General features: G+C 68.9%; 51 protein-coding genes (2 of these 51 only partly in view). 27 read left to right on the top strand and 24 right to left on the bottom strand.

Translation table 11 applies throughout. The features are described from left to right. From hpaH to ACUTR7_RS22125, 7 genes are all read left to right on the top strand, one after another. On the top strand, positions 1-231 hold the final stretch of the coding sequence (hpaH, locus tag ACUTR7_RS22095) for a 2-oxo-hept-4-ene-1,7-dioate hydratase (protein WP_043823361.1). Its footprint begins 603 nt before the window's first position; only the last 231 of its 834 coding nucleotides appear in the window; the start codon falls outside the window, past its left edge; the stop codon is at positions 229-231. A 45-nt stretch (positions 232-276) separates the two neighbouring features. Continuing rightward, a complete protein-coding gene (locus ACUTR7_RS22100) occupies positions 277-1,731 on the top strand; it encodes an NAD-dependent succinate-semialdehyde dehydrogenase (protein ID WP_013800006.1) in 1,455 nt (484 codons plus the stop codon). An 18-nt stretch (positions 1,732-1,749) separates the two neighbouring features. Beyond that, entirely contained in the window at positions 1,750-2,571 is an 822-nt protein-coding gene (locus tag ACUTR7_RS22105; protein ID WP_012202038.1) for an aldolase/citrate lyase family protein, read from the top strand. Positions 2,572-2,657: 86 nt separating this feature from the next. Next, a complete protein-coding gene (hpaR, locus tag ACUTR7_RS22110; RefSeq protein WP_016447335.1) occupies positions 2,658-3,146 on the top strand; it encodes a homoprotocatechuate degradation operon regulator HpaR in 489 nt (162 codons plus the stop codon). 44 nt (positions 3,147-3,190) lie between these two features. Continuing rightward, on the top strand, positions 3,191-3,826 hold the full coding sequence (locus ACUTR7_RS22115; RefSeq protein ID WP_013800004.1) for a 3'-5' exonuclease: 636 nt from the start codon (positions 3,191-3,193) through the stop codon (positions 3,824-3,826). A gap of 190 nt (positions 3,827-4,016) precedes the next feature. Further along, a complete protein-coding gene (locus tag ACUTR7_RS22120; protein WP_012202035.1) occupies positions 4,017-4,520 on the top strand; it encodes a flavin reductase family protein in 504 nt (167 codons plus the stop codon). Between the two features lie 210 nt (positions 4,521-4,730). After that, entirely contained in the window at positions 4,731-6,146 is a 1,416-nt protein-coding gene (locus tag ACUTR7_RS22125; protein ID WP_445609838.1) for an amino acid permease, read from the top strand. Here the strand turns inward: ACUTR7_RS22125 and ACUTR7_RS22130 are convergent. Then, complete coding sequence (locus tag ACUTR7_RS22130; RefSeq protein ID WP_445609839.1) at positions 6,143-7,342, bottom strand: DUF5666 domain-containing protein; 1,200 nt, start codon at positions 7,340-7,342, stop codon at positions 6,143-6,145. The genes ACUTR7_RS22125 and ACUTR7_RS22130 overlap by 4 nt on opposite strands. 147 nt (positions 7,343-7,489) lie before the next feature. Here ACUTR7_RS22130 and ACUTR7_RS22135 point away from each other — a divergent pair, with 147 nt between their 5' ends. The 3 genes from ACUTR7_RS22135 to ACUTR7_RS22145 are packed head-to-tail and all read left to right on the top strand — an operon-like array spanning position 7,490 to position 10,207. After that, the gene (locus tag ACUTR7_RS22135; RefSeq protein ID WP_325100485.1) at positions 7,490-8,200 is read left to right on the top strand and encodes a PepSY domain-containing protein; all 711 of its coding nucleotides are present in this window, start codon (positions 7,490-7,492) and stop codon (positions 8,198-8,200) included. Next, positions 8,200-8,880 carry a response regulator transcription factor gene (locus ACUTR7_RS22140; protein ID WP_013800000.1) on the top strand — a complete coding sequence of 227 codons (681 nt, stop codon included), beginning with the start codon at positions 8,200-8,202 and terminating at the stop codon, positions 8,878-8,880. Before ACUTR7_RS22135 ends, ACUTR7_RS22140 begins: the two co-directional genes overlap by 1 nt. Next, positions 8,870-10,207, top strand: coding sequence for a sensor histidine kinase (locus tag ACUTR7_RS22145; protein WP_445609840.1), 1,338 nt, complete (start codon positions 8,870-8,872; stop codon positions 10,205-10,207). Before ACUTR7_RS22140 ends, ACUTR7_RS22145 begins: the two co-directional genes overlap by 11 nt. A 19-nt stretch (positions 10,208-10,226) precedes the next feature. Here the strand turns inward: ACUTR7_RS22145 and minE are convergent, their stop codons facing one another. The 7 genes from minE to ACUTR7_RS22180 form a co-directional block, all read right to left on the bottom strand. Then, positions 10,227-10,490: a cell division topological specificity factor MinE gene (gene minE, locus ACUTR7_RS22150; protein WP_012202033.1), complete on the bottom strand. Its 264-nt coding sequence runs from the start codon at positions 10,488-10,490 to the stop codon at positions 10,227-10,229. A gap of 6 nt (positions 10,491-10,496) precedes the next feature. Further along, positions 10,497-11,309: a septum site-determining protein MinD gene (gene minD / locus ACUTR7_RS22155; protein ID WP_012202032.1), complete on the bottom strand. Its 813-nt coding sequence runs from the start codon at positions 11,307-11,309 to the stop codon at positions 10,497-10,499. A gap of 49 nt (positions 11,310-11,358) precedes the next feature. Beyond that, positions 11,359-12,105, bottom strand: coding sequence for a septum site-determining protein MinC (gene minC / locus ACUTR7_RS22160; protein ID WP_034348623.1), 747 nt, complete (start codon positions 12,103-12,105; stop codon positions 11,359-11,361). 168 nt (positions 12,106-12,273) lie between these two features. Further along, positions 12,274-13,062: a crotonase/enoyl-CoA hydratase family protein gene (locus ACUTR7_RS22165; protein WP_445609841.1), complete on the bottom strand. Its 789-nt coding sequence runs from the start codon at positions 13,060-13,062 to the stop codon at positions 12,274-12,276. A gap of 24 nt (positions 13,063-13,086) precedes the next feature. Next, positions 13,087-14,103, bottom strand: coding sequence for an acyl-CoA dehydrogenase family protein (locus ACUTR7_RS22170; protein ID WP_445609842.1), 1,017 nt, complete (start codon positions 14,101-14,103; stop codon positions 13,087-13,089). 169 nt (positions 14,104-14,272) lie between these two features. Then, positions 14,273-15,430 carry an acyl-CoA dehydrogenase family protein gene (locus ACUTR7_RS22175; RefSeq protein WP_445609843.1) on the bottom strand — a complete coding sequence of 386 codons (1,158 nt, stop codon included), beginning with the start codon at positions 15,428-15,430 and terminating at the stop codon, positions 14,273-14,275. A gap of 88 nt (positions 15,431-15,518) precedes the next feature. Then, positions 15,519-17,597, bottom strand: coding sequence for an acetoacetate--CoA ligase (locus tag ACUTR7_RS22180; protein WP_445609844.1), 2,079 nt, complete (start codon positions 17,595-17,597; stop codon positions 15,519-15,521). Between the two features lie 195 nt (positions 17,598-17,792). On the opposite strand from ACUTR7_RS22180, the gene ACUTR7_RS22185 reads away from it, so the two are divergent. The 3 genes from ACUTR7_RS22185 to ACUTR7_RS22195 all read left to right on the top strand — a co-directional run bounded on the left by ACUTR7_RS22185 (position 17,793) and on the right by ACUTR7_RS22195 (position 21,425). Continuing rightward, the gene (locus tag ACUTR7_RS22185) at positions 17,793-19,100 is read left to right on the top strand and encodes a solute carrier family 23 protein (protein WP_012202026.1); all 1,308 of its coding nucleotides are present in this window, start codon (positions 17,793-17,795) and stop codon (positions 19,098-19,100) included. A 207-nt stretch (positions 19,101-19,307) separates the two neighbouring features. After that, positions 19,308-20,822: an acetyl-CoA hydrolase/transferase family protein gene (locus tag ACUTR7_RS22190; RefSeq protein WP_445609845.1), complete on the top strand. Its 1,515-nt coding sequence runs from the start codon at positions 19,308-19,310 to the stop codon at positions 20,820-20,822. 129 nt (positions 20,823-20,951) lie between these two features. Then, positions 20,952-21,425 (top strand): hotdog fold thioesterase, encoded by a 474-nt coding sequence (locus ACUTR7_RS22195; RefSeq protein WP_012202024.1) that lies wholly within the window; start codon positions 20,952-20,954, stop codon positions 21,423-21,425. Here ACUTR7_RS22195 and ACUTR7_RS22200 read toward each other — a convergent pair whose 3' ends face one another. Genes ACUTR7_RS22200 through ACUTR7_RS22225 form a run of 6 tightly spaced genes read right to left on the bottom strand, consistent with a single transcriptional unit; the run spans position 21,426 to position 27,665 of the window. Further along, positions 21,426-22,139: an ABC transporter ATP-binding protein gene (locus ACUTR7_RS22200; RefSeq protein WP_016447319.1), complete on the bottom strand. Its 714-nt coding sequence runs from the start codon at positions 22,137-22,139 to the stop codon at positions 21,426-21,428. After that, positions 22,132-22,890 (bottom strand): ABC transporter ATP-binding protein, encoded by a 759-nt coding sequence (locus tag ACUTR7_RS22205; RefSeq protein WP_445609846.1) that lies wholly within the window; start codon positions 22,888-22,890, stop codon positions 22,132-22,134. Before ACUTR7_RS22205 ends, ACUTR7_RS22200 begins: the two co-directional genes overlap by 8 nt. After that, complete coding sequence (locus ACUTR7_RS22210) at positions 22,883-23,968, bottom strand: branched-chain amino acid ABC transporter permease (RefSeq protein ID WP_445609847.1); 1,086 nt, start codon at positions 23,966-23,968, stop codon at positions 22,883-22,885. The genes ACUTR7_RS22205 and ACUTR7_RS22210 overlap by 8 nt, the downstream gene beginning before the upstream one ends. A 3-nt stretch (positions 23,969-23,971) precedes the next feature. Beyond that, positions 23,972-24,844, bottom strand: coding sequence for a branched-chain amino acid ABC transporter permease (locus tag ACUTR7_RS22215; RefSeq protein WP_445609848.1), 873 nt, complete (start codon positions 24,842-24,844; stop codon positions 23,972-23,974). A 42-nt stretch (positions 24,845-24,886) separates the two neighbouring features. Beyond that, positions 24,887-26,050 carry an ABC transporter substrate-binding protein gene (locus tag ACUTR7_RS22220; protein ID WP_096914451.1) on the bottom strand — a complete coding sequence of 388 codons (1,164 nt, stop codon included), beginning with the start codon at positions 26,048-26,050 and terminating at the stop codon, positions 24,887-24,889. Between the two features lie 58 nt (positions 26,051-26,108). After that, positions 26,109-27,665 carry a benzoate-CoA ligase family protein gene (locus tag ACUTR7_RS22225; protein WP_012202016.1) on the bottom strand — a complete coding sequence of 519 codons (1,557 nt, stop codon included), beginning with the start codon at positions 27,663-27,665 and terminating at the stop codon, positions 26,109-26,111. A gap of 175 nt (positions 27,666-27,840) precedes the next feature. Here ACUTR7_RS22225 and ACUTR7_RS22230 point away from each other — a divergent pair, with 175 nt between their 5' ends. The 4 genes from ACUTR7_RS22230 to boxA all read left to right on the top strand — a co-directional run bounded on the left by ACUTR7_RS22230 (position 27,841) and on the right by boxA (position 33,444). Continuing rightward, the gene (locus ACUTR7_RS22230; protein WP_012202015.1) at positions 27,841-28,755 is read left to right on the top strand and encodes a helix-turn-helix transcriptional regulator; all 915 of its coding nucleotides are present in this window, start codon (positions 27,841-27,843) and stop codon (positions 28,753-28,755) included. Between the two features lie 194 nt (positions 28,756-28,949). Continuing rightward, the gene (gene boxC / locus ACUTR7_RS22235) at positions 28,950-30,620 is read left to right on the top strand and encodes a 2,3-epoxybenzoyl-CoA dihydrolase (protein ID WP_012202014.1); all 1,671 of its coding nucleotides are present in this window, start codon (positions 28,950-28,952) and stop codon (positions 30,618-30,620) included. A 38-nt stretch (positions 30,621-30,658) separates the two neighbouring features. Further along, on the top strand, positions 30,659-32,086 hold the full coding sequence (boxB, locus tag ACUTR7_RS22240; RefSeq protein ID WP_445609849.1) for a benzoyl-CoA 2,3-epoxidase subunit BoxB: 1,428 nt from the start codon (positions 30,659-30,661) through the stop codon (positions 32,084-32,086). Between the two features lie 26 nt (positions 32,087-32,112). After that, complete coding sequence (boxA, locus tag ACUTR7_RS22245; protein ID WP_445609850.1) at positions 32,113-33,444, top strand: benzoyl-CoA 2,3-epoxidase subunit BoxA; 1,332 nt, start codon at positions 32,113-32,115, stop codon at positions 33,442-33,444. Between the two features lie 140 nt (positions 33,445-33,584). On the opposite strand, the gene ACUTR7_RS22250 is transcribed toward boxA, so the two are convergent. Further along, the gene (locus ACUTR7_RS22250; protein WP_445609851.1) at positions 33,585-34,352 is read right to left on the bottom strand and encodes an aspartate/glutamate racemase family protein; all 768 of its coding nucleotides are present in this window, start codon (positions 34,350-34,352) and stop codon (positions 33,585-33,587) included. A gap of 14 nt (positions 34,353-34,366) precedes the next feature. Beyond that, on the bottom strand, positions 34,367-35,248 hold the full coding sequence (locus tag ACUTR7_RS22255) for an amino acid ABC transporter substrate-binding protein (RefSeq protein ID WP_012202010.1): 882 nt from the start codon (positions 35,246-35,248) through the stop codon (positions 34,367-34,369). Positions 35,249-35,470: 222 nt separating this feature from the next. Between ACUTR7_RS22255 and ACUTR7_RS22260 the strand changes: the two genes are divergently transcribed. Further along, entirely contained in the window at positions 35,471-36,700 is a 1,230-nt protein-coding gene (locus ACUTR7_RS22260; RefSeq protein ID WP_445609867.1) for a D-amino acid dehydrogenase, read from the top strand. Between the two features lie 12 nt (positions 36,701-36,712). Here ACUTR7_RS22260 and ACUTR7_RS22265 read toward each other — a convergent pair whose 3' ends face one another. Both ACUTR7_RS22265 and ACUTR7_RS22270 read right to left on the bottom strand, forming a co-directional pair. Further along, positions 36,713-37,618, bottom strand: coding sequence for a LysR substrate-binding domain-containing protein (locus tag ACUTR7_RS22265; RefSeq protein WP_445609852.1), 906 nt, complete (start codon positions 37,616-37,618; stop codon positions 36,713-36,715). Positions 37,619-37,671: 53 nt separating this feature from the next. After that, positions 37,672-38,244, bottom strand: a complete 573-nt coding sequence (locus tag ACUTR7_RS22270) for a cob(I)yrinic acid a,c-diamide adenosyltransferase (RefSeq protein WP_013799980.1) — start codon at positions 38,242-38,244, stop codon at positions 37,672-37,674. A gap of 181 nt (positions 38,245-38,425) precedes the next feature. On the opposite strand from ACUTR7_RS22270, the gene ACUTR7_RS22275 reads away from it, so the two are divergent. Further along, positions 38,426-38,785: an EF-hand domain-containing protein gene (locus ACUTR7_RS22275; protein ID WP_043789497.1), complete on the top strand. Its 360-nt coding sequence runs from the start codon at positions 38,426-38,428 to the stop codon at positions 38,783-38,785. Positions 38,786-38,867: 82 nt separating this feature from the next. Continuing rightward, positions 38,868-40,292, top strand: a complete 1,425-nt coding sequence (locus tag ACUTR7_RS22280; RefSeq protein WP_013799978.1) for an FAD-binding oxidoreductase — start codon at positions 38,868-38,870, stop codon at positions 40,290-40,292. Here the strand turns inward: ACUTR7_RS22280 and ACUTR7_RS22285 are convergent. Continuing rightward, positions 40,282-41,187 carry a LysR family transcriptional regulator gene (locus tag ACUTR7_RS22285; RefSeq protein WP_071953945.1) on the bottom strand — a complete coding sequence of 302 codons (906 nt, stop codon included), beginning with the start codon at positions 41,185-41,187 and terminating at the stop codon, positions 40,282-40,284. The two genes, ACUTR7_RS22280 and ACUTR7_RS22285, sit on opposite strands and share 11 nt — an antisense overlap. Before the next feature lie 126 nt (positions 41,188-41,313). Here ACUTR7_RS22285 and ACUTR7_RS22290 point away from each other — a divergent pair, with 126 nt between their 5' ends. Beyond that, positions 41,314-42,522 (top strand): CaiB/BaiF CoA transferase family protein, encoded by a 1,209-nt coding sequence (locus tag ACUTR7_RS22290; protein WP_123694843.1) that lies wholly within the window; start codon positions 41,314-41,316, stop codon positions 42,520-42,522. A 71-nt stretch (positions 42,523-42,593) separates the two neighbouring features. After that, a complete protein-coding gene (locus tag ACUTR7_RS22295) occupies positions 42,594-43,595 on the top strand; it encodes a Bug family tripartite tricarboxylate transporter substrate binding protein (RefSeq protein ID WP_445609853.1) in 1,002 nt (333 codons plus the stop codon). 451 nt (positions 43,596-44,046) lie between these two features. On the opposite strand, the gene ACUTR7_RS22300 is transcribed toward ACUTR7_RS22295, so the two are convergent. Together ACUTR7_RS22300 and ACUTR7_RS22305 are read right to left on the bottom strand one after the other, a co-directional pair. Then, a complete protein-coding gene (locus ACUTR7_RS22300) occupies positions 44,047-45,336 on the bottom strand; it encodes a M20/M25/M40 family metallo-hydrolase (RefSeq protein ID WP_012202000.1) in 1,290 nt (429 codons plus the stop codon). Between the two features lie 157 nt (positions 45,337-45,493). After that, positions 45,494-46,768, bottom strand: a complete 1,275-nt coding sequence (locus tag ACUTR7_RS22305) for an MFS transporter (RefSeq protein WP_043795639.1) — start codon at positions 46,766-46,768, stop codon at positions 45,494-45,496. 65 nt (positions 46,769-46,833) lie between these two features. On the opposite strand from ACUTR7_RS22305, the gene ACUTR7_RS22310 reads away from it, so the two are divergent. The 5 genes from ACUTR7_RS22310 to sorU all read left to right on the top strand — a co-directional run bounded on the left by ACUTR7_RS22310 (position 46,834) and on the right by sorU (position 50,862). Then, on the top strand, positions 46,834-47,856 hold the full coding sequence (locus ACUTR7_RS22310; protein ID WP_071953949.1) for an AraC family transcriptional regulator: 1,023 nt from the start codon (positions 46,834-46,836) through the stop codon (positions 47,854-47,856). A 98-nt stretch (positions 47,857-47,954) separates the two neighbouring features. Next, positions 47,955-48,530 carry an RNA polymerase sigma factor gene (locus ACUTR7_RS22315; RefSeq protein WP_445609854.1) on the top strand — a complete coding sequence of 192 codons (576 nt, stop codon included), beginning with the start codon at positions 47,955-47,957 and terminating at the stop codon, positions 48,528-48,530. After that, a complete protein-coding gene (locus tag ACUTR7_RS22320; RefSeq protein ID WP_012201996.1) occupies positions 48,527-49,114 on the top strand; it encodes a hypothetical protein in 588 nt (195 codons plus the stop codon). Before ACUTR7_RS22315 ends, ACUTR7_RS22320 begins: the two co-directional genes overlap by 4 nt. A 56-nt stretch (positions 49,115-49,170) precedes the next feature. After that, on the top strand, positions 49,171-50,418 hold the full coding sequence (gene sorT, locus ACUTR7_RS22325) for a SorT family sulfite dehydrogenase catalytic subunit (RefSeq protein ID WP_445609855.1): 1,248 nt from the start codon (positions 49,171-49,173) through the stop codon (positions 50,416-50,418). A 96-nt stretch (positions 50,419-50,514) separates the two neighbouring features. After that, positions 50,515-50,862: a SorU family sulfite dehydrogenase c-type cytochrome subunit gene (gene sorU, locus ACUTR7_RS22330; RefSeq protein ID WP_445609856.1), complete on the top strand. Its 348-nt coding sequence runs from the start codon at positions 50,515-50,517 to the stop codon at positions 50,860-50,862. Between the two features lie 16 nt (positions 50,863-50,878). On the opposite strand, the gene ACUTR7_RS22335 is transcribed toward sorU, so the two are convergent. The 3 genes from ACUTR7_RS22335 to ACUTR7_RS22345 all read right to left on the bottom strand — a co-directional run. Then, a complete protein-coding gene (locus tag ACUTR7_RS22335; RefSeq protein WP_445609857.1) occupies positions 50,879-53,179 on the bottom strand; it encodes an IPTL-CTERM sorting domain-containing protein in 2,301 nt (766 codons plus the stop codon). Between the two features lie 335 nt (positions 53,180-53,514). Beyond that, positions 53,515-54,339 carry a class I SAM-dependent methyltransferase gene (locus ACUTR7_RS22340; RefSeq protein WP_445609858.1) on the bottom strand — a complete coding sequence of 275 codons (825 nt, stop codon included), beginning with the start codon at positions 54,337-54,339 and terminating at the stop codon, positions 53,515-53,517. A gap of 24 nt (positions 54,340-54,363) precedes the next feature. Then, positions 54,364-54,969, bottom strand: partial view of a peptidoglycan-binding domain-containing protein gene (locus ACUTR7_RS22345; RefSeq protein ID WP_013799966.1) — the 3' portion only. 429 nt of this gene lie beyond the right edge of the window; 606 of the gene's 1,035 nt are visible here — the last part of the coding sequence; its start codon lies beyond the right edge, outside the window; its stop codon occupies positions 54,364-54,366.

Here is a 54,969-nt window from a genome sequence, read left to right on the forward strand (position 1 = left end):
CTGCGCCAGAACGGGGTGGTCGAGGAGACCGGCCTGGCTGCCGGCGTGCAGGGCCATCCCGCCATCGGCGTAGCCTGGCTGGCCAACAAGCTCTCGCCCTGGGGCGAGGCCCTGGAGGCCGGCCAGACCGTGCTGGCCGGCTCGTTCACGCGCCCCGTGGCGGCCAGGGCCGGCGACCTCTTCGATGCCGACTACGGCCCGCTGGGCCGCCTGCAATTCCGTTTTGTCTAGGCGCCGTCGTCCCGACGCCTGCCCCGCCCTTATTGGAGATTTCCCATGCCGCTTGCACTGCGCGACCCCAGCCTGCTCAAGAACCTCTGCCTGATCGACGGCCAATGGCTGGCCGCCGACGATGGCAGCCGCATCGACGTCCACAACCCCGCCACGGGCGAGTCCGTGGGCCATGTGCCCCGCATGGGCGAGGCCGAGACGCAGCGCGCCATCGCCGCCGCCGAGCGCGCCTTCACCCTCTGGAAGCAGCAGACCGCCGAGGCCCGCGCGCGCCTGCTGCATCGCTGGTTCGAGCTGATGATGGAGAACCAGGAAGACCTGGCCCTGATCATGACCAGCGAGCAGGGCAAGCCCCTGGCCGAGTCGCGCGGCGAGATCGCCTATGCGGCCTCCTACGTGCAGTGGTTTGCCGAGGAAGCGCGCCGCATCTACGGCTCCACCGTGCCCGCGCCCTGGGCCGACAAGCGCATCATCGTGACCAAGGAGCCCGTGGGGGTCTGCGCCGCGATCACGCCCTGGAACTTCCCGGCCGCCATGATCACGCGCAAGGTCGCGCCGGCCCTGGCCGCGGGCTGCACCATCATCGTCAAGCCCGCGCAGCAGACACCGCTGTCGGCCCTGGCCATGGCCGAGCTGGCCCAGCGCGCCGGCATTCCCGAAGGCGTGTTCAGCGTGATCACGGGCTCCTCGCGCGCCATCGGCGGCGTGCTCACGGCCAGCATGGCCGTGCGCAAGCTGACCTTCACGGGCTCCACCGAAGTGGGCCGCGTGCTGGCCGAGCAATGCGCGCCCACGCTCAAGAAGATGTCGCTGGAGCTGGGCGGCAACGCGCCCTTCATCGTCTTCGATGACGCGGACCTGGATGCCGCCGTCGAAGGTGCCATGGCCTCCAAGTACCGCAACACCGGCCAGACCTGCGTGTGCGCCAACCGCCTGCTGGTGCAGGACGGCGTGTACGACGCCTTCATGGCCAGGCTCAAGGTCGCCGTGCAGGCCCTCAAGGTGGGCAACGGCCTGGAGGCCGGCGTGGGCCAGGGCCCGCTGATCGACCAGGCCGCCGTGGACAAGGTCGAGGAACTGGTGGCCGACGCCGTGAAGAACGGCGCCGAGGTCGTGCTGGGCGGCAAGCGCCACGCGCTGGGCGGCACCTTCTACGAGCCCACCATCCTGGCCAACGCCACGGACCGCATGCGCATCGCCAGGGAAGAGGTCTTCGGCCCCGTGGCGCCCGTGTTCCGCTTCAAGACCGAGGAAGAGGCCATCCGCATGGCCAACGACACCGAGTACGGCCTGGCCGCCTACTTCTACGCCCGCGACGTGGGCCGCGTGTGGCGCGTGGGCGAGGCGCTGGAGTACGGCATGGTGGGCATCAACAGCGGCATCATCAGCACGGCCGTGGCGCCGTTTGGCGGCGTCAAGCAGTCGGGCATGGGCCGCGAGGGCGGCGCCGCCGGCATAGAGGAATACCTGAGCACCAAGTACCTGTGCATGGGCCACTGAGGCCCGGACAATCACACCATGCAGACACCTGTGAACCGCTTCAAGGCCGCCATTGCGGCCGACCAACCCCAGATCGGCCTGTGGCTGGGCCTGGCCGACGCCTATTCGGCGGAAATCTGCGCGGGCGCCGGCTTCGACTGGCTCCTGATCGACGGCGAGCATTCGCCCAACGACACGCGCACCCTGCTGGCGCAGCTGCAGGCCATCGCGGCCTATCCCGACAGCCATGCCATTGCCCGCGTGCCCATGGGACACGGCGAGGTCGGCGAGATGCTGATCAAGCAGTACCTGGACATCGGCGTGCAGACCCTGCTCGTGCCCATGGTGGACACGGCCGAGCAGGCCGCACGCATCGTGCGCGCCGCGCGCTATCCGCAGGCCGACGGCCAGGGCGGCATCCGCGGCATGGGCGGCGCACGCGCCTCGGCCTGGGGCCGGCGCGCCAACTACGCCCATGAAGCCAACGCCCAGGTCTGCGTGCTGGTGCAGGTGGAGACACGCCAGGCGCTGGCCCATCTGGACGCCATTGCCGCCACCGAGGGCGTGGACGGCGTCTTCATCGGCCCGGCCGACCTGTCGGCCTCCATGGGCCACATCGGCAACCCCGGCCATCCCGAGGTGCAGGAGGCGATTGCCGACGCCATCGCGCGCATACGCCGCGCCGGCAAGGCGCCCGGCATCCTCACGCCCAACGAGGCCCTGGCGCGCAAGTACCTGGAGCTGGGCTGCACCTTCACGGCCGTGGGCCTGGACACCAGCGTGCTGGTGCAGGCCACCAGCGCCCTGGCTGCGCGCTTCAAGCAGGCAGCGGCCCCCGCGCCGAAAAGCCAGACCTATTGAGGCCCCGGCCTGACAAGGCGCCCGCAACGCCGCTCCGGGGAGGGAGCGGCGGCTGCATAGAATCCAGCCGACAGATGCTGCCGAACATGCCCCAGACCACGACCTCTTTTGCCCCCGAGCCGCTGCGCGCCTTCTCGCGCTCCCTGCCCATGGCGCTGCTGCGCGCCCGCGAATCGGTCATGGTGCGCTTTCGGCCCATGCTGCGCGCCCATGGCCTGACCGAACAGCAGTGGCGCGTGCTGCGCGCCATGGCGGCGGTCACGCACAGGCTGCGGCCCATGGAGCTGTCGCAAGCCACCTACATCAGCATGCCCAGCCTCTCGCGCCTGCTCAAGACGCTGGAAGGCCGGCAGCTGGTGGAGCGCTCGCGCCACGCCAGCGACATGCGCGGCGCCGAGTTCGAGCTCACGGCGGCCGGCCACGCCATCGTGGCCGAGATCGCGCCGCATTCCTCCGAGACCTATGCCGAGATCGAGCGCCTGGTGGGCCATGAAGAGATCGAGCAGCTCTACGCCCTGCTCGACCAGGTCGTGCAGCGCCTGGGCGCGGCCGACGGCAGCCAGGCCGAGGAATAGCCGCCCCGGCACGCCGGTCGGGCACTGCCGGGCACAATCGCCCCATGCCGCAGCCGATTGCCGTCATCGACTTTGAAACCACGGGCATGGCGCCCGCCCAGGGCGCGCGTGCCACCGAGGTCGCCATCGTGCTGATCGAGGGCGGCCAGGTCGTGGACCGCTTCCAGAGCCTGATGCGCACCGGCGCCTGGATACCGCCCTTCATCACGCGGCTGACCGGCATCACCAATGCCATGGTCGCAGCCGCGCCGCCCGCCGAGGACGTGATGCGCGATGCCGCCCGCTTCGTGGGCAGCGCCCCCATGGTGGCGCACAACGCGGCCTTCGACAGCAAGTTCTGGCAGTCCGAGCTGGCCCTGGCCGGCGAGGCCGCGCCCCAGCCCTTTGCCTGCACCGTGCTGCTGTCGCGCCGCATCTACCCGGAGGCGCCCAGCCACAGCCTGAGCCGGCTCACCGCCCACCTGGGCCTGCCCGTGGCCGAGCGTGCCCACCGGGCGCTGGCCGATGCCGAGATGGCCGCCGCCCTGCTGGCGCGCATGCAGCAGGACCTGTGCCTGCGCCACGCGCTGGCCTGGCCCGAGCATGCTCTGCTGATGCAGCTGCAGCGCTGCACGCGGGCCCGCATGAAGGCCTGGCTGAACGAGAACGCCGCGCCCGCCCAGATGAGCATGGCGCTGTGAGCCGGCGCCGCGCACACAGGGCAAAGACCTCCCTGGCAGAGGCCCCATCGGCCGCTTCTGCCGGCATCCGCACCCATAATGCAAGGTTGCTGCCCGGCTCCGGGCGCCCGTCCCAAACGCTGCAGCCCTGCTGCGGCCTTGCTGCCGCCTGGTTCTTGCACCCGTGAATTCCGCACTGCCTCCCGCCGCCATGGCCGCCCTGCCTCCACAGTCCCCGTTCTCGTCGCGCGAGTTCCGCGACGCGCTGGGCCAGTTCGCCACGGGCGTGACCATCGTCACCGCACGCAGCCCGCAGGGCCATCCGGTGGGCGTCACCGTGAGCTCGTTCAACTCCGTCTCGCTCACGCCGCCGCTGGTGCTGTGGAGCATGGCGCTGTCGGCGGCCTCGCTGCCCGTGTTCCAGCATTGCTCGCACTACGCCATCCACGTGCTGTCGGCCTCGCAAAAGCCCCTGGCCGAGCTGTTCGCGCGCAAGGGCGTAGACCGCTTCGCCAACACCGCCTGGCGCAGCTCGGCCCAGGGCGTGCCGCTGCTGTCCGAAGCCACCACCGTCTTCGAATGCCGCAACCGCCATCGCCATGAAGAAGGCGACCATGTGATCTTCATCGGCGAGGTCGAGCAGTGCAGCCATCAGGCCGGCCACACGCCGCTGCTGTACCACGCAGGCCGCATGCACACGGGCGGCCTGGGCTGATACCGGGGCCTGCGGCAGCACTCGCGTCGCCTCTTTCGGCGACTCCCCCATTCCCGTGCCTTCCCGCCTCCGGGTAATCCCCGGTCCGGGAAATTGCTGTCTGCGCATATTGTATATACAGGCTTATACATCTGATCGCAGACCCATCCGCAGGCTGATGAAGCCTGTGGATGCGGCAGCCATTTCACCAATGACGGGGGGAGACAGCACATGAGTTCACCATCTGCAGGCAGCCTGCACCGAGGGCTGTCGGCCCGCCATATCCGCTTCATGGCACTGGGCTCGGCCATAGGCACGGGGCTGTTCTACGGCTCGGCCAAGGCCATACAGCAGGCGGGCCCCTCGGTGCTGATCGCCTACCTGCTGGCGGGCGCGGCGGTCTACATGGTGATGCGCGCGCTGGGCGAGATGGCCGTGCACAACCCCGTGCCCGGCTCCTTCGGCCAGTACGCCAGCGACTACCTGGGGCCGTTCGCCGGCTTCGTCACGGGCTGGACCTATACCTTCGAGATGGTCATCGTCTGCCTGGCCGACGTGACGGCCTTCGGCATCTACATGGGGTTCTGGTTTCCCGAGGTGCCGCGCTGGATCTGGGTGCTGTCCATCGTCTGCTTCATCGGCGCGCTCAACCTGTGCTCGGTCAAGGTGTTCGGCGAGATGGAGTTCTGGCTGTCCCTGCTCAAGGTGGCGGCCATCATCGCCATGATCGGCGGCGGCCTGGGCATCATGGTGTTCGGCTTCGGCATGGCGGCCGATCAGGCGCCGACCGGCGTGCAGAACCTGTGGGTGCACGGCGGCTTCATGCCCAATGGCGTCTCGGGCCTGATTGCCTCGCTGGCGGTGGTGGTGTTCGCCTTCGGAGGCATCGAGATCATCGGCATCTCGGCCGGCGAGGCCAAGGACCCGGCGCGCGTGATCCCGCGCGCCATCAACGCCGTGCCGCTGCGCATCCTGCTGTTTTACGTGCTCACGCTGTTCGTGCTGATGAGCATCTTCCCCTGGCCGCAGATCGGCAGCCAGGGCAGCCCCTTCGTGCAGATCTTCAGCGGCCTGGGCATTTCCTCGGCCGCCACCATTCTCAACATCGTGGTGATCTCGGCGGCCGTGTCGGCCATCAACAGCGACATCTTCGGCGCCGGCCGCATGCTCTACGGCATGGCGCACCAGGGCCAGGCCCCCGCCGGCTTCGGCCGTGTCTCGCGCCATGGCGTGCCCTGGATGACGGTGGTGGTGATGGCCGTGGCGCTGCTGGCCGGCGTGGTGCTGAACTACCTGATCCCCGAGGACGTGTTCCTGCTGATCGCCTCCATCGCCACCTTCGCCACGGTCTGGGTCTGGCTGATGATCCTGCTGTCGCAGTTCGCGGCGCGCCGCCGCATGAGCCCGCAGCAGGTGGCCGCGCTGAAGTTCCCGGTCCCGCTGTGGCCCGCCGCGCCGCTGGCCGCCATCGCCTTCATGCTGCTGGTGCTGGGCGTGCTCGGCTACTTCCCCCACACCCGGACAGCCCTGGTCGTGGGCGGCCTGTGGATCGTGCTGCTGGGCGCCGCCTACCTGCTGTGGGTGCGCCCCGCCGCCGCGCGTGCGCAGAGCGAGGCGATGCGGCCTGCGGCGAACGCGAACCCTTAGTCGAACTCGACCTCGGTGGCCACCACCATCGCGCCATCGACCGAGAGCCGGCCCTTGACCTCGACCACGCGCCCCACGGCAATTTGGGCAGCGCTGCCATCCTCGAAGCGCGCATTGCGATAGTCCACGCGCACGCCGCGCAGCTCGAAGATGCCGGCCAGGCTGTCGACAGCGGTGATGCGGCCCTCGATCTCGAAGCCATCGTCACTGTCCAGCCGCAGCTTGCGCTCGACCTCGGAGGCGCGAAGCACCCCGTCCTGGAACATACCCTCGACCTCGACCAGGTCGCCCACGGCAAGGCCTGCGGGCAGGCGTGTGGCGCTGCCCGCGTCCACGCTCAGGCCGTCCACGACGAAGCGGGTCGGCGAGTCCATGCGGGTGATATGGCCGGTGACGTCCGCCTCCACGCCTGCCTGTTCGGGCAGCGTGAGACGCTGCACCGACAGTGCGGTGGCCACCCACAGGCCGGCGGCATCGGGCTGGCGCGCCAGGCGCAGGCTGACCACGTCGCCGGCAGCCAGCGCGGCGGCAACCTGCACGCCGCTCCAGTTGACGACGGCCTCGCCGATGCGCAGGGTGCGGCGCGACATGTCAACGGCATCCACAGGCGCGCGCAGGCGCCAGGGCTCGTCGGCGTCATCCTCGATCTCGATGCGGCTGGCAAGAATGCGGCCCTGCGCATCGCGCAGGCCGTGGACTTCCAGCACACGGCCGACCTGCAGCGCCGCCGCGCGGCCGTCCTCGAACACCGTGGCCGCATCGACGATCACGGTCTGGCCCAGTACGGTCAGCCGGTCGCCCACGACCGCGCTCAACGGACCTTCCAGATCGCTGCGCACAAGAATCTGACGGGCCATGGCGCGCGCCACACCGTCGCTGCCGGTGGTCACGGGGTCGGCCGTGACATGGACCGCCATGCCCAGCTTGAGCGCATCGCTGGCCAGCAGGACGCCATCGCCATCGGTGATCCGGGCCTGGCGCTCGTCATACCGCACCCCATTGACCAGGATGGAGCCGAAGCCGTCAATGGTGCCCGACGCATAGCTGGCGCTGGGAGTGACCGGCGTGGGGGCGGGCTTGTCAGCCCCGCCGCCGCCACCGCCGCAGGCGGCCAGCAGCACGGACAGCGAGAGCGCGCCAGCGCCCAGGGCCCGGTGCAATGGCGGGGCGGAGCGGGAAAAGCGAAGAAAATGCATGGTGTTCGATGCCAGAAAGAAACAGATGAAAAGGCACCGCGGCGGGCCATCGGTGCAACCGCCTGCAGTGTCGGCAAAGGCGCCTAAACCGCGCATGAATGGCGCGTTCATGCACTGTTTAAGAACGTGCACATAAGATGCGTGGCCGTGAAACTCCGCCTCGCACTTGCTGCCTTGCTGGCCCTGACGCTGGCGCCCGCCTCTGCCACCACGCCAGCGGAGCATGAAAGCGTGCGCCGCGAGGTGCAGTCGAAGCGCCTGCGGCCCTTGGCGGAAATCCTCCAGGACGTGCAGCAGCGCCACAAAGGGCGCGTCATCGACATCGAACTCGAGCGCGGCGCCGACGGCCGGCGCTGGTACGAAATCAAGCTCGCCAATGGCCAGCGCACGGAGATCTATATCGATGCAGTCACGGGACAGGACATCCCCCGGCCGGGCGCGACCACCGCCGTGCTGATACCCATGTCCGCCGTGGCGGCAGCCGTCACCCGCTTGCATCCCGGCACCGTGCTGCAGATCGAGCTGGAGGAAACGCGCAGCCCCAGGCCCTACTACGAGATCCAGCTGCTCACGCGCGAAGGCCGTGAGCAGCTGCTGCGCGCCGACGCCCAGACGGGCCGCATCCTGGTGGAGCCTGTCCTGAGCCGGGAGCAGGCCGCCACGCTGCAACCGCTGCCGCGCATTCTTGAGGAACTGGAGCGCAAGTACCAGGCCCGCGCCACAGAGGCCGAGCTCAAGATCGACGTACGGCAGCGCGCCTACTACGAGGTCGAGTTGCAGCTGAGCGCCGGCCGCAGCATCGAAGTGCATGTGGATGCGTACAGCGGCCAGCCCATCGAAGAGGACGGACTGCGCTGATGCGGGTGCTCATCGTCGAAGACGACGCCGATCTTGCTGCAGGCCTGCAGGCCATCCTGCAGGAGGCCGGCATGCTGGCCGAGTGCTGCGCGGACGGCCGCCTCGCCCAGGAACTGGGCAGCGTCGAACACTATGACGCCGCCTTGCTGGACCTGGGGCTGCCAGGACAGGACGGCGTCTCGGTGCTGCGCCATTGGCGCGAGCAGGGCCGCTCTTTTCCCGTGCTGGTGCTCACGGCCCGCAACCGCTGGAGCGACAAGCTCACGGCCTTCCAGGCCGGCGCGGACGACTACCTGACCAAGCCCTTTCTGCACGAGGAGGTCGTCACGCGGCTGCGCGTGCTGCACCGGCGCGCAGCAGGCGGCAGCCGGCCCCTGGTGCAGATAGGCCCGCTGGCCTACGACACCATGGCAGACCGCTTCACGCTCGAAGGTCGGCCGCTTGCGCTGACCGCGCAGGAGCAACGCATCCTGAGCTTTCTGACCAACCGGCATGGACAGCTCGTCAGCCGCGCCGACATCAGCGAGCATGTCTACGCACGCGACCTGGACCCGGACTCCAACACCGTGGACGTGCTGGTCGGCCGCATCCGCCGCAAACTGTCCCCGCATGGCCTGATCCATACCGAGCGCGGACGGGGCTTTCGCCTGCAGCAGGCCAGCGGCGACCATGCGTCCTAGGCACTGGGGCCTGTCGGAGCGCCTGCTGGCACTGAGCCTGGTGGCCACGCTGGCCTGCGGCACGGCCGCCAGCTGGCTGCTGCGCGAGCAGTTGCACGACGCGGTGCTGCGCAGCTTCAAGGCCGGCCTGCAGGACCGTGCCGAGCGGCTGCAGGCCGAGTTGCAGTCCCCGGGGCCCCTGACCGGGCAGGGCACGCGGCTCAATCGCGGCGAGTTCGGCCGCATTTTCTCGGGCTGGTACTGGACACTGGAGCAGGACGGGCGGCTGCAGCAGTCGCGCTCGGTCTGGGACGACAGCCTGGAGCTGGACGACGCCCGTCCCTGGCCCCGGAACAAGGGCAGCGAGACGCTGCTGTCGCTGCGCGGGCCGCAGGGGCGCGAACTGCTGGGCGTGCGCCGCAGCTTCGATGTCGCGGGCCGGCGCGTGCAGCTGCATGTCTTCGGCCCGCTGGACGGTACGCGCCAGGAATGGCGCCGCATCGACCGCATCCTGCTGGTCACCGAGCTGGGCCTGGTCGCCGCGCTGCTGCTGTGCACGGTGGCGCTGGTGCGCCTGGGATTGCAGCCGCTGCGCAGCCTGCAGCAGGCGCTGCAGGACATGGAAGACGGCACACGCACGCAGCTGGGGCGGCACTTCGGCCCCGACCTGGACCCGATTGCCGAGGCCGTGGACCAGGTGCTGCAGCGCAATGCCCAGGTCGTGGAGCGCGCGCGCCACCAGGCGGCCGACCTGAGCCATGCGCTCAAGAAGCCGCTGGCCGTGCTCGGCATCCAGGCACGCGGCCATCAGGTCGATGGCCCGTGGCTGCGTGACCAGGTACAGGCCATGTCCCACACCATCGACCGCCATCTGGCGCGCTTCGCCAGCGGCGCCGGCAGCGCCGGCAGCGTGGCGCTGGATGAGGTGCTGGCCCGGCTGCTGGATGCCATGCGCCAGATCCACGCCCAGCGGCGCCTGTCCTGGTCCATGCAGACCTCCACGCCGCTGCCCGGCCATGGGCTGCGCTGGCGCGGCGCGGCCTCGGACCTGGAGGAGATGGCGGGAAACCTGCTGGACAACGCCGGCAAGTGGGCGCGCAGCCGCGTCACGCTGGCCGTGTGCCAGGACGGCACGACGACGCTGCTGCAGATCGATGACGACGGCCCAGGCCTGGCACCGGAGCATCTCGCGCAGGCCATGGAGCGCGGTGTACGCTTCGACGAACAGGCCCAGGGCCACGGCCTGGGCCTGGCCATCGTGCGCGACATCGCCGAGACCTATGGTGGATCGCTGGAGATGGGGCCGAGCCCGCTGGGCGGGTTGCGCTGCACGCTGCGCCTGGGCTGAGCACGGCGCCGGGCGGCGCTCAGCGCGAGGCGTCGGGCAGTTCGATCTTGACTTCGAGCACTTCGAGGTTTTCCTGGCGCTCCAGGTGCACCTTGATGTCGTTGACGTCGATGTCCACGTACTTGGAGATCACCGCCATCAGCTCCTTTTGCAGCGCAGGCAGGTAGTCGGGACCGCCGCCATTGCCGCCCACGCGTTCGCGCGCGAGGATGATCTGCAGGCGCTCCTTGGCCACCGAGGCCGTCTTCTTCTTTTCTCCGAGCAGGAAAGAGAGCATGGACATGGCCGCTTACCTCCCCCCGAACATGCGTTTGAAGAAGCCGGGCTTTTGCGCTTCGGTGAAGCGCATGGGCTTTTCCTCGCCCAGGAAGCGTGCCACCACGTCCTGGTAGGCCTCGGCCACGTCCGAGCCCTGCATGTGCACGGCGGGAATGCCCTGGTTGGAGGCCTGCAGCACGGTTTCGGATTCGGGCACGACACCGATCAGCTCGATGCGCAGGATGTCCTGGATGTCCTCCAGCGACAGCATCTGGCCGTCCTGCACGCGGTTGGGGTTGTAGCGCGTGATCAGCAGGTGTTCCTTGACGCTCTCGCCCGCGATGGCGCGCGCGGTCTTGGAGCTGAGCATGCCCAGGATGCGGTCGGAGTCGCGCACCGAGGAGACTTCCGGGTTGGTCACGACCAGGGCCTCGTCGGCGAAGTGCATGGCGATCAGGGCGCCGCTTTCGATGCCGGCCGGCGAGTCGCAGATGATGTACTCGAAGTCCATGCCCGCCAGGTCGTCCAGGATCTTCTTGACGCCGTCCTGCGTCAGCGCATCCTTGTCACGCGTCTGGGAGGCGGCCAGCACGAAGAGGTTGTCGCACTGCTTGTCCTTGATCAGGGCCTGGTTGAGGTTGGCCTCTCCCTGGATGACGTTGATCAGGTCGTAGACCACGCGGCGCTCGCAGCCCATGATCAGGTCCAGGTTGCGCAGGCCCACGTCGAAATCGATGACGGCGGTCTTGTGCCCGCGCAATGCGAGGCCCGATGCGAAGCTGGCACTGGTGGTGGTCTTGCCCACGCCACCCTTGCCGGAGGTCACGACGACTATTTTGGCCATGTTTGCACGGTTCCTTAAAGACTGGAGAGCAAAGAAGAGGGGTCCGGTGTCATACCGGCTCGATGAGGATTTTCTCGCCGTCGAGACGCACCTTGGCGGGCCTGGCAGCCACGTCCGCCGGGAGATCGGTCTCGATTGTGCGATAGATGCCGGCAATCGACAGCAGCTGTGCTTCCATGCAGGTGCTGAAGATGCGCGCCTCGGTGTTGCCGCGTGCCCCGGCGATGGCCCTGCCGCGCAGCGGCGCGTAGACATGGACGTTGCCGTCGGCGATGACTTCGGCGCCATAGCTGACCATGGCCAGCACCACGATGTCGGTGCCGCGCGCATAGACGCGCTGGCCCGAGCGCAGCGGCTTGTCCACGATGAGGGCGTCGGCCTGGGGAGCAGGCACCTCGCGCACCACCTCGATCTCGCGCACGACTTCCTGGATCTCGATCTCGGGCACCGTGGGCCGCACGGGTGCGGCCTCGGGCGCGGGCGCCAGGCCTGCGGCACGCGCCGCCTCCATCTGCGCCGGGCTGCCGCCGCGCACGGCCACGGGCACGGTGCGGTGAAAGCGCAGCGCCTCTACGAGCACGGCGAAGTCGATGGCCTCCTCGGCCTCGCGCACATGGGCCAGGTCGATCAGCACGGGGTCGTTGTCGAAGAAATCCGGGTCGTCGGCCAGGCGCTGGGCCAGGTCGGCCACAAGCGCACGTACGTCGGTATCCCGCAGGGTCACGGCCACCACGGGCAGCTGCGCGCTCTTGAGGTCGAAGCTGGGGCGGGCAGTACTCGTCGTTTCAACGGCCATGGGACTGGGAGTGCGGTGGATGGGAGAGTTGCCTCTCGACGCGCAAAGTGTACTGTGTGCGCAGTACATGGGCGCCCACTCCCGCCGGGAGGCCGGCACCGGGGAGTGTCCATTTGTGTTGTGTCACATACGGCCCATGCCCCCGTGGCGGGGGCCGAGCGGGCCCGGTCACTGAAACCGGGGCTTACGCTTCTCCACGAAGGCCATCACGGCCTCGCGGTGGTCGGCGGTCTTGTGGGCCAGGGCCTGGTAGCCGGCGGACAGCTCCAGCAGCGACTCCAGCGTGCTGTGCTCGCCCTCGCGCAGCAGGCGCTTGGTCATGCGCATCACGGCGCCGGGGTTGGCGGCGATCTTGTCGGCCAGCGCGCGCGCCGTGGGCAGCAACTGGTCGGCGGGCACGACGCGGCTGACCAGGCCGCAGGCCAGGGCCTGCTGCGCGTCGATAGCCTCGCCCGTGAACGCCATCTCGGCCGCCTTGGCGCGGCCCACGGCGCGCGGCAGCAGCCAGGCGCCCCCGTCCCCGGGGACGATGCCCACGCGCACGAAGCTCTCGGCAAAGGTGGCCGTCTCGCTGGCGATGCGGATGTCGCACATGCAGGTCAGGTCCAGCCCCGCGCCGATGGCCGGGCCGTTGACGGCGCAGATCACGGGCACGTCCAGCTGGTTGAGGGCACGCGGAATGCGCTGTATGCCCTGGCGGTACTCCTCGCGGATGGCATCGGGCGTGAGCGCGTCGTCGAAGAAGCGCTGCATGTCCTTGACGTTGCCGCCCGAGCTGAAGATGGGGCCGGCGCCCGTGAGGATGACGGCCTTGACCGAGGCATCGCGCCGGATCTCGTCGCAGACCTGCACGAATTCCTCCGCGGCCGTGTTGCCCGTGAGCGCGTTGCGCGTCTCGGGCTGGTTCATGGTGAGGGTCCAGATGGCGCCGTCGCGCGCGATGTTCAGAAAGGGCATGGATGGGGTTCCTTCGAGAGCCTGTCAGGCGGTGATATCGGTGGTGGAACGGATCAGATCCAGCGTGCTGCCCGCGTGGCCATGGACCAGCGCGGCACCCGCCACGCCATGCCAGTACGACTCGGAGCCGGCCGTCTGGCGCCAGGCATGCAGGCGGCGCGTGAGCAGTTGCAGGTCGTATTCCTCGGTGAAGCCCATGGCGCCGTGGATGGCGTGGGCCGCCTCGGCCACGGCCAGCGCAGCCTGGCTGCAGCGCGCCTTGGCCACGGCCACGCGCAGCCGCTCGGGGAAGATGCCCTGCCCCGCGCAGCCCAGCCGGGCCGCCATGCGCGCGGCGAAGACATGCTCGCTCATCACCGCCAGCTGGTGCTGTATGGCCTGGAACTTGCCAATGGGGCGGCCGAACTGCTGGCGGTCATTCGCATACTGCAGCGTGCGCTGGAACACCTCCATGAGCGCGCCCGCGAGCTGCGCCGCCACCAGGCCGGCCTGCAGCGTGCGCAGGTCCAGCCCATCCGGCAGGGCGATATCGGGAGCAGGTGCTGCGCGGACCTGATCGGCGCTCCAGCGCAGGTTCACGTCCAGGCAGAAGGCCGCTGGCTCGGACTGCGCCTGCGCCACGGGCAGCAGGCTCCAGCCCTGCGCATGCTGCACCAGCACGCTGTCCGCCACCGCGCCCAGGCGCACGGGCTCGCAGTGCAGGCTGCCATCCGGCTGGAGCAGGCCTTGTGCCAACGCGATGGCGCCTGAAGGGTGCTCGGCGCCCTCCCTCGCCAGCAGCGCGCGCGCCAGCATGGTCTCGCCCAGCGGCACGGGCAGCGCATGGGCGCCGGCCTGCGACCACACATCGAACAGCTGCGCCAGCGCCAACCCCGCGCCGCCCGCATCCTCAGGCACCAGGGCATCGGCAAAGCCGGCCTGCTCCAGCGATTGCCACAGCGCCCGGGGCGAGCCCCCGGCCTCGATGGCGCGCACCCGCGCGGGCGTGCACTCGCCCTGCAGCAACTGGCGTGCGGCGTCGGCAAACAAATCGTCTTCCATGTCTCTCTCCATTCATGACACATGACGCCAGGCCTTGGGCGTTCCGTTTGAAACTGGCGCGCCCCAACTCAGGGACGCCGAGCAAGAGCCGCCTCGCGGCGGGGGCGCCCAGCCGAGGGCGTCGTCCCCCTTTGGGGGAAGCGGCGCAGCCGCTCAGGGGGAGCCTTATTCAACGAAGCCCCAAACCTCGCGCGATCATTCCGCGCAGGATGTCGCGCGTGCCGCCGCGCAGCGAATACGAAGGCGCAACCTCCGTCACGTAGTTGAGGGTGCGCAGCAGCTCCAGCGGAACCTCGGACGCCTCGCGTGCGAACAGGTCGTCGGCGATGGCGGCGGGAATGGACTGCTCCAGCGTCGTGCCCAGCTCCTTGACCAGGGCCGCCTCGACGATGGGGCTTTCGCCGCGCACCAGCTTGTCCTGCACGGCCACCGACATGGCGCGCAGCGGGGCCAGCTCGGTGAACACGCGGCCGGCCAGGCGCAGCGCGCCTTCGCTGCGCTCGCCCGTTGCACGCAGCCAGGCCAGCCATTCGTCGAACAGCACGATGCTGGAGAACAGCCGTTCGGGCCCGCTGCGCTCGAAGGCCAGCTCGGCCGTGACCTGCTCCCAGCCCTGGCCTTCCTGGCCGATCAGGGCGTCGGGCGGCAGCTGCACGTTGTCGAAGAAGACTTCGCAGAAATGGCTGTCGCCCGAGAGGTCGGTGATGGGCCGCACGGTCACGCCCGGCAGCGACAGGTCCACGATGACCTGGGACAGCCCCTTGTGCCGGTCACCCGCCTCGCCCGAGGTGCGCACCAGGGCGATCATGTAGTGGCAGTGGTGGGCGTTGGTGGTCCAGATCTTCTGGCCGTTGAGCACGAAACCCTTGCCGTTCGGCGCGGCGCGCGTCTTCACGCTGGCCAGGTCCGAGCCCGCGCCGGGCTCGCTCATGCCGATGCAAAAGAAGGCCTCGCCCCGGCAGATGCGCGGCAGGTAGAACCGCTTTTGCGCCTCGGTGCCGTACTTGAGGATCAGCGGGCCGCTCTGGCGGTCGGCAATCCAGTGCGATCCCACAGGCGCGCCGCAGGCCAGGTATTCCTCCACCAGCACATAGCGCGTGAAGGCGCTGCGCCCGCCACCGCCGTACTCGCGCGGCAGGGTGACGCCTATCCAGCCCTTTTCGCCCAGTTGCCGGCTCAGTTCGGCGCTGTAGCCGCCCCAGGAGCGCGCACGCACATGGGGCGGCAGGCCGCTTATGGCCTGGGCGAGGAAGGCGCGCACCTCGGCGCGCAGGGCTTCGTCTTCGGCGGGGATGCGGGTCAGGACAAGGGAATCAAGCACGCTCATTGCAGGGCTCCATGGTTGGACCCCACTCTAGGCAGCCGGTCTGTCGCAGTCCAATATTAAAAACCGAGCCACTGATACCGTTCGCATATCAGACAGGCGCCGACCTCTGCTCCTGCTTCCTGGCATGCTGCGCCGCAAAGCCCACATACCAGTCCAGGCAGCCCGGGTTGGCCATGGCCTCCTTGTTGACCACCTTGTCCAGCGGCTGGCCCAGCATCAGCTTCTTGATGGGCAGCTCCTGCTTCTTGCCGCTGAGCGTGCGCGGGATTTCGGCCACCTGCACGATCTCGTCGGGCACGAAGCGCGGCGACAGGGCCTGGCGGATGGCGCCCTGCAGGCGGGCGCGCAGGGCGTCGTCCAGATCCACGCCCGGGCGCAGCACCACGAACAGCGGCATGTAGCTTTCGCGGCCCAGGTATTCGAGGTCCACGACCATGGAGTCCAGCACTTCGGGCAGGGCCTCGACGGCGCTGTAGATCTCGCTGGTGCCCATGCGCAGGCCGTGGCGGTTGATGGTGGCGTCGCTGCGGCCGTAGATGATGCAGCCGCCCTCCGGGAGGATGCGTATCCAGTCGCCGTGGCGCCAGACCGGGCCCATGGCGGCGGGGCCGTCGCCGCCGCCGGGCGCGCGGCCATGGCCGGCCGGGTACATGTCGAAGTAGCTGGACAGGTAGCGCTTGCCGTCCGCATCGCCCCACAGGTACAGGGGCATGGAGGGGATGGGCTGGGTGCAGACCAGCTCGCCCACCTCGTCGATGACGGGCTGGCCCTGCTCGTTCCACGCCTCGACGGCCGCGCCCAGCTGGCGGCACTGCATGATGCCCGGCTGCTGCGGCAGTTCGCGGTGACCGCCGATGAAGGCGCCCGCGAAGTCGGTGCCGCCCGAGATGTTGTTCCACCAGATGTCAGGCCGCCCCATGCCTGCGAACTGCGCCGTGCCCCAGCTTTGCACCTCCGGCGACAGCGGCGAGCCCGTGGTGCCCAGGCTGCGGATGCGCGACAGGTCGCCGCACTGGGCCAGGTCCACGCCGGCCTTCATGCAGTTGGCGTAGAAAGCCGCGCCCGAGCCGAAGCTGGTCACGCCGGTCTCGGCCGCGAAGCGCCACAGCACGCCCCAGTCGGGCCTGTCCTTGCTGCCGCCGGGGCTGCCGTCGAAGATCACGCAGGTGGTGCCGCCCAGCAGGCCCGAGACCTGGGCATTCCACATCACCCAGCCCGTGGAGCTGTACCAGTGGTAGCGCTCGCCCCAGCTGTTGGGGTGGTAGCTGCAGCCCACGTCGTTGTGCAGGGCCTTGAGCTGCAGGGCCACCAGCACCATGCCGCCATGGCCGTGGACGATGGGCTTGGGCAGGCCGGTGGTGCCGCTGGAGTAGACGATCCACAGCGGGTGGTCGAAGGGCAGCCATTCGGGCTCGAAGGCCGCCGTGGCCGCGTCGTCGCGCGCCGTGACCTGGCCGTAGTCGGCGGCATCGGCCAGGCTGGCCTCCAGGTCCAGGTTGGGCACGAGGACCACATGCTCCACGCTGGGCAGGCCTGCGCGCAGCTCGGCCAGCACGGCCATGCGGTCGATATCGCGCCCGGCGTAGTGCACGCCATCGACGGCGATCAGCGCCTTGGGCGCGATCTGGCGGAAGCGGTCCAGCACCGCGTTGGTGCCCATGTCGGGCGCGCAGATGCTCCAGACGGCGCCCAGGCTGGCCGTGGCCAGCAGGGCGACCATGGCCTCGGGGATGTTGGGCAGGTAGGCGGCCACGCGGTCGCCGCGGCCCACGCCCTGGGCCTTCAGATGCAGGGCCAGGGCGGCGACCTGGCGGCGCAGCTCGGGCCAGGACAGTTCGCGGTGGCGGCCCGTCTCGTTGCGGCTGACCACGGCGGGCATGCCGGCCGCATGGGCGGCATCCACATGGCGCAGCGCCTGGCGCGTGTAGTTGATCTGGGCACCCGGAAACCACTGGGCGCCGGGCATGGTGTTGCGCTCCAGCACGGCCGTGTGCGGCGTGGGCGACTGCAGCGCGTTGTAGTCCCAGATGCTTTGCCAGAAGGCGTCCAGGTCGGTCACCGACCAGCGCCACAGGGCGTCGTAGCTGTCGAACTGCAGGCCGTGGCGCTCGCGCAGCCAGTCCTGGTACAGGCGGATCTGGGGGATGAAGGCAGGGGTGTGGCTCATGACCGGCCACGGTACGCGCGCGCTGCCCGCGAGCCCAGACGGGAAAGCCATTAGCCTGGCACCTGGGCGACAAAGTCTGCGGGCCGGATCGCGTATCTCCGCACAAACACTGGGAAAAAATTTCCGCTTCACCCCACCTGCCAGAAAACAAATGCCTCTAATATCGCGCCAATTTTTTACAAGGAGCGATGCCACATGGGCCTTTTCCAATGGACGGAAAAATCCGCCAACCAGCTGCAACGGGGAGGCGTGATCGGCCCCGATGAGCGCCTGCCCTGGCCACAGACCGGGCTGATGGGCATACAGCACGTGATCGCCATGTTCGGCTCCACCGTGCTGGCGCCCATCCTCATGGGGTTCGACCCCAACGTGGCCGTGCTCATGAGCGGCATCGGCACGCTGATCTTCTTCCTGATCACGGGCGGCAAGGTGCCCAGCTACCTGGGCTCGTCCTTTGCCTTCATCGGCGTGGTGATCGCAGCCACGGCCTATGGCGGCAAGGGTGCCAACGGCAACATCGGCGTGGCGCTGGGCGGCATCATTGCCTGCGGCGCGGTCTATGCGCTGATCGGCCTGGTGGTGCAGATGGTGGGCACGCGCTGGATCGAGCGCTTCATGCCGCCCGTGGTCACGGGCGCCGTGGTGGCCGTGATCGGGCTGAACCTGGCGGCCATACCCGTCAAGAACATGGCGGCCAACAACTTCGAGTCGTGGATGCAGGCCCTGACCTTCGTCTGCGTGGGCCTGGTGGCCGTGTTCACGCGCGGCATGGTGCAGCGCCTGCTGATCCTGGTGGGCCTGATCGCCGCCAGCCTGCTGTACGGCCTGTTCACCAATGTGCTGGGCATGGGCAAGCCCGTGGACCTGTCGGGCGTGATCAATGCCGCCTGGTTCGGCCTGCCCCAGTTCCACGCGCCCGTGTTCAGCGGCCCGGCCATGGTGCTCATCGTGCCCGTGGTCATCATCCTGGTGGCCGAGAACCTGGGCCACATCAAGGCCGTGACCGCCATGACCGGCAAGAACCTGGACCAGTACATGGGCCGGGCCTTCATCGGCGACGGCGTGGCCACCATGGTCAGCGGCGCGGCCGGCGGTACCGGCGTGACCACCTATGCCGAGAACATCGGCGTGATGGCCGCCACGCGCATCTACTCGACGGCCGTGTTCTTCGTGGCCGCCGTCCTGGCCGTGCTGCTGGGCTTCTCGCCCAAGTTCGGCGCGCTGATCCAGGCGATCCCGCTGCCCGTGATGGGCGGCGTGTCCATCGTGGTGTTCGGTCTGATCGCCGTGGCCGGTGCCAAGATCTGGGTGGACAACCGCGTGGACTTCTCGCAGAACAAGAACCTGATCGTGGCGGCCATCACCCTGATCCTGGGCACGGGCGACTTCACGCTCAAGTTCGGCGACTTCGCGCTGGGCGGCATCGGGACCGCGACTTTCGGCGCCATCATCCTGTACGCGCTGCTGGATCACGCACGCGACGATCAGCCACTGATCCATTGAATGTGAGCACACGCAAACATTCTTTGAGCCTTTGACTGCGCGGCAGGGCCTTTACGGGGAAACCCGAGGACCCCTGCCAGCGCTGCTACCATCGGTTTCCGGAGATATACCGCCCTTGCGTTCTTGCATGGGGCGGTTTTTTTTAGGCTTGCAAGCCAGCGCTGCGGCACCCTGCCGGCTGGCGCGAGCCGTCAGCCGGAGCCATAGATGTCCCTCGCAGACCGCGTACGTTTCCCAGAATTCCTTTCGCGCACCATGACGGCCGAGCAGGCCGCCGCCCTGATCCCCCACGGCGTCAACGTCGGCATGAGCGGATTCACGGGCGCGGGCTACCCCAAGGCCCTGCCCCAGGCCATCGCCCAGCACGCCAAGAGCGAACACGCGGCCGGCAGGCCCTACAAGATCAATGTCTGGACCGGCGCCTCCACGGCCGCCGAGATGGACGGCGCCCTGGCCGAGGCCGGCGCACTGGGCCAGCGCCTGCCCTTCAACACCGACCCCACCTGCCGCGCCAGGATCAATGCCGGCGAGATCGACTTCATCGACATGCACCTGTCCCACGTGGCCCAGCATGCGTGGTTCGGCTTCCTGGGCCCCATGAGCGTGGCCGTGGTCGAGGTGCTGGGCGTGACCGAGGACGGACGCCTCATCCCCTCCACCGCCGTGGGCAACAACAAGACCTGGCTGGAGATCGCCGACAAGGTGATCCTGGAGGTCAACACCAAGCCGCCGGCCAAGATGGAAGGCATGCACGACATCTACTACGGCACGGCCATCCCGCCGCGCCGCGTGCCCATTGCCCTGACCCATGCCGATGACCGCATCGGCGAGCCCTACCTGCGCGTGGACCCGGCCAAGGTGGTCGCCGTGGTCGAAACCCACAAGGGCGACCGCGACAACGTCTTCGCCCAGCCAGACGCCAACTCCAACCTGATCGCCGCGTCCATCATCGACTTCCTCGCGCACGAGATGAAGATGGGCCGCCTGCCCAAGGAGATGCTGCCCATCCAGTCGGGCGTGGGCAACGTGGCCAACGCCGTGCTGGCCGGCCTGCTGACGGGGCCGTTCGAGAACCTGCTGGGCTTCACCGAGGTCCTGCAGGACGGCATGCTGGACCTGCTGCGCGCAGGCAAGATGAGCAAGGCCTCGGCCACCTCGATCTCGCTGTCCGGCAGCGCCTACAGGGACTTCGAGGAGAACATCGACTTCTACCGCGACCGCATCATCCTGCGCCCTCAGGAGATCAGCAACCACCCCGAGCTGGTGCGCCGGCTGGGCGTGATCGCCATGAACTCCATGATCGAGGCCGACATCTACGGCAACATCAACTCCACCCACGTCATGGGCACGGGGATGATGAACGGCATCGGCGGCTCGGGCGACTTCGCGCGCAACGGCTACCTGTCCTTCTTCGTCACGCCCTCGGTGGCCAAGGGCGGCAAGATCAGCTGCATCGTCCCGATGTGCTCGCACGTGGACCATACCGAGCACGACACGCAGATCATCGTCACCGAGCAGGGCCTGGCCGACCTGCGCGGCCTGTCGCCGCGCAAGCGCGCCCAGGTCATCATCGACCGCTGCGCCCATCCCGACTTCCGTCCCCAGCTGCAGGACTACTTCGACCGCGCCCAGCACCAGGGCGCGCTGCACACGCCGCACATCCTGGGCGAAGCGCTGAGCTGGCACCAGCGCTTTGTCGAAACGGGCGACATGCGCGCCTGAACCGCGCAAGCGCGCCAGCGCGCAGTCTCCTGGGCTACAGGCAGCCATCGGCATGGCTGCCTGGACTGGCGTAGCATGCAAGGACGGCCCACGGGGCCGTCTTTTTCGTTGCACCACAGGACTTCTCCCATGCCGATCTGGAAGCGCAGCTTCACCCTTGAAGACATCACCTCGCTGAGCGCCGACACGGCCGTCTCGCACCTGGGCATCGAGTTCACCGAGATCGGTGACGACTTCCTGCGCGGCCGCGTGCACGTGGACCAGCGCACCTGCCAGCCCTACGGCATCCTGCACGGTGGCGTGAACGTGGTGCTGGCCGAAACCCTGGGCTCGGTGGCCGCGGCCTGCTCCATCCCCGAAGGCTGGCGCAGCGTGGGCCTGAACGTCTCGGCCAACCATGTGCGCGCCGCGCGCCAGGGCTGGGTCACGGGCACGGCCCGCCCCGTGCACCTGGGCCAGACCACCCATGTCTGGGCCATCGAACTGCACGACGAAACCGGCCGCCTGACCTGCACCTGCAGCCTGACCATGGCGCTGCTGCCGCCCACGCATGCGCAGAACGTCAAGCTCGCGGCGCAACCGCCGGTGGCGGCACAGCCCTGATCAAACCCCCAGCAACTCCGACAGGCGCTCCGGCTGCGCCAGCAGCTCCCGCGAGTCGGCCTGCAGCGCCAGCCGGCCCTTGGCCATGACCACGGCGCGGTCGGTGTGGGCCAAGACCTTTTTGTAGTCGCGGTCCACGATCAGGGTGGAGATGCCGGTGCTGCGGATGGCGGCGATCACGCGCCAGATTTCGGCGACGACCAGGGGGGCCAGGCCTTCGGTGGCTTCGTCGAGGATGAGCAGGCGCGGGTGCGTCATCAGCGCGCGGCCTATGGACAGCATCTGCTGCTCGCCGCCAGAGAGCTGGTCGCCGCCGTTGGCCAGGCGCTCCGCGAGCCGGGGGAAGGTGTCGAGCACGCGCTCCAGCGTCCAGTGGCGCTCTCCCTGCAGGCCGGGGCGGGCGCTCATGACCAGGTTCTCGCGCACGCTGAGGTTGGGGAAGATGCCGCGCCCCTCTGGCACATAGCCAATGCCCAGCCGCGCCATGCGCTCGGGCGGCGCGCCCGTGCAGTCGCGGCCATCGGCGCGCAGGCGGCCGCGGCGCGCGGGCACATAGCCCATGAGCGTGCGGATCAGCGTGGTCTTGCCCATGCCGTTGCGCCCCAGCAGGCCCACGGCCTGGCCCGCGCCCAGCGCCAGGCTCACGCCCTGCAGGATGTGGCTGTCGCCGTAGTAGGTATGCAGCTCGTCGATGGCGAACATGGGCTCAGTCATGGTCTTCTCCCAAGTAGGCTGTACGCACGACCGGATCGACACGGATCTGCGCGGGCGTGCCCGTGGCCACCACGCAACCGTTGACCATCACGGTGATGCGGTCGGCGATGCGGAACACGGCGTCCATGTCGTGCTCGACCAGCAGTACCGCGTGGCCGCGCTTGAGCTCCTGCAGCAGGGCCAGCATGCGCTCGGTCTCCTCGGCGCCCATGCCGGCCAGCGGCTCGTCCAGCAGCAGCACGCGCGGGCCGGTGGCCAGGCACATGGCCACTTCCAGCTGGCGCTTGGCGCCGTGGCTCAGCGTGCCGGCCACGGCCAGCGCCTGCCCGGCCAGGCCCGCACGCTCCAGGGCCGCATGGGCCTGGCGCAGGCTGGCCACGCAGCGCTGTGCGGACAGGCCCAGCTGCCAGGGCCTGAGCGCCATCTGCGCCTGGGCCGCGAGCCGGCAGTTCTCCAGCGCCGAGAACTCGGGAAAGATGGTGGTGCGCTGGTAGCTGCGGCCCACGCCGGCACGCGCGCGCCGGGGCTGGGGCATGCGCGTGACGTCCTGGCCCGCGAGCGCGATGCGCCCCGCGCTGGCCGCCAGTTCGCCCGAGAGCATGTTGACCAGGGTGGACTTGCCCGCGCCGTTGGTGCCGATCACGGCATGGACCTCGCCCTCATGCAGGTCCAGGTCCACGCCGCCCACGGCCGTGAGCCCGCCGAAGCGGCGCGTGAGGCCGCGTACCGAAAGCAGTGCCGCATCAGCCATGTCCGGCCTCCTTGTGGTGGGCCTCGTTGTGCACTCCAGCGCGTTGCCGAGCAAGGCCCGCCGGCCCGATCAGCCCCATCAGTCCTTTCGGCAGCAGGGCCACGAGCACGATGATGGCCAGGCCCAGGCTCAGCTGCCAGTGGTCGGCCATGGGGCCGACGATGGCATGCGTGGACAGCACCTCCTTGAGCGCGATGAAGGCCACCGTGCCCAGCACGGCGCCGCGCAGCGAGCCCAGTCCGCCGAGGATGACCATCAGCAGCACCTCGCCCGAGTGGTGCCAGGACAGCAGCTCGGGGTTGACCACGGCATCGCGCACCGCCAGCAGAAAGCCCGCCACGCCGGCCAGCATGCCGGCCAGCACGAAGGCCGCGAGCTTGTACCCGTAGGTGGTGAAGCCGGCCGCGCGCATGCGCTGTTCGTTGACGCGTATGCCCGCCAGCGCCGCGCCAAAGCGCGACTGGCGCAGCCCGGCCAGGAAGGCATAGACCAGCACCAGGGCGGCCAGCACCACGTAGTACTGCACGCGCGGGATTTCCATGTCGATGGCGCCCAGCGCGGGCCGGGCCATCAGGTAGATGCCATCGCTGCCGCCGCCGATGCCCGTGTCGTGGACCACGAAGTAGGCCATCTGTGCGAAGGCCAGCGTCACCATGATGAAGTAGATGCCGCGCGTGCGCAGGCTCAGCAGGCCCACCAGCAGCGCATAGCCGCCCGAGGCCAGCAGCGCCCAGCCCAGCATGGCCGGCAGGCTGCCGCCTTCGTTGCCTGCGGACAGCACGGCGGCATAGGCGCCCAGGCCCATGAAGGCCGCATGCCCCAGGCTCACCAGGCCCGTGCCGCCCACCAGCAGCTGCAGGCTGAGCGCGAAGATGGCCAGGATCATGGTCTTGACCACCAGGCCCGACAGATAGTCCGACCACCAGGGGCCGGCCAGCGCCAGCAGCGCCACGCAGGCCAGCGGCACGGCGCAGGCCTGCCATCGGCAGGCGCGCTGCGGCATCTCTGCGGGCTGCACAGGCTGCAGGGGCTGCACGGCAGCTGCCAGCAGGGCCGGAGAAGGATTGGATACGGCCATTGTTCAGCTCCTTTGCCCCATCAGGCCCTGGGGCCGCCATACCAGCACCAGTGCCATCAGCAGGTAGATGCTCATGCCGCTGAGTTCCTGGAAGAACAGCTTGCCGAAGGTATCGACAAAGCCCACCAGCAGCGAGGCCAGCAGCGCGCCCGTGATCGAGCCGATGCCGCCGATCACCACCACCACGAAGCAGATGATGAGCACGTTGCCGCCCATGCCCGGATAGACCGAACTCATGGGCGCGGCGATCATGCCTGCCAGTGCCGCCAGCGCCACGCCGATGGCGAAGACGATGCGGTACAGGCGCTTCACGTCGATGCCCAGGCCGCGCACCATGTCGCGGTTGCTGGCGCCCGCGCGCACCATCATTCCCAGGCGCGTGCGGTTGACCACCCAGTACAGCGCCAGCGCCACCAGCAGGCACACTCCCGAGGCGAACAGCCGGTACCACGGATAGCTCATGAGCCCGCCCAGCGAAAAGCTGCCCGACAGCCAGCCGGGCAGCGGCACGCCATGCACGTCGTTGCCCGCCAGCAGCGAGCGCAGCTCCTCGAACACCAGGATCAGCCCGAAGGTCATCAGCACCTGCTGCAGGTGCTCGCGCTCGTAGAGGTAGCTGAAGAAGGCCCACTCCAGCGCATAGCCCAGCACCACGGTCAGCGCCACGCCGGCCAGCAGCATGGTGATGAAGTGCTGGCCCAGCAGCGGGGACAGCGCAAAGGCCATGTAGGCGCCGATCATGTAGAAGCTGCCATGGGCCAGGTTGATCACGCCCATGATCCCGAAGATCAGCGTCAGGCCCGAGGCCAGCAGGAACAGCAGCAGCCCGTACTGGACGGCGTTCAGGCACTGCACGAGAAAGGTGGCAAGGTCCATGGCGATGTCCGTATGCGTCCGTATATGAGTGCACCCCGCGCCTCACATGCGGCAGCCGCGGCCGGTATCGCCCAGGGCCTTGATGGCCACGCCCATGCGCTGGTTCTCCTTGCCCACGACCTTGCGCAGGTACATGTCCTGCACGGGGTTGTGCGACTTGCTGATGGTGAAGTCACCGCGCGGGCTGGGGATGGTGGCCTTCTCGATGGCCTGGCGGAACTCGGCCTTCTTCGCGATGTCGCCGCCCGCCGCCTTCAGGCCCACGCCCAGCATCTGGGCGGCGTCGTAGCCCTGCACGGCATACACATCGGGCATCAGCTTGTAGGCCTGGGCATAGGCGGAGCGAAAGCGCCGGTCGCGCTCCGTGCCCAGCTCGTCGGCGTAGTGCAGCGTTGTCAGCACCCCCTGGGCGGCCTCGCCCTGGGCCTCCAGCGTGCCGTCGGTCAGAAAGCCCGAGCCGTACAGCGGGATGGTCTTGTGCAGGCCGGCCGCGTGGTAATCCTTGACGAACTTGACGGCGCCCGCGCCCGCGAAGAAGGCAAACACCGCATCGGGCCTGGCGGCCGCGATCTCGGTCAGCAGGGCCTGGAACTCCACGTTGGGAAAGGGCACGGTGAGCTGCTTGCTGACCTTGCCGCCCTCCTTCTCGAAGCCTTCCTTGAAGGCATTGGTCATCTCCTCGCCGGCCGCGTATTTCCAGGTGATGGTCATGGCGGTTTTCCTGCCTTCCTGCCTGGCCGCCACCACGCCCATGGGATAGGAGGACTGCCAGTTGGAGAAGGACGAGCGGAAGATGTTGGGCGCGCACATGGCGCCCGTGACCGCATCGGCGCCTGCATTGGGCACGATGAGCACGGTGCCGCTTTCCTTGGCCGCGCGCGCCATGGCCATGGCCACGCCTGAATGCACGGTGCCCACCAGCACATCGACCTTGTCGCGCTTGATCAGGCGGTTGACGTTGTCCGTGGCCTTGGCCGGATCGGACTCGTCATCGACCTTGAAGAACTCGATCTCGCGCCCGCCCAGCCTGCCGCCCTGCTCGTTCACGAACATGCGAAAGCCGTTTTCTATGGCCGAGCCCAGCGCCGCATAGGTGCCGCTGTAGGGCAGCATGAAGCCGACCTTGATCTTGTCCTGCGCATATGCGCCGCAGGACAGGGAGGCCGTCAGGGCGAGGACGGCCCAGTGTTTGCGATCGGTGTTCATGCGTGTCTCCTTGTGGTGGATGGGTCTTGCTTTTGTCAGGGGAATCGGAAGGGGCTGTTCAGCCGACGCTGGCCTCGCGCTCTCGGAGCCTGAAACGCTGGATCTTTCCGGTGGCGGTCTTGGGAAGTTCGTCCACGAACTCGATGAAGCGCGGGTACTTGTAGGCAGCCAGGCGCTGCTTCACGAAGGCCTTGAGCTCGGCCTCGGTGGCGCTGCAGCCGTCCTTGAGCACGACGAAGGACTTGGTCTTGAGCAGGCCGTCGGCGTCGGTCTTGCCGATCACGGCGGCCTCCAGCACGGCCGGGTGCTGCATCAGCGTGGCCTCGACCTCGAAGGGCGAGACATAGATGCCGCTGACCTTGAGCATGTCGTCGCTGCGCCCGGCATAGGTGTAGTAGCCATCGGCGTCGCGCACGTACTTGTCGCCGCTCTTGAGCCAACCGCCCTGGAAGGTCTCGCGCGTCTTGTCGCGGTTGCCCCAGTACATGAGGGCGGCGCTGGGGCCCTGGATGAACAGGTCGCCCACCTCGCCATCGGCCACGGGGCGGCCGTCCTCGCCGCGCAGCTCCACGCGGTAGCCGTCCACGGGCTTGCCCGTGGTGCCGTAGCGGATGTCGCCGGGCCGGTTGGACAGGAAGATGTGCAGCATCTCGGTGGAGCCGATGCCGTCCACGATGTCGGCGCCGAAATGCGCCTTGAAGCGCTGGGCGATCTCGGCCGGCAGCGCCTCGCCGGCCGAGGAGCACATGCGCAGGCTGACCTGCTCGCGCGCGGGCAGCAGCGGCGAGGCCAGCATGCCCGCAAAGCCCGTGGGCGCGCCGAAGAACACCGTGGGCCGGTGCTGCACCCAGCGCGCGAAGGTGGCCTCGGGCGTGGGCCGCTCGGCCATCAGCAGCACGGTGGCGCCCACGCTCAGCGGAAAGCTCAGGGCATTGCCCAGGCCGTAGGCGAAGTAGAGCTTGGCGGCGGAAAAGCAGATGTCGCCCTCGCCCAGACCCAGCACCGGGCCGCCATAGAGTTCGGCCGTCCAGTACGGATTGGCATGCGTGTGGACCGCGCCCTTGGGCTTGCCCGTGGAGCCCGAGGAATACAGCCAGAAGCCCGGGTCATCGCCCAGCGTGGGCGCCGGTGCGGGCAGCGGCGGCTGCGCCGCCAGCCAGGGCTGCAGCGGCGCAAAGCCTGCGGCGCGCGCCGCCGCTTCGTCGCCGGCCACCCAGACATGGCGCACCTCGTTGGGCGCCCGGTCCAGCGCCTGGCGCAGCAGGGGCAGCAGCGCATCGCAGGTCAGCACGGCCTGGGCGCGGCTGTGGCCCAGCATGTAGGCGTAGTCGTCGGCCGTGAGCAAGGTGTTCACCGCCACCGGCACCACGCCCGCATACAGCGCGCCCAGAAAGGCCACGGCCCATTCATGGCGGTCGTGCATGAGCAGCAGCACGCGCTCCTCGCGGTGGATGCCCGCCGCCAGCAGGCCGCTGGCCATGCGCTGCGCCTGCTGCTGCAGCTGGCCGTAGCTCAGCGTGCCGTGGTCGTCGATGTAGGCGATCTTGCCGGGCCGCCCCTCATTGAGCGCGAACAGGTGCGCGGCGAAATTGAAGGGCTGGGTGAAGTCGATCATCGGGGGTCTCCTTCGACATCGGGCATCCGGCCCGACTTGTGATCTTCCGCACAACATGCAATATTGTGCGTGCATCAGAAAGATAGTTAGAACACCATCGAGCGTCAAGCACTATATTGCATGGCTGGTGTTAACCCCGACTGTTTATCATTCACGCCCTCTTCAAGGAAACTCTATGGACCAGTTCGAGACGGCAGCCCAGTCCGCCGGGGCGGCGGATTCCCTCTCAGAAGCCCCCAGGAACCAGGTGCTGCAGGCGCTGGGCGAGCGTGTGCGCAGCCTGCGCTCGCGCCGGGGCATGACGCGGCGCGCCCTGGCGGCGGCGGCCGATGTCTCGGAGCGCCACCTGGCCAACCTCGAATACGGCACGGGCAATGTGTCGGTGCTGGTGCTGCACCATATTGCACAGGCCCTGCAATGCTCCATGGCCGAGCTGCTGGGCGACGTGACCACCACCAGCGCCGAATGGCTGCTGATCCGCGAGCTGCTGGAAGGCCGCAATGAAGAGGACCTGCGCCGCGTGCGCCTGGCCGCGGGCGAGCTGCTGGGCACGGCGCCCAGCGACCGCCAGCGCCACACGCGCATCGCCCTGATCGGACTGCGCGGCGCAGGCAAGTCCACGCTGGGCCGCATGCTGGCCGAGCAGCTGGGCGTGCCCTTCCTCGAACTCAACCAGGAAATCGAGCGCATTGCGGGCTGCAGCGTGCGCGCCATCCACGACCTGTACGGTGCCAACGCCTACCGCCGCTACGAGCGCCGTGCGCTGGAGGAAGCCGTGCAGATCTACAGCGACGTGGTCATCGCCACGCCGGGCGGCATCGTCTCCGACCCGGCCACCTTCAACGAGCTGCTGTCGCACTGCACCACGGTCTGGCTCAAGGCCCAGCCCGAGGAGCACATGGCCCGCGTCGTGGCCCAGGGCGATACCCGCCCCATGGCCGCCAATCCCGAGGCCATGGACGATCTGCGCAGCATCCTCGAAGGCCGCGCCGGCTTCTACGCCAAGGCCGACCACGTGGTGGATACCAGCGGGCAGACGCTGGAGCAGAGCTTCGATCAGCTGAAGGCACTGTTCCTGCCCGCACGCTGAGACGGCGGCAGCAACCCACGGCATCCAGGCCCCAGGCCTGGATTTTTTTCGCCTGTACTGGCTGGTGTTTACCCTGAATACGGTCAAAACACGCACTATCGTGCGTGTTGCTGCGTGCATTTTCCTGATGAATCTGCATAATTATGCCTGCACCGTATCTGCGACTGCACTATTTTTCATCCAAGAGGCCGTCCATGCACCCGTCCAGCCCCACTGTCGATTACCGCACCGAGCCCGCCCAGTACCGCCACTGGTCGTTCACCGTCGAGGGCGCCATCGCCCGCATGCAGCTGAACATCGCCGAGGACGGCGGCATACGGCCCGGCTACAAGCTCAAGCTCAACAGCTACGACCTGGGCGTGGACATCGAGCTGCACGACGCGCTCAACCGCATCCGCTTCGAGCATCCGCAGGTGCGCACCGTCATCGTCACCAGCGGGCGCGACCGCATCTTCTGCTCGGGCGCCAACATCTTCATGCTGGGCGTGTCCAGCCATGCCTGGAAGGTGAACTTCTGCAAGTTCACGAACGAGACGCGCAACGGCATCGAGGACAGTTCGCGCCATTCGGGCCTGAAGTTCCTGGCCGCCGTCAATGGCGCCTGCGCGGGCGGCGGCTACGAGCTGGCCCTGGCCTGCGACGACATCGTGCTGATCGACGACCGCTCCTCCTCCGTCTCCCTGCCCGAGGTGCCGCTGCTGGGCGTGCTGCCCGGCACGGGCGGCCTCACGCGCGTGACCGACAAGCGCCATGTGCGCCATGACCTGGCCGACATCTTCTGCACCAGCGTCGAAGGCGTGCGCGGCCAGCGCGCCGTGGACTGGCGCCTGGTCGATGCCGTGGCCAAGCCCGCGCAGTTCGAGGCCGTGGTGGCCCAGCGCGCGCAGCGCCTGGCCGAGGGCAGCACGCGCCCCGCCAACGCGCAGGGCATCACGCTCACGCGCCTGGAGCGCGAGGCCACGGACGACGCGCTGCACTACCGCCATGTCAGCGTGCAGATCGACCGCGCGCGCCGCAGCGCCACGCTGACCGTGAAGGCGCCCACGCTTGGGCAAGGCCCGCAGCCCGCCACCATCGAAGCCATCGAGCAGGCCGGCGACGCCTGGTGGCCGCTGGCCATGGGCCGCGAGCTGGACGACGCCATCCTGCACCTGCGCACCAATGAGCTGGACGTGGGCACCTGGCTGCTCAAGACCGAAGGCGATGCCGCCGCCGTGCTGGCCGCAGACGCAGCCCTGCTGGCCCACCAGGACCACTGGCTGGCGCGCGAGACGCTGGGCCTGCTGCGCCGCAGCTTTGCGCGGCTGGATGTGTCCTCGCGCACGCTGTTCGCGCTGATCGAGCCCGGCTCCTGCTTCGTGGGCATGCTGGCCGAGCTGGCCTTCGCGGCCGACCGCGCCTACATGCTGGTGCTGCCCGATGACACCGAGCGCGCCCCGCGCATCCAGCTGGACGAATTCAATTTCGGCCTGCTGCCCCTGGTCAACGACCAGTCGCGCCTGCAGCGCCGCTTCTACGAGGAAGCCGCGCCGCTGGAGGCCGCGCGCGCCGCCACGGGCCGCGCGCTGGACGGCGACCAGGCCCTGGCCCTGGGCCTGGTCACGGCTGCGCCCGACGACATCGACTGGGACGACGAGATCCGCATCGCCATGGAAGAGCGTGCCGCCATGTCGCCCGATGCGCTCACGGGCCTGGAGGCCAACCTGCGCTTTGCCAGCCGCGAGAACATGGTCACGCGCATCTTCGGGCGCCTGTCGGCCTGGCAGAACTGGATCTTCAACCGCCCCAATGCCGTGGGCGACAAGGGCGCTCTCAAGCTCTACGGCACGGGCCAGAAGGCCGGCTTCGACTTCAACCGCGTCTGACCGCAAGCACGCCCCGAAACATCCACGGAGACCCCACCATGAGCGCCATCAACTACAGCGAGAAGATCCCCAACAACGTCAACCTCGGCGAAGACCGCACCCTGCAGCGCGCGCTGGAGAGCTGGCAGCCCAACTTCCTGAACTGGTGGGGCGACGTGGGCCCCGAAGGCTCCACCGACTACGACGTCTACCTGCGCACCGCCATCAGCGTGGACCCCCAGGGCTGGGCCCAGTTCGGCCACGTGAAGATGCGCGACTACCGCTGGGGCATCTTCCTGAACCCGGCCGAGGCCGACCGCAAGGTGCACTTCGGCGACCACGCGGGCGAGAAGGCCTGGCAGGACGTGCCCGGCGAGCACCGCGCCAACCTGCGCCGCATCATCGTCACCCAGGGCGATACCGAGCCCGCCTCGGTGGAGCAGCAGCGCCACCTGGGCCTGACCGCGCCGTCCATGTACGACCTGCGCAACCTGTTCCAGGTCAACGTGGAGGAAGGCCGCCACCTGTGGGCCATGGTCTACCTGCTGCACAAGCACTTCGGCCGCGACGGCCGCGAGGAGGCCGAGGCCCTGCTGGAGCGCCAGTCCGGCGACGAGAACAACCCGCGCATCCTGGGCGCCTTCAACGAGAAGACGCCCGACTGGCTGTCCTTCTTCATGTTCACCTACTTCACCGACCGCGACGGCAAGTTCCAGCTGGCTGCGCTGGCCGAAAGCGCCTTCGACCCGCTGGCGCGCACCACCAAGTTCATGCTGACCGAGGAGGCCCACCACATGTTCGTGGGCGAGTCCGGCGTCTCGCGCGTGCTGCAGCGCACCTGCCAGGTCATGAACGAGCTGCGCACCGACGACGTGGGCCGCCTGCGCGCGGCCGGCGTGATCGACCTGCCCACGCTGCAGCGCTACCTGAACTTCCACTACAGCGTGACCATCGACCTGTTCGGCGCCGACCAGTCCAGCAATGCCGCCACCTTCTACAGCAGCGGCCTCAAGGGCCGCTACGAGGAAGGCAAGCGCGCGGACGACCACCGCCTGCACGACCAGCACTACAAGGTGCTGGAGGTCGTGGACGGCAGGCTGCAGGAAAAGGAAGTGCCCATGCTCAACGCGCTCAACGAGGTGCTGCGCGACGACTACATCAAGGACTCCAACGCAGGCGTGGGCCGCTGGAACAAGGTCATGGAAAAGGCCGGCATCGATTTCCGCCTCACCGTGCCGCACAAGGCCTTCAACCGCCAGATCGGCGCGCTGGCCGGCGTGCGCATGAGCCCCGAAGGCCGCGTGGTCAGCGAGCAGGAATGGCGCATGCGCGAGGCCGAATGGCTGCCCACGGACGCCGACCGCGCCTTCGTCGCCTCGCTCATGGGCCGCTGCGTGGAGCCGGGCCAGTTCGCGGGCTGGATCGCGCCGCCGGTCATGGGCATCAACCGCCAGCCCGTGGATTTCGAATACGTGCGCTTCAACTGAAGCGCCGCGCCAGCAGGGAGTCGCCCATGACAGTCGCCTTGGTAGAACACGGCATCCTCACGCAGCACCTGATCGACCCGGAGATCTGCATCCGCTGCAACACCTGCGAGGCCACCTGCCCCGTGGGCGCCATCACGCACGATGACCGCAACTACGTGGTACTGGCCGAGCAGTGCAACGGCTGCATGGACTGCGTCTCGCCCTGCCCCACGGGCGCCATCGACAACTGGCGCAAGGTGCCGCTGGCGAGCGCCTATCCCGTGGCCGAGCAGTTGCTCTGGGACGAGCTGCCCGAGGAGCTGCCGCCTGAGGCGCTGGTCCAGGCACGGGCCCAGGCACAGGACACAGCAGACGCGCCCGCCGCCGAGGACCTGAGCCAAGCCCAGGCCGTGATCGCGGCGGCCGCCACGCGCGGTGCAGATGCGTCCCGGCCCGACGACCAGGCCGATACCCAGGTGTTCCGCAGCGCCAGCTACGGCGCCACCGTGCCGCCCTGGTCGGCCGCCCATCCGTACACCAACCTGCATGGCCCCAGGAGCCCCGTCACGGCCACCGTGGTCGGCAACCTCAACTGCACGGAGGCGGGATTCGACAGCGAGACCCACCACATCGTGCTGGACTTCGGCAGCCAGCCGTTCCCCGTGCTCGAAGGCCAGTCCATCGCCGTCATCGCGCCCGGCACCGACGCCCAGGGCCGCCCGCATGTGGCGCGCCAGTACTCGGTGGCCAGTGCGCGCAATGGCGAGCGGCCCGGCTACAACAACCTGGCGCTGACCGTGAAACGCGTCACCCAGGACCACCAGGGCCGCCCAGTGCGCGGCGTGGCCAGCAACTACCTGTGCGACGCACGCATCGGCGACAGGGTCCAGGTCATAGGCCCGTTCGGCCAGTCGTTCCTGATGCCCAACCATTCCCGCTCGCACATCGTGATGATCTGCACGGGCACGGGCAGCGCCCCCATGCGCGCCATGACCGAATGGCGCAGGCGGCTGCGCAAGAGCGGCAGGTTCGAGGGCGGCAAGCTCATGCTGTTCTTCGGCGCACGCACGCCGCAGGAGCTGCCCTACTTCGGCCCGCTGCAAAGCCTGCCGCGCGACTTCATCGACAACAACCTGGCCTTCTCGCGCGTGGCCGGCCAGCCCCGGCGCTACGTGCAGGATCTGCTGCGCGAACGTGCGGCCGACCTGGCGGCCCTGCTGCGCGACGACAACGCGCACTTCTACGTCTGCGGGCTCAAGAGCATGGAGGAAGGCGTGGTGCTGGCACTGCGCGACGTGGCGCAGCAAGCCGGGCTGGACTGGGAGCAGGTCGGCGCGCGCCTCAAGCGCGAAGGCCGGCTGCATCTGGAGACTTACTGAAACACCCCCTGAGTCGCTTCGCGCCTTCCCCCTGAAGGGGGACGACACCCTCGGTGCGGGGCGGCCCTTCCTCGGTGTCCCTGAGTTGAGCCGCGCCAGGTTCCTAAGCAGTTATTGAATGGCGCGCAACACCTTAAAAACTAATGCGCTGGAGTTCGGACCTGTCCATAGGCATCGCCGGCCAGGGCCTGGGCCAGGATCCAGGCCGGATCCACCAGCTCGGCACCGCACGCCAGCGGCGACTGCGGCAGGGCCAGCGGGATCTCGGTGCAGCCCATGATCACGGGCACATCGCCATGGCGCTGCAGCAGCGGCGCCAGCACCTCGCCGAAACAGCGCGCGGCCAGGTCCATGTCGCCCTGCTTGACGCCGTCATAGATGCCCTGCATCAGCCTCGCGCGGCCTTGTGCATCGGGCTGCAGCGCGGTGATGCCGCACTCCCTCAGCGCCGCGTCGTACAGGCCGCTGTCATAGGTGCCCTGCGTGGCCAGCACGATGGCCTGCTGCGCGCCGCCGGCCTGCAGGTGCAGGGCGGCCTGGCGCGCGATGTGCAGCACATGCAGCTGCGGAAACAGCGCCTGCAGCTGCCCATGCCAGGCATGGGCCGTGTTGCAGGCCAGGGCCACGCTGCGCACCCCCAGCGCCGCCATGCGGCCCACGCCCTGCAGCAGGTGCTGGGCCGGCCCCGTGGGCGACTGAGGGTCCGCGCGCAGCGCGGCGCTGCGGTCGGGCATGGGCAGCTGCACCAGCCAGTGCTCGGGATAGGCCTGGTCATGCACGGGCAGGCCCTGCTGCTGCAGGTGCGCCGTGCAGGCCTGCACGAACAGGCGCACGAAATCCGCGCCTGCGGCCGGGCCCATGCCCCCGAGAATGCCCACCGCGCGCGGGGGCTGAAGCTGCTGCTGCATGCTGCGATCCGAAATCAAAAAGCGGGTTTGTCGCTGAGGTCCTGCAGGTTTTTCTGCAATTGCTCGCTCATCGGCAGGCCCAGGGCCACGTTCCTCGGGGCAATGGGCTGCATGAACCACTTGTCATAAAGCCTGGCGAACGCGCCCGACTTCATCATGTCGCCGATCACGCCATCGACCAGCTGCTTGAACTGGGGGTCGTCCTTGCGCAGCATGCAGGCATAGGGCTCGACCTGCAGCGAGTCGGCCACCACCTCGAAGTCCCCGGGATTCTTGGCCGTGGGGATCAGGCCGAAGAGCAGGATGTCGTCCATGCCGAAGGCCGCGGCGCGGTCGTTCTCCACCAGCAGGAAGCCGTCCGCATGGTCCTTGGCCATGACGATGTTCATGCCCCAGGCCTTGTCGGCATTGGCCTTGCGCAGCACCTGCAGGTTGGTGGTTCCCGTGGTGATGGCCACGGTCTTGTCCTTGAGGTCGGCGTAGTTTTTGATGCCCGAGCTCTTCTTCACCAGCAGCCGCGTGCCCGTGTAGAAATGGTTGATGGCAAAGGCCACCTCCTTGCCGCGCACCGTGTTGTTGGTGGTCGATCCGCATTCCAGGTCGATGGTGCCGTTGGCCAGCAGCGGCATGCGGTTCTGCGAAGTCACGGCCTGCCACTGCACCTTGAGATCGGGCCGGTTCACCGCTTTCTTGACGGCCTCGGCCACGGCCTGGGACATCTCCACCGTCATGCCGATGGGCTTGCCGTTGTCAAGGTAGCTGAAGGGCACGGAGGACTCGCGGTAGGCCAGCGTGATGCGGCCGCTGTCGCGCACCTTGGCCAGCGTGTCGGCATGGGCTGCAGCCAGGCCGCCCAGGGCCAGGGCCGCGCACAGCGCGGTGGTGTGAAGTTGCATGCTTGTCTCCTCGTCTTTGGTGGATGTGCGGCCAGTGTAGGAAGGGCGGCGGCCTTTGCGGAATGACAATATCGGGCCGGGCCATGCCCGCCTGTTATGGGCTGGCCGCCTGCCCGCAGCAGCAGCCCCCGGCCATAACCTGCGTGCATGGCCCGTGTGCCAAATGCCATGGCCCGGCCTGCCGCGCGCGGCCTACAGTGCGGCTGCATGGAGAAACGATCAATGCATGTCTGCATCGTGGGCGCCGGCATCGTCGGCCTGGCAACGGCCTGGGCGCTGCAGCAGGCCGGCCACCGCATTACCGTGCTGGACCGCGCACCGGGCCCCGCCCAGGGCGCCAGCGGCGGCAATGGCGCGCAGCTGAGCTATTCCTACGTGCAGCCGCTGGCCGATCCCGGCATCTGGAAGATGCTGCCCCGCCTGCTGCTGGAAAAGGATTCGCCGCTGGCCTTCCGCCTGCGCGCCGACCCCGCGCAATGGGCCTGGGGACTGCGCTTTCTGGGCGCCTGCAATGCCCATGCCTCGGCCGTAGGCACTCGCGCCCTGCTGGCCCTGGCCGCCGAAAGCCGCCAGGCCTTCGAGTCGCTCCAGGCCGACGAGGCACTGGCCTGCGACCTGCACACGCCGGGCAAGCTGGTGCTCTACCCCACCCAGCAGGCGCTGGATGCCGCCGCGCAGCAGGTGGCACTGCAAGCGGGCCTGGGTGGCGCGCCGCAGCGCATCGTCAACGCCGCCGAAGTGGCGCGCATCGAACCCGCGCTCGCCGGCTACGCCCAGCGCATTGCAGGCGCCGTGCACACGCCCAGCGAGGCCGCAGCCGACTGCCGCCTGCTGTGCGAACAACTGGCCGCCCGGCTCACCGCACGCGGCGCCGAACTGCGCTACGGCGTGGAGCTGCAGGGCTTCGAGCGCAAAGGCGACGCCATCACCGGCCTGCGCACCGCCGCAGGTCCGTTGCCGCTGCGCGCCGACCACTACGTGCTGGCCAGCGGCTGGGAAAGCGCGGTCCACGCGCGCCAGCTGGGCCTGCGCATTCCCGTCTATCCGCTCAAGGGCTACAGCATCACCGCCGATGCCGCCGCGCGGCTGCCGCACGCCGCGCCCCGGGTCAGCGTCACCGACACCGCACGCAAGGTCGTCTTCGCACGCATCGGCGAACGCCTGCGCGTGGCCGGCATGGTGGAGATCGTGGGCCGGGACACGCGCACCGACCCGCGCCGCATCGCCAGCCTGCGCCGCTCCACGCAGGAGGTCTTCGCCGACCTGCCGCTGGACGGCGACCTCCACCCCTGGACCGGCATGCGCCCCGCCACACCCACCGGCCTGCCCCTCACCGGCCGCCAGCGCGGCGGTCCGCGCAACCTGTGGCTGCAGACGGGGCATGGCGCGCTGGGGCTGACGCTGGCGTTCGGGTCGGCGCAGAGGCTGGTGGGGCAGATGGAGGAGGCCTGAAACCCGCAGGCCTCAACCAGCCAGCAACTCGCGCAAGGCCTTGCGCATTTCCTCGGTCATTGCCCGCGCCAGCACGGACCCCGGCCGCTGGGGCAGGCTGAGTGCATTGACGCCCACCGTGATGCGCGGCAGCAGGGGAACGACATGGACCTTGCGGCGGTCGGCGGCCAGGGCGGTGCAGCCGTCCATGATGGCGGCGCCCAGGCCGTACTCGGCCATGGACAGGGCCGCGTGGTAGGTCTGCACGGTGACCACGGGCGACAGGCCCACGCCGTGCTCGCGGCAGGCCTGGCCCAGGCGCATGCCCAGCGGGTCGCGCGCATCGAGAGCGACCACGGGCAGCTCGGTCAGGTCCTTGAGCTCCATGCCCTCTTCGCGCACGCGCGAGGGCGGCAGCAGGCCCTTGGGCAGCACGCAGAACATGTCCACCTCGGCCAGCAGTTCATGCTCCAGCGCGGGCTGGCCCACGGAGCTGATGACGAAGCCCACGTCGGCCTCCTGCAGCAGCAGGGCCGAGACCACCTGGGGCGTGTGCAGTGCCTGCACATGGACCTGTACCTGGGGGTGGCGGCGCCGAAATCCGGCCACGGCGCGCGGCAGCACCTCGCGGCTGAGCGCGAAGACGGTGAGCACGGTGAGCCGGTCCGCGGCCTGACCATGGCGCAGGTTGTCGGCCAGGCGCTGGACCTCGTCGAGCTGCTCGAACAGCTTCTCGATGTGGGGGAACAGCGCCAGCGCCTCATTGGTGGGCGTGAGCCGGCCGCGTGCACGCTGAAACAGCGCAAAGCCCAGCTGCAGCTCCGCGTGCTGCAGGGTGCGGCTGACGGCCGGCTGGGTGATGTTGATCAGCCGTGCGGCAGCGCTGACGCTGCCGGTCTGCATGACGGCATTGAAGACCTCGATGTGGCGCAGGCGCATGGGCCGTCCTAAACGCGGGATTGGCGCGGGATTAGCGCAGGTTCAGCGCGGGTTCACTCTTCGGCGGACTGCGCGCGGGCCATCCGCTCGCTCTTCCAGTAGACGTCGTCGCCGCCATCCATGCGGTTGAGCACGCGCGCCAGCACGAACAGCAGGTCCGACAGGCGGTTCAGGTATTGGCGCGGCGCGGGCCGCATGGCCTCGCCCTGCTCCAGCGCCACCACCATACGCTCGGCGCGGCGTGCCACCGTGCGGCAGACATGGGCCTGGGCCGCGGCGCGGCTGCCGGCCGGCAGAATGAATTCCTGCAACCGGGGCAGCTGCGCGTTGTAGTGGGCCAGCGCTTCATCGAGCTGCAGCAGGGCGTCGTCCTTGAGCAGTTCATAGCCGGGAATGGACAGCTCGCCACCGAGGTTGAACAGCTGGTGCTGCACATCGACCAGCAGCTCGCGCACGTCGTCGGGCAGGGCCTCGCACAGCAGCAGGCCGATGTGGGAATTGAGCTCGTCCACATCGCCCATGGCGTGCGGGCGGCCGCTGTTCTTGGAGACGCGCGTGTTGTCGCCCAGGCCCGTGCTGCCGTCGTCTCCGGTGCGCGTGGCGATCTGTGTCAAACGGTTGCCCATGGGCGTTCTCCTTGGCGGTGCGGGGGTGGAAAGCCGGACCCGTAACGGCCCAACACCCAATTGTGCGTTACAGGCGGCACGCAAATGTTGTAGCAGGCAACAGCCGGCAAAAGTGCTGGCCCTGCTGCGCTGCAACAGGTGGAATGCAGTCATGTTCCACGTTCGACAAGGAGTTCGACACATGACCTCTCAACTGCGCAAAGTCTCTGGTTTTGAAATCCGCAGCGTGATGTTGTTCGCGGCCATTTCGCTGGGCAGCGTCGCTGCCATGGCGCAGGCTCCGTCCACGGCACCGCAGCCGACGTTTGGCGGCGGCTCGGCAGCAGGCGTGCAATCTGCGCCAGCACCCGCAGCGCCAGCGGGCGGCGCCAACGAGGTGCAAGCCGCATTCGACCGCGCCGACACCAACCGGGACGGCAAGCTGAGCAAGAAGGAGGCCGAGGCCCTGCCCGCCGTGAGCAGCAATTTCGCGCAGATCGATGCCGACAAGAACGGATCGCTGTCGCGCGATGAATTCAGCAAGGCTGTCCAGCCGCGCTGACACCCGGATGCCAGGCGGCTGACCCACACGGTTGGGCGGCAGGGCCGGTGGTATTCTTTCCAGTTCCCCCTGGAGAACACCGATGAACGCCCCTGTCGCCCCCGTCCGCCTGCAGCCTGACTTCGCTCAGCGCCCCATCCCCGAAGCCTTCCTCCAAGCCCTGGCCCAGCGTTTCGGCGCCCAGTGCTCCACGGCTTTGGCGGTGCGCGAACAGCACGGCCGCGACGAGGGCGCCATCCAGGCGCCCCCGCCTGCGGCCGTGGTCTTTGCCGAAAGCACGCAGGACGTGCAGGACGCGCTGAAGCTGGCCGACCAGCATGCCGTGCCGGTCATCCCCTACGGCGCAGGCTCCTCGCTCGAAGGCCATCTGCTGGCCGTCGAGGGCGGCATCAGCCTGGACCTGAGCCGCATGAACCGCATTCTCTCGGTCAACACCGAGGATCTGACGGTCACCGTGCAGCCCGGCATCACGCGCAAGCAGCTCAACGATGCCATCAAGGACACGGGCTTCTTCTTCCCCATCGATCCCGGCGCCGATGCCTCCATCGGCGGCATGACCGCCACGCGCGCCAGCGGCACCAATGCCGTGCGCTACGGCACCATGCGCGAGAACGTGCTGGCGTTGGAACTGGTCACGGCCAGCGGCGAGCTGATGCGCACCGGCACGCGCGCCAAAAAGAGCAGCGCGGGCTACGACCTCACTCGCCTGATCGTGGGCAGCGAAGGCACGCTGGGCGTGGTCACCGAGATCACGGTGCGCCTGTACCCGCTGCCCGAGGCCGTGAGCGCGGCCATCTGTTCCTTCCCCAGCATCGAGGCCGCCGTGCGCACGGTGATCCAGACCATCCAGATGGGCGTGCCGATTGCCCGCGTGGAGCTGGTGGACGTGAACTCGGTGCGCATGGTCAACGCCTACAGCAAGCTCACGCTGCGCGAGGAGCCCATGCTGCTGATGGAGTTCCACGGCTCGCCCACGGGCGTGAAGGAGCAGGCCGAGATGGTGCAGGACATCGCAGGCGAGTTCGGCGGCAATGCCTTCGAATGGGCCGAGCGTCCAGAGGACCGCACGCGATTGTTCACGGCCCGCCACAACGCCTATTTCGCGGCTGTCTCCAGCCGCCCCGGCTGCCGCTGCATCACCACCGATGCCTGCGTGCCCATCAGCCGCCTGGCCGATGCGCTGCTGGACTCGGTGCGCGAGGCCGATGACAGCGGCATTCCCTACTTCCTCGTCGGCCACGTGGGCGACGGCAACTTCCACTTCGGCTACCTGATCGACCCGGACAACGAGGACGAGCGCTCGCGCGCCGAGCAGCTCAACCACCAGCTGGTGTCGCGCTCCATTGCCCTGGGCGGCACCTGCACGGGCGAGCATGGCGTGGGCATCCACAAGATGGATTTCCTGCGCGAGGAAGCCGGCGACGGCGCGGTGCAGATGATGCGCTCCATCAAGCAGGCGCTGGACCCGAAGAACATCCTGAACCCCGGCAAGATCTTCAGCCTCTGAGTCCCTCCGCCGCGGCCTTCTCGCGCAGGAAGTCGATCAGCGTGGTGATGGCCCGCGTCTGGTAGTGGGACGGCATGTACAGCAGGTACTGGCGCGTGGCCAGAAAGTCAAGGCTGCCCGGCGGCAGCGGCAGGCGCTCAAGCGCCCCGCTGGCCAGTTCGGCCGCCACCATGTAGCGCGGCACCACGGCCACGCCCAGGCCCTGCAGCACGGCATCGCGCAGGAAATGGAAGTTGGGCGACATCAGGCGCGGGCGTATGCGCAGCTCGGTGGGCCGGGCGCCGTTCATGCCCGCCGTGCGCAGCTTCTGGCCCGTGAGCGCCGAGGTGATCAGCGGCACGCGCTTGAGCGCCAGCAGCGAGTCGGGATGGCCATGCTGCGCCAGGAACTGCGGCGTGGCGCAGGCCTCGTAGAGCACGTCGCCGAGCTTGCAGGCCACCAGGCTTTCGGGCGGCTCGGTCATCACGCGCACGGCGAAGTCCACGGCGCCCTGCATCAGGTCCTCGATGTCGTTGTCGAAGATCACCTCCAGCGTGATGCCCGGATGCATGCGCATGAACTCCGTCAGCCAGCCCGACATCTGCAGCTGGCCGTAGCCGCTGGGCACGCTCAGCCGCACGGTGCCCTGCAGGCTCTGGCCCAGGCTGTCCACCGATTCGTCCGCCGCCATGGCTTCCTGGCGTATCGCGCGGCCATGGGCATACAGGCGCAGCCCCAGCTCGGTGGGCTCGACCTGGCGCGTGGTGCGGCGCAGCAGCTGCTGGCCGATCTGGCGCTCGAACTGGTTGAGCCGATGGCTGACGTTGGCGCGGCTCATGCCCAGGCGCACGGCGGCGCGGCTCAGGTTGCCGGCTTCGATGATGTCCACCAGCAGGGACAGTCCGCCCAGATCCATTGTCAAACCTCAGTACACACAATGTCCATTTTTTAGCACGATTGTCAAAGTCCATAAACGAATGAAGAATGCGGGCCTGCCCGGGCTCTGGCCCGTTGCGGTTTTCGTGGTTCGACAAGGTTTCGCATGAGTGCTCTCCCCTCTTCCCTGCCGCTGGACGGCGTGCGCGTCCTGGATCTTTCGCGCGTGCTGGCCGGCCCCATGTGCGCCATGGCGCTGGCCGACCTGGGCGCCGATGTCGTCAAGGTCGAGCACCCGGGCCGCGGCGACGACACGCGCGACTGGGGCGTGCGCGTGGGCCAGCGCAACACCTCCTACTTCAACAGCGCCAACCGCAACAAGCGCTCGGTCACGCTGGACCTGCAGGCCGAAGAGGGCCTGCGCATCGCACGCGAGCTGGCGGCCGACAGCGATGTGGTCATCCAGAACTTCAAGGTCGGCGGCGCCGAGAAGCTGGGGCTGGGCTACGAGCAGCTGTCGCAGCTGAACCCGCGCCTGGTGTACTGCTCCATCTCGGGCTACTCGCGCAGCGGCCCCGAGGCCACGCGGCCCGGCTACGACCTGGTGGTGCAGGGCGAGTCCGGCATCATGGCCATGAACGGCGAGCAGGGCCAGGGCCCGCTGAAGTTCGGCGTGGCCGCCGTGGACATGTTCACGGGCATGTACTCGGCCCAGGCCATCCTGGCCGCGCTCTACGAGCGCGAGCGCAGCGGGCGCGGTCGCCATGTGCAGATGGCCCTGTACGACTGCGGCCTGATGATCACCAGCTACTACGGCATGGAGGCCTTGCTCAAGGCCGGCGACCCGCCCAAGTTCGGCAACGCCCATCCGTCCATCGTGCCTTACGGCGTGTTCGAGGCGGCCGACGGCCCGCTGGTCATCACCGTGGGCAACAACGGCCAGTTCCAGCGCTTTTGCACCGACGTCATCGCCAAGCCCGAGTGGGCCGCCGACGAACGCTTTGCCACCAATACCGCACGCTCGGCAAACCGCGAGCTGCTGATGCCGCTGGTGCAGGCCGAGCTGCTGCGCTTCACGCGCGCCCAACTGCTCGAATGCCTGACGGCCGCGCAGATTCCCTGCGGCGAGGTGCTGGGCCTGTTCGAGGCCCTGAACTCGCAGCGCACGGCCGACGCCGGCCTGCTGCACCGCTTCGAGGACAGCGAGGCCGGCAGCCAGTCCGTGCTGGCCCCGCCCTATGCGCTGGACGGCCAGCGCCTGCCCGTGCGCCGCCCGCCGCCGCACCAGGGCGAACACACCGACGAGGTGCTGCAGCAGCGCCTGGGCCTGGACGAACAGGCCCGCGCCGAACTGCGCGCCAAAAACATCATCTGAGAGCGCGCAGACGTTCCCACCCAGACCGCTCCACGGCTCTCATTTCCACCCCTTCCCGCTTGAGGAGACATATGACTTCCACCCCCTTCCAGGCCTCGCGCCGCCAGATCCTTTCCGCCGCCTGCGCCACCGCCATCGCCACGCTGGCCCCCGCCGCCCGGGCCCAGAACCAGTGGCCCGACAAGCTGATCAAGCTGACCGTGGCCTTCCCGCCCGGCGGCCCCACCGACACGGCCGCGCGCATCGTCGCGCAGCGCCTGACCGAGCGCCTGGGCCAGACCATCGTCATCGACAACCGCCCCGGCGCCTCGGGCTCGGTGGGCACGGCGGCCTTCATCAAGTCGCAGCCCGACGGCTACTCGCTGTCCATGTTCGGCATGCCCGCGCTGCTGGCGCCCATGCTGTTCAACAACAACCTGTACGACGTGCGCAAGGACTTCCTGCCCGTGGCCACGGTCTATGACCTGCCCATGGCCATCGTCATCAACCCGCGCGAGCTGCCGGACGTGACCAACCTGCAGCAGCTGATCGAGCACGCCAAGAAGGCCAAGCCGGCGCTGAACTACACCAGCTCGGGCACGGGCAGCTTCGGCCACCTGTCCATGGAGCAGCTCAAGGACCTGGGCGGCTTCGACATGCAGCACGTGCCCTACCGCGGCAGCGCGCCGGCCGTGACCGACCTGATCGGCGGCCAGATCGCCGTGATGTTCGCCGACGTGGTCGCGGCCCTGCCCCACATCCAGGCCGGCAAGCTGCGCGCCATTGCCGTCAGCTCGCAAAAGGCCAAGCAGCTGCTGCCCAATGTGAAGTCGGTGGCCGAGCAGGGCTTCCCCGGCTTCGACGCCGACACCTGGGGCGGCCTGATCGCCCCGCTGAACACGCCGCCCGCCGTGGTCCAGCGCCTGAACCAGGAGCTCAAGCTCATCCTGGCCGAGCCCGAGCTGCAAAAGAAGATGCTGGCCGCAGGCGCCATCGCCACCTACCAGGACGGCGCGGCCATGAAGGCGCGCCTGAATGCCGACTTCACGCGCTGGAGCAAGATCGCCAAGGACAAGAACATCTCTTCGCAGTAAAGAACACAGAGCGCCCCACGATGCGCCTTCAGGGCATGCCGCAAGGCATGCCCTTTTTTGCGTCCGCAAATGCTGGGCGCCTGTTGTTCACTCCCGTATGGCCGCGCCTGCGGCGTGGTGGTTGCGGGGTTGCAGTCCTGCCGAAGGACAGGACTGCTTCGTCAACTGACTCGCTGCGGTTGTCTGAGCGGAGTTCACGCAGTGAACGCAGCGAGTTCCGCAGCGAACCCCGCAACCGCCACGACGCAGGTTGCCCGCAGCGAAGCGGAGGGTCGCGGACGTCCGGGTCGCCTTCTTTGACCTGACCTTTCTTGGCGAAACAAGAAAGGGCAGTCGGCTGCCGGGCCGAAACCCGGCCTCGAAAAACAACCACCCGGCAGGGTCAGAAAAAGCGACTCAAGCCACCGTCTGGCTTTGGCTTAACGCAGGAGTGCAGCCTGATAGCCAACCCTTACTTGGAAAGGTCCATGATCATGCGCGTGGCCAGGTACAGGCGCGGCACGATGGTGTTCAGCTGCACATACTCCGCATCATTGGAGTGCGCGCCGTAGCCGCTCAGGCCAAAGCCCTCGATGACGGCACCCTTGGCCTTGAGCGCCGCAAACGCCGCGTCGGTGCCGCCGCCCGTGGCCTTTTCCATCACGCTCATCTTCAGGCCCAGCTCATCGCTGTAGATGGTCTGCGCCTGTTTGGCCAAGCTGCGCGAGGCCTCGTTGGCCTCCAGCGGCGGGCGGCGCACTTCGAACTTGAGCTGCACCTTGCTGGCGTCCAGCAGCTTGTGGCCCACCTTGGCCTGCATGGCCTGCTCCAGCGCCGTGAAGTCGGCCACGCGCAGCGCGCGGGCGTCGGCCTGGGCCGTGGCCTCGGCGGGAATGACGTTGCGGTTGGTGCCGGCCTTGGCCACGGTCCAGTTGAGCTTGAGGCCGGTCTCGGGCTTGGACAGGTCCTTCATCTGCAGCAGCTGGTGCGACAGCTCGTACAGCGCGTTCACGCCGTCCTCGGGCTTGGCGCCCGCGTGCGAGGCCTTGCCCTCGACCTTGAGGTAGGCCGCGCCGATGCCGCTGGTGGCCAGGCGCACGCCGCCGTCGGTGCCGCCGCCTTCGAACGAGAAGACCGCATCCTGCTCGGCGCCCATGCGCGTGATGGTGCTGCGCGCGCCGGGCGAGCTGATTTCCTCGTCGCTGTTCATCAGCACGGTCAGCGTGCCGTAGTTGTCGAAGCCCAGCTGGCGCAGCATGGCCACGGTGTGCAGGATCAGGGCCACGCCCTGCTTGTCGTCGGCAATGCCCAGGCCGTAGGCGCGCTCGCCGTCGATGCGAAACGGCTGGTCCTTGAGCATGCCGCGCAGGTAGACCGTGTCCATGTGGGCGATCAGCATGATGCGGCTGGTGCCCTTGCCCTTGAACTCGGCATGCACCATGGGACCGATCTTCTCGGGCGTGTCACCCAGCCGGTAGACGTCGGTGGGCTGCAGGATCTCGACCTTGCCGCCCTGCTCGCGCAGCTTGCCGGCCACGTAGTTGGCGATCTGCTCCACGCCCTCCATGTCCTTGCTGCCCGACTCGATGTGCACCAGGTCGCGCAGCGTGTCCAGCAAGGGCTGCTGGTGCTTTTGCGCCAGCGCCTGGATATCTGCCTTGGGCGCAGCCAGGGCACTGCCGGACAGGCCGGCCATGGCAAGGGCCAGCGCCAGCGGGGCGCTGCGGAACATGAGGGAAAGCGGTGCGAAGGCGGAACGCATGGACAGGTCTCCTGTGTTGAAAAAGTTGTGCCTGCACGATAGCAGGCGCCGCGCAGGGCGCACGCAATTGCCGTGCCTGTTTTGTTCATCTCACCGCCCAAAGCAAAGGCCCCGCAAGCCTTGGCCTGCGGGGCCTTGTGGGGAGCGAGACCCGGGATCAGCCCGCGCTCAGCGCCATGCCGCCCTTCTTGCTCACGCCATCGCCCACGACCACGGCCGACACCACGCTCAGCACCAGGGCAATGGCCGATCCGTAGAACACGCCGTGGCTCATGCCGTGGTCCAGCATGTAGCCGAACACCGGCGCGGCCAGGCAAAAGCCCAGGTCCAGGCCCGAATACACCGTGCCGTAGACGCGGCCCGTGGCGCCGGGGGGCGCGGCGCGCTTGATCAGCATGTCGCGCGAGGGGCCGGCCAGGCCCGTGCCCAGGCCCGCGATGGAGGCCACCGCCACGGCCGCCATGGCCGGCAGCCAGCCCGTGCCGACCAGGAACAGCGCAACACCCGAGCCCAGCATGCAGATGGAGATCACCTTCTCCAGCCGCTGCACGCGGCCCACGAGGAAGCCGCCGGCCAGCATGCCTGCCGCGCCGCAGAGCATGTAGCCCGTGACGATCAGCGCCGTCACGCTCAGCGGCAGTCCGTACATGGACTGCATGGCGGGGCTGGCAAAGCTCTGGATGGCGCTGAGCGCGCAGGTGCTCCAGAAGAAGAACGAGAAGCACAGCCAGACCGAGGGCAGCTTCAGGAAGGCCATGGGATGCTCCTGCGGCACGGCGGCCGCAGCGGCGCGCGCCGCGGGGGCCTGGGCATCGGCCGCACGGTCGTCCAGCGCCTCGCGGTTGAGCACCATGATGGTGAGGATGACGGCGGCCAGGGCCGCGCCGCACAGGCAGGCCAGGCGCCAAGAGCCCGTGGCCGTGGTGATGCCCGCCATGAACAGCGGCGCCAGCGCCCAGCCGATATTGCCCGACAGGCCGTGCACCGAGAACGCATGGCCGATGCGCTTGGCCGACACGCGCTTGTTGAGGATGGTGAAGTCCACCGGGTGGAAGGGCGCATTGCCCAGGCCCGCGAAAAAGGCTGCCAGCAGCAGCATTCCATAGCCCTGTGCCAGGCTGGCGACCACGCCCGCCACGGTGAAGCTGCCCAGCGCCGCAAACAGAATGGGGCGCGCGCCGAAGCGGTCCACGGCAAAGCCGGCCATGGCCTGTCCCACGCCGGAGACCACGAAGAACAGCGACACCATCACGCTGAGTTCGGCATAGCTGTAGCCGAACTCGGCGATCAGCCATGGAAACAGCGGCGGCAGCAGCAGGTGGAAGAAATGCGAGGAACCATGCGCCAGGCCGATCAGGCCGATGGTGCGCACATCGCTGCGCAGCGGGTCCGGAGCCACGGCGTCCGGCATGGAAGAAGAAGAGGCGGTCATGGGCCGCATCTTAGGCAGCAGCGTTTCGTCTTGTATGCGATAGTCTGCCAACTTCTGTCGCAAACATGCCAAAGCCTGTCTCCACGCCCGGCACCCCTGCCCACACCCTTGCCGACCCTTCTGCCGACACCCTGCCCAGCGCCTGCCCCGCAGCCGCACTGCGGTCGGTGCGCAGGGCCCGGCCAATGGAGCCGGTCGAGGCCCTGCATCCGCACCTGTTCGTGCCCACGCCCCAGCGCCCCGTGCGCGCCAAGCAGCACCGCCTGTCGGCACGCACGCGCGTCATACCGCACAGCCACAGCTGGGCACAGATCGCCATCTCGCTGGACGGCGTGCTGCACCTGTCGGCCCCCCAGGGCACGCTGATCGCACCGCCGTCCAAGGCCGTGTGGATTCCGCCCGGCCTGGTCCACGCCGTGGCCATGGTCGAGGAAGCCGATCTCGTCTCCATCTACGTGCTGCAGGACGATCCGGCCCAGGGCCCCGTGCTGCCGGACCTCCCGTCCTGCGGCGTGGCCTGCAACCCGCAGGACTGGGCACGCTGCCGCGTGCTGGAGGTTTCGCCGCTGATGCGCGAGCTGATCACGGCCCTGCCCAAGCAAAGCGATGACCAGCCCGCCCCGGACGCCGCCACCCTGCAGCGCGAGCACCATCTGAGCGCCCTGCTGCTGGAAGAGCTTCGCCGCGCCAGCGAAGTCCACCTTGGCGTGAACATGCCCCAGGACAAGCGGCTACGCATGCTCTGCGAGGCCGTGGTGGCCGACCCCACCCAGCACGAGAGCCTGGCCGACTGGGCGGCAGACACCGGCGCCAGCCCGCGCACCGTGGCCCGGCTGTTCCAGCAGCAGCTGGGCTGCAGCTTCACCACCTGGCGCCAGCAAGTCGTGCTGGCCCATGGCCTGAGCCTGGCCGCGCGCGGCCTGCCCATACAGCAGATCGCCGCCGAGCTGGGCTACAGCCCCAGCGCCTTCAGCGCCATGGTGCACCGCACGGTGGGCATGCCCCCGGCACGGTTCTTCGGGCAGCAGGCCGGCTCCGCTGCCCACAGGGTCGGAACAGGCGCTGTATCGCGGCCGACCAGGGAATGACAGGGAACCATCGCCTCTTCGCGATAGCTGATCCGATATAGGGTTTGCCGATAGGCAGGCCATGGAATGCGGCGGCGCCCTGCGTGCTCTTATGCCGCATGATCTCCACCGCCGAGTCGCGCTACAACCAGTGGGTGCGCGAGCACTACCGATTCCTGCTGCGCAGCGCCTGGGCGCTGACCGGCTCGCGCGCGCTGGCCGAGGACGTGGTGCAGGACTGCTTCACCAGCGCCTGGCGCTTTCGCCACCAGCTGCGCGAGGCCGCAATGGCACGGGCCTGGCTGTTCCAGATCATGCGCCGCCATGCCTTCCGGCACCTTGCGCCATCGGCCCATCTGGTCAGCGATGACGAGGCGCTGGACCAGCATCCCGCCCCCACTCCCTCGCCTTCGGCGCTGGACGACCGGCTCGACGTGGTCAAGGCGCTGTCGCGCATCGCGCCCATCCACCGCGAGGTGCTGGTGCTCTATTACTTCGACGACATGCCCACGGCCCAGATGGCCGAGGCCCTGGACATTGCGCCGGGCACGGTGCTGTCGCGCCTGTCACGCGCCCGCGATGCGCTGAAGGCGGCGCTGGAGCAGGCGGCCCCGGCGCCTGCTCCAGAGACTGCCAGCGTGATTCCGCTGCGCCCCGCCCCGCTGCGCGCCACACGATACCAAGGCTTGAAATGACTGCCCCGGACACGACCGACGAATCGGCCTTCGACCTGCGCGCACGCGCCGAACTGGCCCTGGCCTTCGACCCCGGGCCGCACGGCGAGCCGCCCGCCCATCTGCTGCGCCACACGCCCTGGCATGCGCGCAGCGGCGTGCGCCGCCTGATCGCCGCGCTGCTGGTGGGCAGCTCGGCCGCCACCGCCGTGTTTGCCATGCGCCCGCCCGAACTGGTGCGCGCCGCCATCGAGCACGAGTACTACGAGCGCACGCTGCGCGGCAGCTTCATGCCCGAGGCCGAGGTCGCGCGCCGCATGGACCTGCCGGCCGGCGAGAAGCTGCCCGGCTACACCCAGCTGATGCGGCCCTGCGATATCGACGGCACGCGCGCCTACCACCTGACCACCTTCTTCGAGAAGGGCGGCATCGTCACCGTGCTGGCCTTCGACCAGCCCCAGCGCCTGGCCGATGGCCAGGGCTGGTGGGCCAACATGCACTGGCAGGTCGTTCGCTCGCGCGAAGGCCGGCCGCTGGTGCTCGTGGCCCAGAAGAAACAGGCCCTGGCCGTGGCCAGCAAGGCCCTGGGCACCCCTGCCCCATGAGATGCCCCATGAGACGCCATGACACGCCCCCTGACAACCACCACGAGGAGACAACCATGAACCACTTGCCGACATCGCCCACCTCCCCCGCGCGCCGCAGCCTGCTGGCCGGCAGCGCCAGCGCACTGGCCGCCGCAGGCCTGGCCGGCCTGCACCAGGGCGCATTGGCCCAAGCCCAGGCCCAGGCACCCGCAGCTGCGGCAGCACCGGCCGCCAAGCCCCTGCCCGGCTACGCGGGCTGGAAGAAGGCCGATGCCCTCATCGTCCACAGCTCCACCACCATAGAGACGCGGCGCGGCGCCTTCGGCACCAGCGTGATCACGCCCAGCGACCAGCTCTATGTGCGCAACAACCTGCCCACGCCGCCCGAATCCATCGTGGCCGACCGCGATGCCTGGCAGCTGCAGGTGGAGGGCGTGCGCCAGCCCCGCAGCCTCAGCGTGCGCGAGCTCAAGTCCCTGGGACTGGAGACCGTGGCCATGGTGCTGCAGTGCTCGGGCAATGGCCGGGCTTTCTTTCCCAGCAAGCCCAGCGGCACGGCCTGGACCGTGGGTGCGGCCGGCTGCGTGGTCTGGAGCGGCGTGCCCGTGCGCGAGGTGGTCAAGGCCCTGGGCGGTGTGTCAGACGGCGGTCTCTACATGACGGGCACGGGCGGCGAGGTGCTGCCCGCAGGGCTGGACCCCAAGAGCGTCATCGTCGAGCGCTCGGTGCCGCTGTCGGCCATGGAAGACGCCCTGCTGGCATGGGAGATGAACGGCGAGCCCGTCCCGCTGGCCCATGGTGGGCCGCTGCGCCTGATCGTGCCCGGCTACACGGGCGTGAACAACATCAAGTACATCAAGCAGCTGGCCTTCACGCCGCGCGAGAGCGAGGCCCACATCATGTCCCACGGCTACCGCATCTCGCCACCCGGCAGCAAGGGCGACCCGAGCCAGCCCTCGGTGCAGGAGATGAGCGTCAAGTCCTGGATCAACTCGCCCCTGCCCGAGGACGGCGGGCAGGCCGCCGGCCTGGTGCAGATCCACGGCGTGGCCTTTGGCGGCATGGACGCCGTCAAGGGCGTGGAGGTGTCCACGGACGGCGGCAAGAGCTGGCAGGCCGCGCGCCTGGTCGGCCCCGACCTGGGCAAGTACGCCTGGCGCCAGTTCGTGCTGCAGGCGCGCCTGCCCAAGGGCACGCATGTGCTGGCCAGCCGCGCCACCGACGCGCGCGGCCGGGTCCAGCCCGAGACGCGCGGTGAAAACCAGAGTGGCTACAACAACACCAGCTGGGCCGACCACGCCGTGACCGTCACCGTGGCCTGAGCACGGCCCGCGCGCTCATCCCGCCACCCCTTCTCTTCACTCCCGTCACTTCCCGCACACGGCGCCAGACCGTGGCGGGCCCGTACCCCCATTGCCATGTTCACGATGAAACACCTGATCCACACCGCCCTGCTGGGAAGCACTTTGCTCGGCAGCGCCCTGCTGTCCGCCTCCGCCTTTGCCGATGAAGCGGCCCAGATGGCCCTGGGCAAGAAGCTGTTCGCCACGGCCACGCCCGCCTGCGCGCTGTGCCACACGCTCAAGGACGCGGGCGCCGAGGGCGCCATCGGCCCCGTGCTCGACGAGCTCAAGCCCGACGCCGCGCGCGTGGCGCGCGCACTGCGCGACGGCATAGGCGCCATGCCCTCGTTCAAGGCCACGCTCAGCGAGGCCGAGATCGCCGCGCTGTCGCTCTACGTGAGCAAGGCCAGCGCGAAGAAGTAGAGGCAGGCCGCCGTGCTCAGTCCCGCACGGCGCCCGGGCGGCGGCGCTGCCGCCAGGCAGCCAGCCCGCCCAGCATCAGGGTCAGGCCAGCCAGGCCCGCCGTGCCCAGCGCGGGAATCTGCTGCACCCCTGTGGCGCCCGCCAGGCGTGACTGCAGATACCAGTGGCTGCCCACCTGCACCAGCTGGTAGCTGTAGCCTCCGGCCTGCAGCGGCGCCGCCAGCACGAAGGCACCTGCAGGCGATGCCGCACCATTGACCTGCACGACCAAAATACCGTTGCCCGCGGTCGCCGCGCCCAGGCCTGCGGCGTTGGCAATGTCCAGGCGCGTGGGCGCACCTGCCGTCACGCTGCCGTTCACCACCAGGCGGTCGCTGGGCGACGCTTCATTGCCCAGTTGCGCGGCCATGGCCAGCACGCCGCCGCCGCTGTAGTTGCCTGTCACGCTCAGCGTGGTGCCGGGTACGGCCGGAGCGCCGTTCCTGGGAAGGCGCACCGTGCCCGCGTTCACCAGGCTGGCCACGGTCTGGGCCAGGCCGTCGAGATCCAGTACGCCCGAAGCCTGCACCTCATGGGCCGAAACGCTGGTCAGCACATTGGCAGCGCCGGCACGCAGACTGCCGCCCTGGACCGTGGTGGCGCCGCCGTAGCTGCCCGCAGCTTCCAGCACCAGCGTGCCGGTGCCAGCCTTGGCCAGGCCACCCGGGCCGGACAGCACCAATGCCACCGTCGCCGTCGCGCCGCTGGCCACGTTGACCGTGTTGGCTCCCGCGCCCTGCAATCCCAGGGTCGCACCCTGGAGGCGGTAGCCATCGACATCGAACTGCATGCCGGTAATGCCGATGGCCCCCGCACCGGCATCCGCCGTCACCACACCGGCCAGGCCCTGGAACCGGGCCACGGTGGGGTTGGGTTGATAAGGGCCGTTGAGCGCGCCGCCCGCGCCGGTCCAGTTGCGGCCATCGGCGCGCCAGACGCCCGTGCCGCCGTTGACCACGTTGTTGTCCCTGAGCGCGGCATTGCCACCATCCCAATAGCCCAGGGCCACGCCGACCGTGGAAAGCAGGTTCACCTGCCCGGGCACCGAAGTCTGCAGGGTCAGGTTGTCCGCCACCACGCCTGCGGGCAGCGCGCCGAAGGCCAGGCTCCCGGCCAGCGTGCCGCGATAGTCGAACAGCCGGTACACGCCTGCGCCAAAGCCGCCCAGGTCATTGATGCCAAGCGTGCCGCCCAGCGTGAGATTGCCGTTCACATCGAACAAGGCCGTGGCCGAAGGCGCTCCCAGGCCCGCCTGTACCACCGCACCGCTGCCCAGCGTGGCCAGGCCTGCAACGCTGAGCTTGCGGCCTTGCTGGCCCAGCAGCACGCCGCCGGCGGTCTGGTCCAGGTCGCCAGAGACCGTGCCCGCCCCGGTCACCACGCCGGAGCCGCTGGCCGTGACGGTGCCGCCCTGCGTGCCATCGACATCCAGCTGCCCGCCCGTGACCGACGCCGTGCCGCCAAGCGCATTGGCGACCACCAGCCGCCCCCCGGAGACCGCGGTGCTGCCCGAGAAACCGGAGCTGTCGGCCGACAGCGTGGTCGTGCCGGCCTGATGGGTGATGCGGTGCGTGCCGGGATCGACGCTGAACAGCGCAAGCGCAAAGCCCAGGTTGGCACCCGTGTGGTTGAAATGCAGGGTGCCGGTCCCCAGGCTGAAGTCGATGCGGGCCGCATCGACCACGCCGGGCGCCATGGCGGCGTCGGCCGGTCCACCGCCCACCTGGAGGGTTCCGACAGCGCCCGGGTCAGCATCCATGGTGATGGTCCCGGCGCCCCCCTGCACAGACAGCGCACCACCATCGCGCACGGTGACCGTGCCCGTTCCGTTGAAGCTGGTGAAGAAATCCTGGGTGCTGCGCCAGGCCGAGCCTGTTCCACTGATCGTCGCCGTGCCCACGCCTTCAGGGACATCGCCCAAAGCACCCACCACACCTGACACCACGCCCCCATCTTCGACCTTCAAGGTGCCTGTGCCCCTGCCACCAATCACGAGATTGCCTGAACCGTTCCACGTGGAACCCGGGCCCCGGACGGTGACCGTGCCATTGCTGCCCAGGTCGTAGCCCACGGTGCCGACCCCGGAGTGGGTCACTGAGCCACCGCTGTCCATGGTGAGCGTTCCCGTGCCCGTACTGCCGACGTGCAGCGTGGTGCCCGCATTCCAGCTGGGCGAGGGGTTGGGCACCTGGACAGGCACCACATCGCCGGTGGACGTGACCGTCTGGGCCTGCGCCTGGGTGCAGCACAAGGCCACGCCCCATGCCAGGATTTTCAACACGGACCGAGGGGGCACAGGCAGCGAAGAAGAAGACGAACGCATGCGGCTGCGGGCCGTGCATGCACGAGACAGTTCCATATCCATCTTGGCGATCTTTGTGTTTGTCATCTGCACCGCAGCCTGGCGCAGCAGATGGGTCAAGGCTTGCAGGTCCTGCATCTGTGGATGGCAGGCACAGCAAGTCTTGCGCACGTACACAAAGAGTCAATTCCGGGGAGCATGGAGAGCCTGCCTTTCTCCTGTAAGACAAAGGCGCGAAGTGTGGGGGCCCGCCGTCCGGACTCAGTGCCTGGCCCGGCCGTGCAACGTCACGGCTGGAGCGGCACAGGCTCTCATCGGCGCTGCTGCAGCTCCCGCCGCGCCTTTTCGTAGGGCGTCTCCTCGGGCTCGGGCACATGCACCACGGCCTCGCCGGCACCGCCCAGCGGCATGCGGTAGACCCAGAGGCTGTGGCGGCCCGGTCCCTGGCGCTGCCAGGAGGGCTCCACGCCGGGCAGCGCAAAGTCCAGGCTGACCAGCCAGGCGCCCTCAGGCAGCTCCGTGGCGGCCTTGACGGCCGCACGGCCCATACTTTCAGGGCGCTGGAACAGGTAGACCATCTGGTAGCAGCTCCAGTCGGCCAGCCAGATGTCGGTGCGGCGCACGCGGGCCCAGGGGCAGCGCAGCGCGCACAGCCAGCGCAGCGGCCAGCTCCACTCCATGCCGTTGAGCCGCGCCTGCGGGTACTGGCCGCGCAGCGCGCGCAGGCCGTCACCCAGGCCGCAGCCGGCATCCAGCACGGCCGCGCCATCGGGCAGCGGCGCGGCATCGGCCAGGCCTTGCAGCGCATCTGTCGGCGTGGGAAACAGCGGCGCATCGCGCCAGGCGTTGAGCGGGTAGACCAGGGTCAGCAGACCCAGCGCCGCCAGCCACAGCCAGGGGCTGATGGCGGCCAGGCCGCCCGGTCCCCACAGCATCAGGCAGGACAGCGGAAAGCCCGCCGCCACGGCCAGGCGCCGCCACCAGGGCGTGGCCAGCAGGCTGGCGAGCACGCCCAAAAAACAGGCCGCCAGCCAGGCGGCCAGCGGCCCTAGGGTCGATTGCAGCGCGGCGTAGACAAGCCAGGCGCCCGCCCAGGCAAGAAGGGCCGGGGCCGGCCAGGGAAGGCGCCGCATCATGCGCGCCCTCCGGCCGGGAGCCGCTTATTGCTGTTGCAGTGCTTGCGAGGTGGCACGGTCGAGGCGGCCGGTCTGCGGCAGGCTCTGGTCGCGCTGGAACTCGCGCAGGGCGTTCTGGGTGTTCTTGCCCATGGAGCCGTCAGGCGTGCCTGCGGTGTAGCCCAGGGCATTGAGCTTTTGCTGGGCCGCGCGCAGCGACATGCCGGCGGCATTGGCGCCCGGAGCCGATGTCTGCGACGGTGCGGCACCGCCGTCCACGCCCAGGCGTCCACCGCCGCCCAGGCCCTGGCCCTTGACGGTCTGCGCCTTGTAGTTGCGCAGCGAGCGCACCATCTGGTTGTAGGCGTCCATGAAGGCGGCGGCGATCACCTTGCCTTCGGCCGTGCGTGTGTAGCCGCCCAGCGAGGCGCCAGCGGAGCCGCCGAACAGCGCGCCCATGCCGCCCCAGTCGGTCTTGGAGGACGAGCCTTCGGAAGCCGACACCTGCACGCCCGAGCGGTTGTCCACCAGGGCCAGCATGACCGAGGCCTCGCGGGTCTTGGTGGCTGCAGCCAGCGCGCCGAAGATGCCGCCTGCGCGGCCGCCGATGGCGCCGCCCATGCCGCCGGCATCGCTCTGGTTGAAGATCAC

The organism is Delftia sp. NA_296.1 (genome assembly GCF_052692095.1).

Excerpts from the sequence above, each read along its gene's own strand:
- ACUTR7_RS22260 (WP_445609867.1), top strand. The coding sequence starts at position 35,471 with ATGCATGTCTGCATCGTGGGCGCCGGCATCGTCGGCCTGGCAACGGCC.
- minD (WP_012202032.1), bottom strand. The coding sequence starts at position 11,309 with ATGGCCAAAATAGTCGTCGTGACCTCCGGCAAGGGTGGCGTGGGCAAG.
- minE (WP_012202033.1), bottom strand. The coding sequence starts at position 10,490 with ATGTCCATGCTCTCTTTCCTGCTCGGAGAAAAGAAGAAGACGGCCTCG.
- ACUTR7_RS22225 (WP_012202016.1), bottom strand. The coding sequence starts at position 27,665 with ATGATCGACTTCACCCAGCCCTTCAATTTCGCCGCGCACCTGTTCGCG.
- ACUTR7_RS22310 (WP_071953949.1), top strand. The coding sequence starts at position 46,834 with ATGCCAAAGCCTGTCTCCACGCCCGGCACCCCTGCCCACACCCTTGCC.
- ACUTR7_RS22200 (WP_016447319.1), bottom strand. The coding sequence starts at position 22,139 with ATGACTGAGCCCATGTTCGCCATCGACGAGCTGCATACCTACTACGGC.
- ACUTR7_RS22140 (WP_013800000.1), top strand. The coding sequence starts at position 8,200 with ATGCGGGTGCTCATCGTCGAAGACGACGCCGATCTTGCTGCAGGCCTG.
- ACUTR7_RS22105 (WP_012202038.1), top strand. The coding sequence starts at position 1,750 with ATGCAGACACCTGTGAACCGCTTCAAGGCCGCCATTGCGGCCGACCAA.
- ACUTR7_RS22295 (WP_445609853.1), top strand. The coding sequence starts at position 42,594 with ATGACTTCCACCCCCTTCCAGGCCTCGCGCCGCCAGATCCTTTCCGCC.
- sorT (WP_445609855.1), top strand. The coding sequence starts at position 49,171 with ATGAACCACTTGCCGACATCGCCCACCTCCCCCGCGCGCCGCAGCCTG.
- ACUTR7_RS22185 (WP_012202026.1), top strand. The coding sequence starts at position 17,793 with ATGGGCCTTTTCCAATGGACGGAAAAATCCGCCAACCAGCTGCAACGG.
- ACUTR7_RS22315 (WP_445609854.1), top strand. The coding sequence starts at position 47,955 with ATGATCTCCACCGCCGAGTCGCGCTACAACCAGTGGGTGCGCGAGCAC.
- ACUTR7_RS22280 (WP_013799978.1), top strand. The coding sequence starts at position 38,868 with ATGAACGCCCCTGTCGCCCCCGTCCGCCTGCAGCCTGACTTCGCTCAG.
- ACUTR7_RS22190 (WP_445609845.1), top strand. The coding sequence starts at position 19,308 with ATGTCCCTCGCAGACCGCGTACGTTTCCCAGAATTCCTTTCGCGCACC.
- ACUTR7_RS22265 (WP_445609852.1), bottom strand. The coding sequence starts at position 37,618 with ATGCGCCTGCGCCACATCGAGGTCTTCAATGCCGTCATGCAGACCGGC.
- ACUTR7_RS22220 (WP_096914451.1), bottom strand. The coding sequence starts at position 26,050 with ATGAACACCGATCGCAAACACTGGGCCGTCCTCGCCCTGACGGCCTCC.
- ACUTR7_RS22305 (WP_043795639.1), bottom strand. The coding sequence starts at position 46,768 with ATGACCGCCTCTTCTTCTTCCATGCCGGACGCCGTGGCTCCGGACCCG.
- ACUTR7_RS22195 (WP_012202024.1), top strand. The coding sequence starts at position 20,952 with ATGCCGATCTGGAAGCGCAGCTTCACCCTTGAAGACATCACCTCGCTG.
- ACUTR7_RS22145 (WP_445609840.1), top strand. The coding sequence starts at position 8,870 with ATGCGTCCTAGGCACTGGGGCCTGTCGGAGCGCCTGCTGGCACTGAGC.
- ACUTR7_RS22115 (WP_013800004.1), top strand. The coding sequence starts at position 3,191 with ATGCCGCAGCCGATTGCCGTCATCGACTTTGAAACCACGGGCATGGCG.
- ACUTR7_RS22230 (WP_012202015.1), top strand. The coding sequence starts at position 27,841 with ATGGACCAGTTCGAGACGGCAGCCCAGTCCGCCGGGGCGGCGGATTCC.
- ACUTR7_RS22290 (WP_123694843.1), top strand. The coding sequence starts at position 41,314 with ATGAGTGCTCTCCCCTCTTCCCTGCCGCTGGACGGCGTGCGCGTCCTG.
- ACUTR7_RS22130 (WP_445609839.1), bottom strand. The coding sequence starts at position 7,342 with ATGCATTTTCTTCGCTTTTCCCGCTCCGCCCCGCCATTGCACCGGGCC.
- ACUTR7_RS22120 (WP_012202035.1), top strand. The coding sequence starts at position 4,017 with ATGGCCGCCCTGCCTCCACAGTCCCCGTTCTCGTCGCGCGAGTTCCGC.
- ACUTR7_RS22210 (WP_445609847.1), bottom strand. The coding sequence starts at position 23,968 with ATGGCCGTATCCAATCCTTCTCCGGCCCTGCTGGCAGCTGCCGTGCAG.
- ACUTR7_RS22205 (WP_445609846.1), bottom strand. The coding sequence starts at position 22,890 with ATGGCTGATGCGGCACTGCTTTCGGTACGCGGCCTCACGCGCCGCTTC.
- ACUTR7_RS22165 (WP_445609841.1), bottom strand. The coding sequence starts at position 13,062 with ATGCCCTTTCTGAACATCGCGCGCGACGGCGCCATCTGGACCCTCACC.
- ACUTR7_RS22285 (WP_071953945.1), bottom strand. The coding sequence starts at position 41,187 with ATGGATCTGGGCGGACTGTCCCTGCTGGTGGACATCATCGAAGCCGGC.
- ACUTR7_RS22320 (WP_012201996.1), top strand. The coding sequence starts at position 48,527 with ATGACTGCCCCGGACACGACCGACGAATCGGCCTTCGACCTGCGCGCA.
- ACUTR7_RS22340 (WP_445609858.1), bottom strand. The coding sequence starts at position 54,339 with ATGATGCGGCGCCTTCCCTGGCCGGCCCCGGCCCTTCTTGCCTGGGCG.
- hpaR (WP_016447335.1), top strand. The coding sequence starts at position 2,658 with ATGCCCCAGACCACGACCTCTTTTGCCCCCGAGCCGCTGCGCGCCTTC.
- ACUTR7_RS22275 (WP_043789497.1), top strand. The coding sequence starts at position 38,426 with ATGACCTCTCAACTGCGCAAAGTCTCTGGTTTTGAAATCCGCAGCGTG.
- ACUTR7_RS22250 (WP_445609851.1), bottom strand. The coding sequence starts at position 34,352 with ATGCAGCAGCAGCTTCAGCCCCCGCGCGCGGTGGGCATTCTCGGGGGC.
- ACUTR7_RS22180 (WP_445609844.1), bottom strand. The coding sequence starts at position 17,597 with ATGAGCCACACCCCTGCCTTCATCCCCCAGATCCGCCTGTACCAGGAC.
- ACUTR7_RS22270 (WP_013799980.1), bottom strand. The coding sequence starts at position 38,244 with ATGGGCAACCGTTTGACACAGATCGCCACGCGCACCGGAGACGACGGC.
- ACUTR7_RS22300 (WP_012202000.1), bottom strand. The coding sequence starts at position 45,336 with ATGCGTTCCGCCTTCGCACCGCTTTCCCTCATGTTCCGCAGCGCCCCG.
- ACUTR7_RS22255 (WP_012202010.1), bottom strand. The coding sequence starts at position 35,248 with ATGCAACTTCACACCACCGCGCTGTGCGCGGCCCTGGCCCTGGGCGGC.
- boxA (WP_445609850.1), top strand. The coding sequence starts at position 32,113 with ATGACAGTCGCCTTGGTAGAACACGGCATCCTCACGCAGCACCTGATC.
- ACUTR7_RS22125 (WP_445609838.1), top strand. The coding sequence starts at position 4,731 with ATGAGTTCACCATCTGCAGGCAGCCTGCACCGAGGGCTGTCGGCCCGC.
- ACUTR7_RS22215 (WP_445609848.1), bottom strand. The coding sequence starts at position 24,844 with ATGGACCTTGCCACCTTTCTCGTGCAGTGCCTGAACGCCGTCCAGTAC.
- ACUTR7_RS22170 (WP_445609842.1), bottom strand. The coding sequence starts at position 14,103 with ATGGAAGACGATTTGTTTGCCGACGCCGCACGCCAGTTGCTGCAGGGC.
- minC (WP_034348623.1), bottom strand. The coding sequence starts at position 12,105 with ATGGCCGTTGAAACGACGAGTACTGCCCGCCCCAGCTTCGACCTCAAG.
- sorU (WP_445609856.1), top strand. The coding sequence starts at position 50,515 with ATGTTCACGATGAAACACCTGATCCACACCGCCCTGCTGGGAAGCACT.
- ACUTR7_RS22175 (WP_445609843.1), bottom strand. The coding sequence starts at position 15,430 with ATGAGCGTGCTTGATTCCCTTGTCCTGACCCGCATCCCCGCCGAAGAC.
- ACUTR7_RS22100 (WP_013800006.1), top strand. The coding sequence starts at position 277 with ATGCCGCTTGCACTGCGCGACCCCAGCCTGCTCAAGAACCTCTGCCTG.
- boxC (WP_012202014.1), top strand. The coding sequence starts at position 28,950 with ATGCACCCGTCCAGCCCCACTGTCGATTACCGCACCGAGCCCGCCCAG.
- boxB (WP_445609849.1), top strand. The coding sequence starts at position 30,659 with ATGAGCGCCATCAACTACAGCGAGAAGATCCCCAACAACGTCAACCTC.